The sequence below is a fragment of the Nostoc sp. NMS7 genome (assembly GCF_017115085.1).
Lineage (GTDB): Bacteria > Cyanobacteriota > Cyanobacteriia > Cyanobacteriales > Nostocaceae > Nostoc.
The window spans coordinates 1-51760 of sequence record NZ_JABXKJ010000060.1 but is presented as its reverse complement, the minus strand read 5'-3'; the positions used below and the strand labels follow the sequence as shown (position 1 = coordinate 51760).

The following is a 51760-nucleotide window of genomic DNA, read 5'->3' as shown; positions in this document are numbered from 1 at the left end:
ATGTCAATAATTGCAATGCTTTTAGTAATTTTTTAATACAATTTTTAATATCCTTTTGAATTTGTAACTAATAATTTAGCATAACAAGTACTGAAGAACCTAATTTTTCAGCCGATTGTATTGGTTGGTGTCACGAATACCTGAGAGTATCTCTTGCCGGACAGCACCCAGCAAAGCAACTCGACCATTAGTAACTAATTCTTGCAACACTGCAACATGGGGTGAGTCGTCAACTTTATAATTGCGTCTGAGAGCTAAAGACCAAACTGAAGTATCAACAATGACTTTCATCGACTCCGACGCTGTTGCTTGTAGTCATAATCATCGTCGTATTCAATCGTACCAAATAACTCCAGAATTTTCAGTTGCTTTCGACGCTGTACATACTCTCGCAATGCCTCTTCAACAACAGCATCCTTAGTTGGATGACCACCAAGTTCGAGAGCTTCCTTAATTAAGTTTTCGTCAATTTCTAGATTAGTAGCCATCTGCAAATTCTTCTAATTACGAAATATTTTGTGCTTAATTTAAGTCAAATGCATAAAGACCATTTTCAGTAATTCGGTGCGAGTAAACGGTTTAGTCAGATATCCAGATGCCCCTACTAATCTCGCTTTTACTTGGTCTATAATTCCTTTATTCCCAGTGACGAAAATGATCGGAGTCCTCTTAAATATTGAATTATTTCGTATAATTCGACACAACTCATAACCATCGATTCCTACCATGTTTAAATCCAGCAAAATTAAGTCCGGTTTGTGCCTTATAATTGACAAAACGGCTTTTATTGGATCGTTGATAGTCACTACAGAAAAATTTTCATTTTCTAAGAAATAGCTAATTTCTTTGAGAATTGTGCGGCTATCATCTACAGAAACGATTTTGTGGACTTTTTCTGCCGTTACAGTAGCAGCCGTTACTCTTTGGGAAGCAGGATTTATGTTATTTGATATTGTTGGTTCCTGAAAGTTTGCTTTTGGAGGAGCAGAAATCTGTCGTAATCGCTGAACAGGAACTATATTCTCTTCAGAAATAACTGCGTAAGAGTTGAGGATGATACTTAGTTTTTCTTTGCTGTGAACTAAGTCTATAATTGATTTTGAGAAAAGCTCCGGCGTAGCCCGTCGTAGATATCGCTGCTCAAAAATCTTTGGTAATCTATCAAATGGTGGATCAGGTTCATGCAAGATAATCGCACCATTAACTATGTAAGGGTATAAATCGCCAACCAGTTGAATTTCATCTTGATTCAAAATTACAGCCAGATGACGCAGGCTAAAACCCTTCATCCAATTAGTTAAATGTGGCTGGAGGTTTGGTAAATCTTTTTCCTCAAGTTTGCTGTTAATCAACAGATATGGACGTTGATAAGGAGAAGAAATTTGGGGAACAAAAGCCTGCCAATTCTGTAATCGCGCTTGGCAACATTCGAGAATTTTTTCTACATCTAGACGACAATTTTTTGGCATTCTATTCAGTGGTTCTGTTAATTGATAAGTACCTTCCTTGATGAGCAAAAATGATTCAATCACCTCTTTAACTAATTCTTGAACCAGCATTGCTGCTTGTGTAGAATGTAGATGTTCTTGACTAACAAGCCAGAATATAGCCTGATATTCAGGAGGGTGGCTGATGGAATTGCTATTATGTTCGATTAACTGATTGTGTAAATCAGGTTCAAACATCAGACGTAATTGAACACGAACCTCACTAGTAAGTAGTGGAATTTGGTGGCTGAGGCGACGCAAATGACGTTCTAATCGATCAAATGGTTCCACTGAATGGGTAGCGTAGGTTATTTTACCCTGTTCTAAGTAAATCGACCAAGAAACTGAGTTACTTAATGCTTGTAAACAAGTACTGTCGGAGCAATTGGATAACTGTCTTAATAAACTTAGAGGACGTAGTTTGGTGAATGCACCTGAATTATTCATATTTTTCAAGTTTTTTACGGAATCAACAACCGAACATTTGTAAATTGAAAATATCAGCGATGAAACATTTTCTTCTTTGTCATATTTCTCTACACACAAATCATCTATTTTAAAATATGTATAACTATATTAAAAATTATCAGGTCTAGAATATATTTGTTAGATTTGGCACATTATACCTAATTTATCTCAAAAAACAAGTAGGTGGGTATGAATAAAGGTAAACACTGATTATGGCTAGACTATCAATAGATGTTGGTTGCTTCCAAGCTTTACTCACTACCGACAACGCTTGGCTGAAGACCTTAATAATGACGTTTATTTATGCCCACTCTCTTAAAGAGGCAAATTTGATTTTAAGTTTCCGTAGTTACACTGGTATACTTCTAGAGCTAATGATCTTAATTATGGTCAATCACTTTTCTCTAAAGAACCGATTCTCCTACATAAAATCTTTAAAAACTTATCTAGGAAAGTTTACGTATTTATTGTACTGTAGGTTTAATGGATATAAATTTTTGGTAGATATATTACAACAGGTAATGGTCGGTTTTCATAAACTAAGCTATGCTCAAGTTCATCTTAATCTAGAGAACTTCATGAAAATAATTTGTTTAATAAAGATTAGACGATCTACGACTAGATACTATATTCTGTAGTGGCTTCGGCAACTGTAATTATATACTCTGAGAAAAGGAAAATAAAGCGTTGAACTTTAACATAACACCAAAAGTTATGCATGATACATTAAGACTTGATGAAGTAGTAGAATTTGCTGAGAACCCAGAACCACGTTGTCCTTGTGTGCTGTTGCTAGACACATCTGGCTCGATGCAAGGAGATCCGATTGAGGCTTTAAATCAGGGTTTACTAAGCTTAAAGGATGAATTAGTCAAAAATTCCTTAGCTGCCAGACGGGTAGAAGTGGCGATCGTCACTTTTGATAGTAATATCAATGTAATACAAGATTTTGTGACTGCCGATCAATTCAATCCGCCGATTTTGACAGCACAGGGCTTGACTACGATGGGTGCAGGAATTCATAAAGCTTTAGACATAATTCAAGAGCGGAAATCTCAGTATCGTGCCAATGGAATTGCTTACTATCGTCCTTGGGTATTCATGATTACCGATGGAGAACCGCAAGGCGAGTTAGAGCATGTGGTAGAGCAAGCATCCCAGCGCTTACAGGGAGATGAAGCAAACAAACGTGTAGCATTTTTTACGGTGGGTGTAGAAAATGCGAATATGACGCGTTTAAATCAAATAACTGTGCGTACCCCCTTAAAACTCAAAGGATTAAATTTTATCGAGATGTTTGTTTGGTTGTCAACTAGTATGGCGGCTGTTTCTCATTCGCAGGTGGACGAGCAGGTAGCACTACCGCCGATTGGTTGGGGGACTGTTTAATTAAAAATCGCAGCTTGATGTTTACACAGCTAGCTGCTGGCAAAAAATCTATGAACATATCAAAACAGATTACTCAATGGCGGATTGTGGCTGCCTCTGTATGTGGTACAAGTCACTTAAAAAACAAGCAGTTATGTCAGGATGCTCATCATTGGCAGATATTGTCAGATAATATTTTAGTGGCAGCCGCAGCAGATGGCGCGGGTTCTGCTAGTCTGGGAAAAGTGGGAGCGATGGTTGCTGTGGAGACAGCAATAGAAAACATTTCCACCAAAGGACTGACGCGAAAAATTTTAACTGATGATGCATTGGTGCGATCGCTCTTAAATGATGCCATACTAGCTGCTAAAAAAGCTGTGGAGGCGGAGGCGGTTACTAGTGACAAACAGCCTCAAGATTTAGCAACTACCTTAATTATGATGATTGCCACACCAGAAGTTGTGGCTGTGGCACAGATAGGTGATGGTTTGGCAGTGGCAAAAGATAGCATGGGCAATCTCCTCGCACTGACTATACCTGATAGCGGCGAATACATCAACGAAACCACTTTTTTAACTTCGCCTAACGCTTTAGATACAGCGCAGATCAGATTATGGCGCACAGATATAGTAAATGTTGGTATCATTACTGACGGACTACAAATGCTGGCTTTGAATATGGTTGTTGGCGAACCTCATAAACCGTTCTTTTTTCCCCTGTTTGAATTTGTAGCCAATACCAAGGATAAGACAGAAGCCAAGGAGCAGTTAGTAAAATTTTTACGCTCAGAACGGATTACACAACGCACTGATGATGATTTAACACTCATTATAGCTGCATTCAACGAGTCATAAGCAATACATCTACAGGTTTCACATCTTACAATAACTTCCGTTAACGGTAATTTCATTATGCAGGTACTACGTTGTTCTCCTAGAAAAGAAATCCTCAGCCTGAATGTCAGTTTGGGGCGTGGCGGTGAAGCTTGTGTTTATGCAGTGCCATCCGATAGCAACTTGGTGGCAAAGATTTATCATAAGCCAACGACTGCCCATGCTGATAAACTCCAAGCAATGCTTGCGAATCCGCCAGAAAACCCGACGGCGAGTTTGGGGCATATCTCTATCGCTTGGCCAGAGGATTTATTACGGGCAGCAGATGGCAAAAATAGCATCCTTGGCTTTTTGATGCCACATATTCAGGGGATGCGTCCAATCATCGACTTTTACAACCCCAGAACCCGTCGCCAACACTGCCCCCTATTCAACTATCAGTACCTGCTCCGCACCGCTCGGAACCTAGCGGCGGCTTTTGCAGCTTTGCACGCTAGTGGATATTGCATTGGTGATGTGAACGAGTCAAATATCCTCGTCAGTGACACCGCACTGGTGACTTTGATAGACACAGACTCTTTTCAAGTACCCGACCGAAACAACAATGTTGTCTATCGTTGCCCAGTAGGTAAACCAGAGTTTACCCCACCAGAACTCCAGAATAAAACTTTTGCCCAACACGATCGCGAAATCTCTCACGATTTATTCGGGTTATCGGTGCTGGTATTTCAACTCTTAATGGAAGGCACCCACCCATTTTCGGGGATTTTTCAAGGTGCTATTGAGCCACCGCCCTACGAAGCCCGGATTGCATCGGGTCATTTCACTTACAGTGAAAAGCGGCACGTACCCTACCTGCCTACACCGATTGCACCCCCTTGGGAAATTCTCCATCCCGCTTTACAGGAACTATTTCTGCGTTGTTTTGAAGAGGGTCACAATAACCCACTGCTGCGCCCCAGTGCCCAGACTTGGCTCTCGGCAATAGCTGAAGCCGAAGATTCCCTGATTACCTGCACGACAAATCCCCAGCATCGCTACAACAACCACATGCGTGCCTGTCCTTGGTGTGAACGTACCGTGCGATTAGGCGGACGCGACCCCTTTCCATCACATCGGGCTATAGAAGCTAGAGAACATCTCCAACCGCGAATCAAAGCGAAAAAGCACTACACGCAGACACCGCGTTTTCCACAGCGAGCCATGTCATCGCACCTAGCTAATTATTGGCAACCAGCAATTACCCCAAGCGGTTCATATTATAAACCTTCCAAGAAGTCAAAATTGTACCCGATTATTTCTTGCTTGCTGGGTTTTGGCTTATTGGGATATGCGGATATAATGATTAAATTTACTCAGCCGTTTATTTCCCAAAATGCTTACACCCAACAAGCATTGAATTCTCGCCAGATAAATAACAAACTCAGCGTCGCTGATTACAATCACCAGGGTGATGCTGCTTACAAAGAGCGAGACTATGAAAAAGCAATTGCCAACTTTAGCCAAGTAATTGAACAAGAACCTACATTTGCGATCGCTATTGTAAATCGTGGTAATGCCCGTTATAACCTGAAAGACTACGAAGGAGCAGTTGCAGATTATAGCCAAGCTCTCCAAATCAACCCCAATCAAATCAAAGCTCTTGTAAATCGGGGCAATGCCCGCTATATGCTCGCCGAATATAGCAACGATCCTGATCAACAATATAACCTAGCGATCGCTGACTATAATCAGGCTATCGGTCTGGATAGTAAGGAAATTGAAGCTTATGTCAGACGGGGGATTGTCCGCACCCAAATGGCCAAATATAGCGGTGAATCTCAACAAGGTTACAAAAGAGCGATCGCAGATTTTACTCAGGCAATAAAACTTAATGTATCCAAAGCCGAAGCTTACTTTCAGAGGGGTGTTGTCTATTATCAAATTGCTCAATATAGCAGCAATTATGAGCAAGAATATCAGCTAGCGATCGCTGACTTTAACCAAGCATTAACTATTAGCCCCAAACTAGCTAAAGCATATCTCAAACGAGGTATGGTTCGCTATGAACTGGCACAATATGGCGGTAGTCAATCTAACAAAAACCAGACGAAAGCTATCCAAGATATACAGGCATCTGCCAAAATCTTTCTTGACCAAGAGGATATGGATAATTATCAGCAAGCACTCAGTAATATGTGCGTAGTCGTAGAAAACAAATGTGACCCTTTATTCCAAGGCTCAACTAGCATCCAAAAAACTAACTAAAAACAAGTAAGTTTTGTTACTGACATATCATTAGTTTTGATTTCATAAATCAAGCCTGACTAGGGTTAGCTGACGCTAATCCTAGTTATTTTATGGGTGACATTTTTATTTAATTGAGTAATTGATTTCCGTATTTCTAGATATTCATAGAGCTTTTATATAGAAAAGATTTTAATTTATATTTCCTTCATAATTTTGGCGAAAATTACAGTTAGATTGTTGACTGAGAAAGAGAAATCAGAAATCAATTTTTCTCTATTTAAGTGCATCCTCTTCATGTCGATAAAGTCAAATAATAATATCCCTACAAATCTCCGAGGTAATTGCATGAAAGCGGTGATTTTGGCTGGAGGGCTTGGTACACGCCTCAGTGAAGAAACTAGTATCAGACCCAAGCCGATGGTTGAGATTGGTGGTAAGCCAATTCTCTGGCACATAATGAAAACTTACTCTGCTCACGGCATTAATGACTTCATCATTTGTTGTGGTTACAAAGGTTACATAATTAAAGAGTATTTTGCTAACTATTTCTTACACATGTCAGATGTTACATTTGACATGCGATTTAACCAGATGAACGTCCATTCTGGTTATGCTGAACCCTGGCGTGTCACCTTAGTAAATACGGGTGATAATACAATGACAGGCGGACGCTTAAAGCGAATCAGCGAACATCTTGGTAATGAAACTTTTTGTTTTACCTATGGTGATGGTGTAAGTGATATTAATATCACCGAGCTAGTTAAGTTTCATAAACAACAAAATAGTTTAGGAACACTCACAGCCGTTCAACCAGCCGGACGTTTTGGAGCCATTTCTTTAGGAAATGAGCAAACTAAAATTACCAGCTTTCGAGAAAAACCTGAAGGTGATGGAGCTTGGATTAATGGCGGTTATTTTGTGTTAGAACCGGAAGTAATCAATTTGATTGCTGATGACTCTACGGTGTGGGAACAAGAGCCATTAGAAAAGCTAGCTGATATGGAACAGCTATCTGCTTTTAAACATCATGGTTTTTGGCAACCGATGGATACTTTACGCGATAAAAACTATCTCGAAGGGCTATGGAAAAATAGTCAGGCTCCTTGGAAGGTTTGGTAGAAAGAGAGACGCGATTAATCGCGTCTGTACAGGAGTTAGGAATTTTAACTCCCCACTCCCCAGTTCATAGATTTACTGTAATTTCAAGTAGAATAATACTAATGTATGATTTTGCAATTATCGGTGGGGGAATAGTTGGACTTTCTACAGCGTTGGCTTTAGGAAAACGCTATCCCAATGCGCGTATTTTAGTAGTAGAAAAAGAGAGCCAATGGGCATTTCATCAAACCGGCAATAATAGCGGGGTGATTCATTCTGGTATTTACTACAAGCCAGGGAGTTTCAAAGCTAAATTTTGTCGTGATGGTTCTCGCTCTATGGTAGAGTTTTGTCAAGAGCATGGAATTGAGCATGAAGTTTGTGGTAAAGTGATTGTTGCAACTGAAGAACAAGAACTACCACGCTTAGAAAATCTCTACAAACGCGGCTTAGACAATGGCATAAAAGTCCAGAGAATCAGTCCGGAAGAAGTCAAGGAAATTGAACCTCACGTAAAATGTGTAGGTGGGCTTCGGGTATTCTCAACTGGGATTGTTAATTACAAGCAAGTTTGTTTGAAATACGCCCAGCTAATTGAACAGCAAGGTGGGGATTTACACCTGAATACAAAAGTTCTGAAAATCTCCCCAAGTGGTGAAAATCAGGTATTGGAAACAAACAACGGTAACTTTGCAACACGCTTTGTAATTAATTGTACTGGATTGCATAGCGATCGCACCGCCAAACTAGGTCAAGTTGAACCCCAAGCAAAAATTGTCCCATTCCGGGGAGAATATTACGAACTCACCCCAGAAAAACGCTATCTGGTCAAGACATTAATTTACCCAGTTCCCAATCCAGATTTCCCCTTCCTAGGTGTCCACTTTACCCGAATGATTGATGGTAGCGTCCATGCAGGGCCAAACGCCGTTCTGTCGCTCAAACGCGAAGGTTATAAAAAAACCGACTTTGACCTGCGAGATTTTCTGGAAGTCATCACCTATCCCGGTTTTTGGAAGTTAGCGGCAAAACACGCTGATGAAGGCATCCAAGAAATTATTCGTTCCTTTAGTAAAGCAGCCTTTACCAGAAGTTTGCAAAAACTAATTCCCGAAGTTCAAGCAAAAGACTTAGTTCCCACCCATGCAGGAGTCCGCGCTCAAGCTTTAATGAACGATGGTAAGCTTGTAGACGACTTTTTGATTGTTTCCGGTCAAAACTCCATCCATGTTTGCAATGCTCCTTCTCCGGCTGCCACATCCTCTCTAGAAATTGGCAAAGCGCTGGTAACTCAAATTCCCCAAATCTCGCATCTAGATAATGTAGTAACTGCATAGATAGATAGTTGTTATTTCCGGAACTGCTGAATTAAGGGATGAATCTTGTGGGGTGACTTGTTCGCCTGGAAATACAAGGGACGGGCAAAGATGTCCATCCCACAAGAAAAAAGTGTAGTGCATCAATTAAGAATCGTTATAGAGTGCTGCTACCCAATGGGTAAGCCTGCAAAAGGTTTTAGTAACTACGTAATGACTGTTAGCAGATTCAGATAGCGGTTCCCTTTTGGATGCATCGCACAGTTGCTGTGCGACCCTACTAAACGAAGAATTTAACTCATCAAAGGCATTAACCACAATGAAAATATTAGTAACTGGCACAGAAGGCTATCTAGGTTCGTTATTACCTTCTCTATTAATTGAACGGGGACATGAAGTTATTGGTCTAGATACCGGTTTCTATAAAGTTGGTTGGCTGTACAACCCTAGTGGTGTAACACCCAAAACCCTCAACAAAGATATCCGCAACATCACCCCTGATGATTTGGAAGGTATTGAAGCAATAGTTCACATGGCGGAACTCTCCAATGACCCAGCCGGACAATTGGCACCAAATATTACCTACGAAATTAATCATGTAGGTTCAGTTCGTCTGGCTAGTCTGGCTAAGGCTATGGGTGTGCGTCGCTTCGTATATATGTCTTCGTGCAGTGTCTACGGTGTTGCTACCGCAGGTGATGTTACAGAAGAATCCCCAATTAATCCCCAAACAGCCTACGCAGAATGCAAAACTCTCGTAGAACGAGATGTTAGACCACTAGCTGATGATGACTTTTCTCCCACCTTTATGCGGAATGCCACAGCCTTTGGTGCTTCTCCCAGAATGCGCTTTGATATTGTTTTAAACAACTTAGCAGGGTTGGCATGGACTAGCAAACAAATCAAAATGACCAGTGATGGTACACCTTGGCGGCCATTAGTCCACGCATTGGATATTTGCAAAGCAATAGTTTGCACCTTGGAAGCACCACGGGATATTGTACATAATCAAATCTTCAACGTAGGAGATACAGCAAACAACTATCGCGTCAAAGAAATCGCTGAAATTATTGCTGATATTTTCCCCGATTGTAAATTGTCCTTTGGTGACAACGCCGGAGATAACCGCAGCTATCGGGTATCCTTCGCAAAAATCAACACAATCTTACCCGGATTTAAATGTGATTGGGATGCCCAACTTGGTGCCCAACAGCTATTTGATTTATTCAGTCAAATAGATATGGCTGAAGATACTTTCTTATTTAGAGGATTTACCCGCTTAAAGCAGTTAGAGTATCTGATTCGTACCGAGCAAATTGACAAAGATTTCTTCTGGAATAAAAAGTAGATATTAGCTATTAGTGTGTAAATACATCATTATTTACACACTAACAACATTAATAATTCCGAAGTAAATAATATTTATTCGGAATTATTTCATCCATCAAATTATTTGTAATCAGTGAGTTGAAAATTATGGCGATCGCAAAATGTCGTTTCAGTGGTCAACCTCTGCACCAAACCTTTATTGAGCTAGGAATGTCACCTTTAGCCAATGCTTATCTGAGAGCAGAACAGCTAAATAATGCCGAAAAATTTTATCCTCTTCATGCTTATGTTTCTGAAGAGACTCTCTTAGTTCAATTAGAACAGTTTGAAACTCCAGATCGCATTTTTAGCGATTATGCTTATTTTTCTTCCTACTCCGTAAGTTGGCTAAAACATGCTAAAGCTTACACTGATATGATGGTAGAAAGGTTTGGCTTTAATCATCATAATCAAGTTATTGAAATTGCCAGCAACGACGGCTACTTACTGCAATATTTTTTAGAAAAGGGAATCCCAGTTTTAGGAATAGAACCAGCAGCAAATATCGCCAAGGTTGCCCAAGGTAGAGGCATTCCTAGTATCAACAAGTTTTTTGGAGTTGAAATTGCTAAAGAACTAGTGATGCAAGGAAAATTAGCTGATCTTTTGATAGGCAATAATGTTTTAGCTCATGTACCGGATTTAAACGATTTCATCGCTGGGATGAAACTCATCCTCAAACCCAATGGCATTTTGACGATGGAGTTTCCTCACATTTTACAACTCATCCAAGAAAATCAGTTTGATACGATTTATCATGAGCATTTTTCTTACTTCTCATTCCTGACTATCGAAAAAATTTTTGCAGCGCACAAATTACAACTTTTTGATGTAGAAGAATTATCAACTCATGGCGGTTCTCTAAGAATTTATGCCAAACATGATCACGCTGATAATCCTAGCATTAGCGACCGAGTTAGCCATCTAAAAGCAAAAGAAATCGCTGCTGGACTGCATCAGATAGAGACTTACATTACATTTGCCGAGAAAGTCAAACAAACAAAGCACAAGCTATTAAATTTTCTATTGACGGCTAAAGCCGAAGGTAAATCAATCGCTGGTTATGGCGCACCAGCCAAAGGCAACACATTGCTCAATTACTGTGGGATTGGGAAAGATTTTATTGATTACACAGTAGATTGCAGTCCCTACAAGCAAGGCTTATTTTTACCTGGAACTCATATTCCCATCTTTGAACCAGACAAAATCCGCGAAACAAAACCCGATTATGTCCTAATTTTACCTTGGAATCTCAAGGAAGAAATTATGGAACAAATGGCATTTATTAGCGAGTGGGGTGGACAGTTTGTAGTGCCAATTCCTGAAGTAAAAATTTATCCATCTCCTATTCCGGATAGGCTTTTACTAGCATCGTAATTACTAAGTATAAGCCAGAAAATGCTTCTTGTTACTAATTGTTTTGAGAATAAAGAATTAGTAACAAGAGTAATTAAAAGGCGTATCTCCTCTAAATTTTTTGCCAGCAGACCGCAAGAAATCAAACTGGAAAGCAGCTTAGTAATTAATAAGCTGCTGTTAGTACCTACTTAACTACAGATTTGAGCTTAATATGAATAAATTGCTGACCATCGCCATTCCAACATTCAATCGTGCCCAGCTTTTAGATAAACAACTGACTTGGCTAGCTAAATCTATTAAAGGGTTTGAATCTGACTGTGAAATCTTTGTTTCTGATAATTGCTCTACAGATAATACCCAAGAGATAATTAAAAAGTGGCAGATAATTCTTAGTAATGTCAGATTTTCGTCAAACAGAAATAGCGAAAATATCGGCGTCATGGCTAATATTGCTTGTTGTTTGAGAGCTCCAACCAGTAAATATATTTGGACAATTGGTGATGATGATCCAATTCAGGAGAGAACTCTAGATTATGTGTTAACAACACTAAAAAAACATTCAGATTTAGCGCTAATGTTTTTAAACTTCTCCGGTCGCCAAAAACGAACAGGTCAACTTGTTGTAGAACGCTGGTTAAATAGTGATAACGATGAGCTAAGAGTTGATGGTAAAGCTGTATTCCAAGGTTATCTCAACGAAAATTTTGGTGGTGTACTTTTTATATCAGCAGCAATTTATCGTACAAATATAGTACAACAAGCTTTACAAAAGTGGCCATCTGCTACTAGTAATTGGGCATCTCAAGCATATTGGACTGCGTTTTGCGCTGCTCATGGAAGTGTCATTATCACTAAGGACACTTATTTAGAATGTACTATGGGCGCTAGTCTTTTAGACCTTGACCCAACATGGAATTTTAGAATGCGATATGGGTACATACCTGAAGTTTATATAAAACTACTAAAGGTAGGATATCCTCATAAATTTTGTCAGGAAATGATTTGGCAGAATTTCCAACAAAAAACTGACTTGAAAATATTATTAGGTGCTTTAAAACGCTGGCCTCTGTTGACAATCAAGATATTTATTCCTTACCTACGTTTGTTAAGCATATCAGCTTGGGCAATTCTTTTTCCACCCAAACAGCTAGAGACTAGCCTGTAATTTAGTATGTTAATTGCCAAATTACTGTTAACACTACTTCTTGGCAATAACCACTTATGCACCAATTTTATTAACTACTATTTATTGCCATGTCTAAATTACTGACCATTGCTATACCGACTTATAATCGTGCTGAGTTACTTGATAAACAGTTAGCATGGCTGGCTCAAGCTATCAAAGGTTTTGAAGATGACTGTGAAATTTTGGTTTCTGATAATTGTTCAACAGATAACACTCAGGAGGTGATCCAAAAATGGCAAATAATACTTAGCAGCATCACATTTAAATCAAATAAAAATTTAAAGAATTTAGGCGTGGTAAAAAATATTATGTATTGCCTAAAATCTACTACAACAAAATATGTTTGGACAATTGGTGATGATGACCCAATTCAAGATAGAGCGATTGCTTATGTGATTAGTAAACTCAAGGAACATGAAAATTTATCATTATTGTTCCTCAACTTTTCTGGTCGTAACCAAATTACTGGCGAACCAGTTCATCCACCAACAATTGTTGGTAATCGCTGGTTTGATATTGATACCGAAGATGGTGATGGTGATGGTAAAGCTATATTTGAGCATTGTTTCTCAAAAAGTGTCGGCGCAGTTATTTTTCTGACTGCTACAATCTACCGCACTGACCTAGTAAAACGCGCTCTCCAAAATTGGCAAGATGCTGAGAATAACTGGATATCTTTAGCATATTTGGCCGGATATTGTGCTGCTAATGGCAGTGTAATTGTTACTAAGGAAACTTATTTGGAATGTGTTGTTGGTGTGAGTTATTGGCAAAAAGAACCAAAATCTGCACTATTAATGCAATACAAACACATACCCGAAGTGATTTTGAAACTGGAAGAGAATGGATATTCTAAGCAGTTTTGCAGGCGGATGCTTTTGCAGAACGGTAAAGAAGTCAATTTGAAAGTTTTCTTAGGTGCTTTAAGAAGATGGCCTATGTCCGCCATCAAAACAGTAGTTCCATTTTTGGCTTTAGTCAGTTTGTGTGCTTTTGACGTGATGGTTTCTAAAGAGTTCAGATTAGCAGAATCAATTGAAATATCTACTCAAGAAGTGCGGAATTATAAGTCATGAGCTACTAAATTGCTGATAAATATACATCAAAATTAGAAGGTATTCACACCATGTTTAACGCAATTAAACACAAAATATCTACACTGTCTTCTGACTTTAAATATTATGTAGCCCGTTGGCAGCATAGCAGAAATCTGCCAGCTTTGGAAGGACGCGATCGCAACATCGTTAATGCACTCAAAAAAGATGGCGTTTGCGTCACAACACTGGCAGATTTAGGGTTAAACTCTAGCTCAGAACTGCTCAAAGCTGCTTACCATCAATTGTCTCAGATGGAAAATTCCAACAACGACCATCTAGATGAAAAGTTACCCCAAATTTCTACAGTTACAGGTTTACCAGAATTTTATGCTTGGGGGATAGAGAAAAGACTGCTCAACATCATCGAAAATTATATTGGTCTTCCTGTTGCTTTTCATGGTGTACATTTACGCAAAGATTTTCCTAGCAAACATCAGTTTGGGACATTGCTATGGCATAGCGATGCAGAAGACCGTCGCATTATCAAAATCTTTATTTACTTGAATGATGTAGAACAAAAAACTGGGCCTTTTGAATATATTCCGCGCTCTTTAACTTCCTTATTTAGTTGGAATTATTTTCGACTTTATTACAAACTTTGGAAGTCAGGCTATATGGGTATCGATGATGAAGAAGTAAAACCAGTCATCCCCAAATCAGCTTGGAAATCCTGCCCAGGCCCAGCAGGTACAGTGGTTCTTGTAGATACAAAAAATGCTTTGCATCACGGCAGAGTCCGCACAGAAGAACGGTCAGCGCTATTCTTTTGTTACACCGCCAACCCTCCCGAACGACCAGACCTCTGCACCCAATATTGGGATGATACTTATCCCAGAGCAGAGTTACGTTCTACATCAGATGCAGTTAAAGTTTCGACTTAATACCCTTTCGTAGGGTGCGTTAGGAAGGTAACGCACCCAACAAAGTTGTAGGTGATTAAATCCACGTTAATTACTGTTATTTTGTGGTGCAAACACTAAGCAGTTAAGAAGTATTTTCTGTAATCAACATTCATCTCAAAGAAATATATGATTTTCACCGAAACCGCACTCAAAGACGCATTTATTATTGACTTAGAAGAAAAACCAGACCACCGTGGTTTTTTTGCTCGGTCTTTCTGCGCTCAAGAATTTGAAGCACACGGCTTAAAGCCAATAGTTGCTCAATGTAACCTGTCTTTTAACTACAAAAAAGGCACTATCCGGGGAATGCACTATCAAATTCTGCCAGCAGGAGAAACGAAATTAATTCGCTGTACTAAAGGCGCAATTTATGACGTAATTATTGATATGCGTCCTGAATCTCCCAGCTTTTTATCACACATCGGTGTAGAACTAACTCCAGAAAACCACCGCGCCTTGTATGTTCCAGAAATGTTTGCTCACGGCTATCAAGCACTCACAGATGAAACTGAAGTCGTATATCAAGTGGGTGAATTTTATACGCCGGGGTATGAAAGAGGTTTACGCTATGACGATTCATTCTTTAATATTGATTGGCCTCTAGATGTGACTGAAATATCTGAGAAAGATTTAAATTGGCCTTTGTTGAGAATGATGACTGTTGGCGGTACAGCTTCTAGATAACTATAGGCTGTTTCTCTGCGCGACGCCAGTTGCTACAACGCTCTTAATCCGCGCAACACACTGGCTCCTCTATACGAGGGTAAAATAATTAATTTAGGTAGAAATAAATGCTAAATAGTATTCTATCTCGTGTCGGTAATACTATCTCTTTTGTCTCCAAAAAAGTCCAAGCTCGCATCAATTACGCTAAGACCTTACAGGTTGTTTCCCTAAAGCCTAAACAGCCTTCTAAAGGTAATGTACTTCTTTCTTATCGGATTGAACCATTTCTCATAAAACCAGGTCAGCCTATCCCCAATGACCAGAGTTGGAACTGGGAATGTCTACTAATTGCCCAAACTTTTTTAGACCTGGGCTATAACGTTGATGTTATCCAGTTCCACAATGATAAATTCGTTCCTCAAAAAGACTACGCATTTTTCATTGATATCCGTCATCGTTTAGAAGCGCTTGCACCAAAGCTGAATAAAGATTGCATCAAGATTTTCCACGTTGACATTGCTAATATGATATTTCGCAATGCAGCTGAATGCAATAGACTTCTAGAACTCCAACAGCGCAAAGGAATTACCCTACGTCCACAGCGATTTGAAACGCCCAACTTGGGAATTGAATATGCCGATTACGCTACTGTATTGGGCAACAATTTCACAGTTGATACATTCAAATATGCGAACAAACCAATGTATCGTATTCCCATTTCTTCGTCACTCGTTTATCCCTCTCCCGACGAGAAAGACTTTGAAGCGGTAAGAAAGAATTTTCTGTGGTTTGGTGGTAGTGCTTTAGTTCTCAAAGGGTTAGACTTAGTTTTAGATGCCTTTGCCCAAATGCCGGAATACAATTTAACAGTTTGTGGCCCGGTAAGTAATGACAAAGAGTTTGAGCAAGCTTTCTATAAAGAACTGTATGAAACACCTAACATTCACACCTATGGTTGGATTGATGTTAGCAGTCCTGACTTTTTAAAGGTTACAAATAATTGTTTGGGACTTGTTTATCCTTCTGTTTCTGAGGGACAAGCAGGAGCAGTAATAACTAGCTTACAAGCTGGATTAATTCCGATTTTAAGCTACGAATCTGGTGTGGATGTTCATGATTTTGGTGTGATTTTCGATAATCTTTCCCTTGAAGAAATTAAGGCGAAAGTTAGAAGTATTTCCAATTTGCCTGTTGAAAACCTAAAGCTGATGTCTCGTCAGGCTTGGGAATATGCAAGAGCAAATCATACCAAAGAAAAATTTGCCCAAGCCTATAGAAATGCTGTGGAGCAAATTATCGAAAATCATAGTCAGAAAAAACAGACTGGTTCGATAGCATCTAGCAAACAGCTAGTTAGTACTTAGCCCAGGCGATTAGAAATCGCGGCTATACAAACCAAGTCCGCCTGCGCGGACTAATACAAAATCAAGGGTTCTTAACCTACGTTCGCGTAGCATTCCGCAAGTAAAGGTGGGTTAAGTCTCATGTAGACGAGCCAGCAATTCCCGTGAAAATGTACTTAATATTTAGGTGTAACAAATTATTAAGTACAAAATTATCGAGAATTTGTAACACAACAAACAGTTCCAAAAAGGAGTTTAGTTCATGATTATTATCGATCGCGCCTTACAAGCCCGTGCAGCAGCAGGAAATCCTATCAAAGTGGGAATGATTGGTGCTGGTTTTATGGGTCGAGGAATTGCCAACCAAATTGTCAATTCAGTGCCAGGAATGGAGTTAGTTGCTATCTCCAATCGCCAGATTGATGCAGCTAAACAAGCTTATTCGGAAGCCGGAATTGAAGAAATTCAAGTTGTTGCAACTGTCAGCGAATTAGAAGATGCGATCGCTAACGGTAAATATGCAGTCACAGAAGACGCTAAGTTACTGTGTCGGGCTGAGGGTATTGACGCACTAATCGAAGTCACAGGTGCAGTGGAATTTGGCGCTGTGATCGTCATGGAAGCGATCGCCCATTGCAAACATGTGATCATGATGAATGCCGAACTCGACGGCACCATTGGCCCCATCCTGAAAGTGTATGCCGACAAAGCAGGCGTCATCCTCAGCGCTTGTGATGGCGATCAGCCAGGGGTACAAATGAACCTTTACCGCTTTGTGAAAAGCATTGGTTTAACTCCCTTATTGTGCGGTAACATTAAAGGACTCCAAGACCCCTATCGCAATCCCACCACCCAGGAAGGATTTGCTAAACGTTGGGGTCAAAAGCCCCACATGGTGGCTAGCTTTGCCGACGGAACCAAAATTTCCTTCGAGCAAGCGATCGTTGCCAATGCCACAGGCATGAAAGTCGCCAAACGGGGAATGTTGGGATATGACTTCAACGGTTATGTCGATGAAATGACCCAGTTATATAATGTTGAACAACTCAAGGAACTGGGCGGCATTGTCGATTATGTAGTTGGAGCAAAACCTGGCCCAGGCGTATATGTATTTGCTACTCACGACGACCCCAAGCAACAGCACTATCTCAACTTATACAAATTAGGCGAAGGTCCTCTTTACAGCTTCTATACTCCTTATCACCTCTGTCATTTTGAAGTTCCCTTGTCCGTAGCGCGTGCTGTCTTATTCGGTGATGCCGTTATGTCTCCACTGGCAGGTCCGCTAGTAGATGTTGTCACCACCGCCAAAATCGACCTGAAAGCAGGAGAAACCTTAGATGGCATCGGCTACTATATGACCTACGGACAATGTGAGAATTCCGATATCGTCCAACAGCAAAATCTCCTACCAATTGGTTTAGCTGAAGGGTGTCGCCTGAAACGAGATATTTCTAAGGATCAAGTCCTCACTTATGAGGATGTAGAATTACCTGAAGGCAGACTCTGCGACCAACTCCGAACTGAGCAAAACAGTTATTTCGCCCCAGAAAAAATCTTGGTAGCAGTTGGGTAATATCGGTTTCAAAAATATTTGCAACAAATGAATTGGCTGTAGGGGCGTAGAGTCAGGGCGAATAGAATTCGCGGCTACACAAACGAAGTCCACCTCCGTGGACTAAGGAAAAATTGAGGGTTCTTAACCCACGGAGGCGGTCACTGAGCTTGTCGAAGTGTGGGTTTTGCCTGTGTAGACGCGGTTTCTAACCGCCCATTTAACCGCCGGTTTAACTGCGGAACACTAAAGTTGTTGATAGTAAGTTGCTGGGGAGCGTTGAAACAAACCTGATCGAAACTTTAGGTCAAATTCATGAAAATTGCTCTAGTCCATGATTATTTAACCCAGCGAGGTGGGGCAGAGCGTGTGTTTGAACTGCTTTGTAAACGCTATCCTGAAGCAGATATTTTCACATCTTTGTACGATCCAGAAAAAACTATTGATCTAGGCGATCGCATAGTTAATACAACTTTCTTACAAAAGATTCCGTGTGCAGCAAAATATTTCAGGTCGATGGCTCCTCTATATTTTCCTGCCTTTCGTGCCTTGGATCTGCAAGATTACGATTTAATTATTAGCAGTAGCACCAGCTTCGCCAAAGCAGTGCGAAAAAATCCCAATGCCCACCACATTTGTTTTTGCCATAATGTCACCCGTTTCTTATGGGATACAGCAACTTATTTAAAAGAGTATGGAGACTATAGATATTTTGCTCCTTTAATCGAAGAAGTATTTCAAGTCATGAGAAAGGTAGACCTGAAATATTCACAGGAACCTGACCTTTACATTGCTAATTCTAGTGTTGTTGCCCGCCGTATTGAAAATATTTATGGCAAAAAGGCAATGATGGTCAACTATCCAATTGATACTAGTAAATTTCTTTTTTCAGATATAAAAGATGAATATTATCTGGCCTCCGCTCGGATGATCAGTTATAAGCGGCTTGATATAATAGTCGAAGCTTTCAACTGGCTGGGGTGGCGGTTATTAATATCAGGTGACGGGCCAGAACAAGCACGATTAAAATCAAAAGCATTACAAAATATTGAGTTCTTAGGACATGTAAGTGATAGAACCCGCAAAGACTTGTTTTCCAAAGCCAAGTCTATTATTGTCGCAGCCCTAGAAGACTACGGATTAGTTCCAGTAGAGGCTAATGCTAGTGGTACACCAGTCATCGCCTATGGAGCAGGTGGAGTATTAGATACTCAAATCCCAGGTGAAACAGGAGTCTTTTTCAAAAGGCAAACACCCGAATCTTTACAAATCGCATTACTAGAAGCTAATGGCATTTCTTGGGATTACGATCGCATCCGTAATCATGCCGTAACAAACTTTTCAGAGAAGGCATTCTTTGGGAAAGTTGAGCAAATTATTAATCAAGCTTGTGGTGTGCATCAATTATTCATTTGATTTCTGAATCTCTTTCACTATAAGATTACCTATTTATTTTCTATCTTCTCGTTGGCGGGTTGTAAAAAAATAGGTATTCTTCGGAGAATCTCTTAGCGTAAATCTCGAAGACAAGGATAATAAAAGTGGTTCAAACTAGTCTAAATCCTCAGATAACTCCAGCTTCGGAAAGTGAAGTAGGTTACGGTCAATTGTTTGCCGTATTTGTGAGGAGATTTCCTTGGTTCTTAGCAGTATTAATTACTTGTATTGCTCTTGCAGGCTTAGTAACTTTTAAGACTAAGCCTACTTATAAAAGTTCCATGCAACTGCTCGTAGAACCTAACTATCAAGGTAAGACAGAAGGTGCTGGGTTAGACAACCAGTTTACTGACTCTAATGTGGTCATAGATACTGCCACACAGCTTAACTTGATGCAAAGTTCGGGACTTATCCAAAAAGCAGTTGATAAACTTCAGTCTGATTATCCAGATATAAGTTCAACTGAAATTAAAGCTTCTTTGGTCTTAACTCAACTCAGGAGCAAAGAAGATAATGTCGCTACTAAAATCTTTCAAGTTGAATACACTGCTGGAGATCCAGAAAAGACACAAAAAGTTCTGAGTGCAATTCGACAAGTTTATGTGGAATATAACAAAGAACAACAGAATTCGCGTTTACAAAAAGGTCTGCAAATTATTAGGGAACAGTTAAGTAAAGCCAGTCAAGAAGTAAATGCATCTGAGACAAATTTACAAAGGTTTCGGAGAAATCAGAACTTAATTGATCCAGAGTCACAGGCCAAAGCAATTGAGACAGCTTTGAACAATATTGCCCAAGAAAGACAGACAACTCGCGCTCAATATGGGGAAGCTTTAGCACGTCAAAAATCTTTAGAAGAACAACTTAATCGTTCTCCCCAAAATGCTCTAGTTGCTTCTCGTCTGAGTCAATCTACTCGCTATCAAGGCTTATTGAACGAAATCCAAAAAAGCGAACTAGCACTAGCACAAGAACGCTTACGGTTTACAGATGAAACTCCGAGTGTGCAAAAGCTCAAAGAACAGCTTCAGAGCCAGAAGGAATTATTGCAACAAGAGGTAGGAAGAACTTTAGGTGAAAAGTCTGCTGGTGGATTCACTTCTGGAGATTCTCTTCTCGAACGAGGGCAGCTTGGTCAAATTGATCTCGGCCTTGCTGGTCAGCTAGTAGAAACGCAGACCACTATTGTTGCTTTAACTGCTCGCGATCAAACTTTAGCCCAAAAAGAAAACGAGCTACGTTTGGAAATTAAACGCTTCCCGCCTCTATTGGCTTATTACAATCGAATGCTACCGCAGTTGCAATTTAGTCGTGAAAGATTAGAGCAACTTTTAAGAGCAGAACAGCAATTACGGCAAGAACTTTCCAAGGGTGGATTTAATTGGGAAGTTGTAGAAGAACCCCAAAAAGGCGCACAATTAGGCCCCAATCTCCAGCAGAACTTACTGTTAGGTGCTGTCGTTGGGTTCATGTTAGGAGGTATTGCTGCCTTTATTCGGGAATCGGCTGATGATGCAGTTCATACCACTGCTGAGTTAGAGAAGCAAATGGCCATGCCGTTGTTGGGAACAACTCCCAAATTACCGCCAGCAAAACCTAGAGAATCAATGATTAAGTTGCCTTTTGGTAAGCCAGAAGTTCTTGCTCCTTGGACAATTCAGGTATTGCAATCTCCACCACGTTGGGAATCGCTGGATCTGATTTACAAAAACATTGAACTTTTAAATACTGTTACTAACTTGAAATCTTTGATGATCACCTCAGCTTTAGCCGATGAGGGTAAATCAGCTTTGGCGTTGGGTTTGGCAATGAGTGCTGCCCGTTTACACAAAAAGGTGTTGCTAATTGATGCTAATTTACGTGATCCCAGTCTGCACGTACAACTGAATCTTCCTAATGAACAGGGGCTTTCAACTCTATTGGCGAGTGATGCAACTCTACCCAATCAAATTAGTCTTCAATACTCAGGTTCCGCCTACATTGATATTTTGACTGCTGGCCCCAAACCTGCTGATCCAGCTAATCTGTTGAGTTCCCCTCGGATGATGCAATTAATGGCAGCATTTGAGGAAAACTACGATTTGGTACTCATAGATGCTCCCCCAGTTCTCGGCTTGGTGGATGCCATGCTTACCGCATCATCTTGTCGTAGCGTGATCATGGTGGCAAGCATTGGTATTGTAACGCGAAGTCAGCTGACTCAAGCTACAGCCATGTTAAGTAAGTTAAATCTAATTGGGGTTGTAGCTAACGGGGTATCAAACTCTAGCATTAATTACGTACCAAATATCAAACAACAACAATTAGCGCTGCGACAAGCTGTGGAAAAATAGCTAGAAGGGCGGTTAGAAACCGCGTCTACACAGGCTAAACCCACCTCCGTGGGTTTCAAACATTCAATTTTTTCCTTAGTCCGCGCAGGCGGACTTTGTTTGTGTAGCCGCGAATTCCATTCGCCCTGGCTGGCTCTAAGTTGGCTTTTTTATAATCAAAATTTAATTTTGTTACGATCAGGAAAAATTCAGTATATTTATGCTATTTTTATAACTTTTCAGGGAAATCACGAAATCTTTAAAGAGTACATAAAGAATTTATTTGTGCGATCGCTATTTCTACATAGTCTTATAATCTAGAGATTAAAGCACCTTCAAAAAGGCTAGAAGATAACAGTGGACTGGTTTTGTTAATATCGAGACAATGAACACCTCAGCGTAATTAAACGTAGATATAGATTCATGGGTAATTTCCCTCTACATTTCTCTACTGTCAGTAGTTTCCGGAAAATCATCATTTGCCCATGAATATTAATAGTAAAGTTGCTCGTAATTAAGCATAGGGTTTAAGACCCCTAACTCCACAGGTAGCTTTGTTTCAGACTGCGGTTTAGACTACATCTAATATCATGTTCGCTTAAAGACTCATTGTTTAGGCTAACGCCGAGAGTTTTTTAACAAGTGATTAGGCGGACATGACATAATTAGGAATTACGAATATCTCCAACTTTTTGGACTTACAACAGATTTGAATTTGGGTCTTTGGCATTGATAGCCTTTGATAACTCCTCAGCAATTAACTCCTGTATAATCCCAAAGACATATGACAATTTCAATAATTCCAACTTTAGAGAATTTATATGATGTAACCCAGCAAAACCAAGATAATCGTGGGGACTGCACACTGTATTGGCGACGGGGTAAGCTGTTAGTGAAGCCGCTTGGACGAGTTAAACAACCATATCTGCCTTCATTAAATAGTAAGCGATCGCTAGTAGAATGCTTACAACATTCTCCTGTAAGTTTGGTAAGCATAGATCCAAAATTGGGTGAGGCTTTACTCAGCTTTTGGGCAGATGCATGTAAAGAAGCTCAAAAACCAATATTCCTAAGTATACCCGCTAGCAATAAACTACCTAACCATCCCTGGAGACAATTACAGCGACTAATTGATTGGATTGCTGCTTTCGTGTTGCTGTTATTAGTAAGTCCAGTCATGTTGGGATTGATTGTATTAATGCAGGTTTACTCGCCAGGGTCACTTTTTTGTCGTGAGTGGCGTGTTGGAGAACGGGGTAAACTCTTTCAGGCGATGATGTTTTGCACAACTACAAAGCACAACATCACACCGCTAGGGCGTTGGATGCATAAATACGGTCTTGACAATTTGCCCCAGTTATTTAACGTACTGCGGGGTGACATGAGTTTGACCGGATCTTGTTGTTGGACTTTAGAAGATGCAGTACAGCTAAATAAACTACCAGAAATTACAGCTTCATGGGAAGTAGAAGCCCAGTCTCACCTCTTACATCTGGATAGCCAAACACTGTAATTTATCTGTGCGGTAATTGACGATTTCATCTACCGCACTTAAGCTAAAACAAAAATTGCTCACGTAGAATCTATAGCGCAATACAGTTCAGTTAAGTATTTCTTCCTTCTTTTCCTTTGCGTCCTCTGCGCCTCTGCGGTAGCCTGCGGCAAGCCCCTCCGCGTCTACGTTAAAAAAAATTCACTTTGACAAAAAGTAAAGCCTTAACTGAACCGTATTGATCTATAGCCGTCTATCTACCCTGCCAAACTATTATTATAAACTCCATGCATTTCAAACTTCCTCAACCAGTCGGCAATCTGCTCAAAGCTAGCAGCTTTTGGCAAGACAACTATTTGATATTGCGAGAATTTAAACACTTTCGCAAAATTGCAATTTTAGCTCTGATATTTTCAGTTCTGGCGGCAACCTTTGAAGGTGTGAGTATTGGTTTTTTACTTTCCTTTTTGCAAAGTTTAACTAGCCCCAATGCTCAACCTGTCCACACAGGAATAGGCTGGTTTGATATTTGGATTCTGGGTGCTAAAACATCCGCAATTAATCGTCTATACCGCGTATCCTTGCTGATTTTATTGAGTACTTGGTTACGTGCAACCTTTAACTACTTTTCTCAAGTCTATACTGAATTATCTCAACTACATCTTGCCGATCGCTTACGTAAACAAATTTTTGAACAGTTACAATCCTTATCGCTAAGTTACTTTGCTAAAACTCGTTCTGGTGAACTAATTAACACAATTACCACAGAAATCGAAAGGATTAGACAGGGTTTTAGTGGCGCAGCCTTTTTAGTAACTAGAGGACTCACAACCTTTGTTTACTTAATATCAATGTTTTTGATATCATGGCAACTAACGCTGATTTCAGCATTACTATTTACACTTTTAGGTGTGGGGTTGTCAACTCTGAATGCTAGAGTCAGAGAATCAAGTTTTGGGATGACAACTGCTAATGCTAATTTTACATCAACAGCCATAGAATTTATTAATGGCATTCGCACTGTTCATTCCTGTGGTACCCAAGAATTTGAGCGTCAGCGTTACTACAAAGCTAGTGATAAGGTAATAAGTACTACAACAAAAGTTGTGTTTACTTGGACACTTGTTAAGCCAATTGCCGAAGGGGTAGCAACTACAGTATTGATCGGAATGATTATTTTGGCGTTCACTAGCCTTGTTACCAATGGAACGCTACAAGTTGCTTCTTTGCTAACCTTTTTCTTTGTGCTATTTCGCTTCATACCATTCGTTCAAGATATTAATGGCACGAGAGCATATCTCAGTACTCTACATGGTTCAGCAGACAACATTAAAAATCTGCTGAAAAGTGATGAAAAATATTACTTCAAAAATGGCAAACTTGAGTTTAAAGGTTTAAAAAGGTCAATAGATTTAGTGTCTGTAGATTTTGGCTATGATGAGGAAAATCTAGTACTGCATAATATTACCCTGACTATTGAAAAGGGAAAAATGACGGCATTAGTCGGAGCATCTGGTGCTGGTAAAACAACTATTGCTGATTTAATTCCTCGATTTTATAATGCTACAGATGGATATCTTTTCATAGATGAAATTGATGTCCAGCAGTTTGAAATTAACTCCCTACGGCGCAAAATAGCTGTCGTCAGTCAGGATACTTTTATCTTCAATACTAATGTTTGGCAGAATATTTCTTACGGGACTCCAGAAGCGACTAATGATGAAATTAAAGAAGCTGCTCAACTAGCGAATGCACTAGAATTTATTTTGGAAATGCCGGAAGGTTTTGATACTCAATTAGGAGATCGGGGTGTGCGGTTATCTGGAGGACAAAGACAGCGAATTGCGATCGCACGAGCTTTACTACGGAACCCAGAAATTTTGATTTTGGATGAAGCAACTAGCGCCTTAGATTCTGTATCTGAGCGCTTAATTCAAGATTCATTAGAAAAGCTATCTGTTGGGAAAACAGTAATTGCGATCGCTCACCGTCTTTCTACCATTTCTAAAGCAGATAAAGTTGTAGTTTTAGAACAGGGACGGATAGTAGAGCAAGGGAAATATCAAGAACTCTTGGAACTCAAAGGTAAGCTTTGGAAATATCATCAAATGCAGTATGAAGTAAGGCCATCAGATTAGAAACCTTATCCAAAACTTCGTTAAAATTAAATCAATTTCCCAAAATATTTGCCACAGATGAATCGGCTGTAGGCGCGTATAGATGTACGCCCCTACCTATTGGGGAAATGCTATCGCTGAACAAGAACACAAAATATGTACCAGAAAATATTTGATAAAGACCTAATTTACCAATGCTCAAATTTTGACGTAGGTGAAGGCGGAGGTGTTGAAACTTATTTAGCTTCTCTGTTTGAACATCGACCACCTGATGTTAGCGATCGCGTGATAAAATCGCTTAAGAATGTTGACCAAAGCCAGTTAAAATTATTGCACATTCACAGCCCAGATTTACTATTGCAGCTTACAGGCGAATGTCCGACTATCTTCAGTGTTCATAATCACTCATTCTACTGTCCTAGTGGCACAAAATATTTAGCAGAGCCGCGCACAATCTGCGATCGCAACTTCTCTTACTTAGGATGTACCTGGGGTAAGTTAGTAGATAAATGTGGTAGCCGTAGACCTTTAAGAACTTTTAGAGAACTTCAAACCACTCAGAACTTTTTAGATGTCTTAAAAAAGATAAAAATTACTTTTATTGCTAATAGTGAATATGTGCGACAAGAGTTGATTAAAAATGGTGTACCCCCTGAGCAAACTGTAACGTTACACTGTGGTATATCTGTACCGCGAACAGCAGTTGCACCTCTAAGTTTAGAAGTCCACCAAAATCATAGAATTTTGTTTGCTGGACGGATTGTTTCTGATAAAGGTCTGGAATGGTTACTCAAAACCTTAATACATACAGACCCAGAAATTCAACTTGATATCGCAGGTGAAGGCTGGGAACGATCCCGTTTAGAAAAGTTAGCAAACACCCTCAGATTGAGTAACCGAATCACTTGGCATGGTTGGTGCGATCGCCATAAATTAAATAAACTTTATCAAGAGTCTTTTGCAGTCATCTTTCCCAGTGTTTGGCCTGAACCTGCCGGTCTTGTAACTCTAGAAGCATACTCTCGTTATCGACCTGTAATTGGTAGTGCAGTCGGAGGAATTCCAGAACATTTACGAGATGGTGAAACGGGGATTCTTGTTGAAAGTAATAATATCAAAAAACTGGCTGATGCCATTAATGAATTGTATAGAGATCATCAAAAAAGCCGACACATGGGCGAACAAGGTTATGCTTTATTGATGAAGGAATTTACAATGAATGCTCATGTAAAAAGTCTGCGAAAAATTTATGCAAAAACAATCGCTGAATTTCCTTGTAGAGCTAAAAAATTATATAGTATCCCTCAAGCTAAATAAGTTTAGTAGAACATTTCATTAATTCCTAGCGAATTCTCTGCGTACCTCTGCGCTTTCCTCTGCGCCACTACCCTGCGGGAAGGCGAGGCGCCTATGCGTTTAAATTTCAACCCTCAATTCGCCACAAATTTATGCAAAGTTGTGCTGAGTTTGGTCAAAACATCAAATGTTGCATTTTTTAACTATGAAATATAAAGTGAGTAAAATATGTTATTGCATCAAGAACCCCAACAACCTTTAGTCAGCGTTATTATCCCCACATATAATCGACCAGAGTATCTCAAGCAAGCGATCGCTAGTGCTATAAAACAAACTTATCAAAATATTGAAATTATTATTTCTGATAATTGTAGTTCAGAAAATCCCCAAGCACTTGTCGTATCTTTTGGTGATTCACGCATCCGATTTTGGCGACATCAGCAAAATGTGGGTATGTTAGCTAATCAGCAACACGCCTTCAAAATGGCACGAGGTAAATATCTTGCTAGTCTCCATGATGATGATATCTGGAATGAAGACTTTTTAGCAAAGCTTGTACCACTTCTCGAAGCCAATTCTGAGTTAATTCTCGCTTTTTGTGACCAATATATTATAGATGCAGATGGCATAATTAAGGATGCTGGGACTGAAGAAAATACACGTGGTTACAAGCGAGATAAACTAACACCAGGAATTCATAAACCTTTCTATAAAATTGGGTTAATAGATAAAAGTATACCGACTGCGGCAGCTTGTGTGATTCGCAATATTTTTGTGAATTGGGATAGTATTCCCTCAGAAGTTGGCGGTATGTGGGATTTATATTTAACCTATATTTGCTGTATATCTGGTTATGGTGCTTACTACTATCCAGAAAGATTGACGCGATATCGTGCCCATGATCAAACTGATACTATGCTCAGTGGTAGTCGAGATGTGCAAGCAAAAATCCGCAAAGCTAAAAGCGAAATATTTTGTTATCAAGTCTTTATGGAAGACGCTCGGTTACAGGAATTTAGGACGTATTTTCAACAGAAATGGTTGGAAGCTAATACAACTTTGGGAATTGGTTTGCTACGAAGTCAACAGATGGCAGCTGCACGTCCTTATTTTTGGCAGGCATTGAAAAAACAAAAGTTTACTCTGCGAACTATTGCGGCACTTAGTCTTAGTTTTGCACCCCGATTTTTAGCCAGTAAGTTAATGAAAATATCAGAATAATATAACAGTATTGTTTGAGTTGTAGAAAGTAATTTTTTTAACTAACCGCAGAGACGCAGAGAAGCCAGTGCGTTGCGGGGGTTCTCCCCGTTGTAGCAACTGGCGCGACACAGAGAGAATAAGAAGAAGATTATTTTTAATTCTTACTTTCCGCCTTTGCCTGAGATTTTATTATTAAGGGACGTAGTGTATGAAAATTTGTATTGTTACCCATAAAATCAAAAAAGGTGATGGTCAGGGGCGAGTAAACTACGAAGTTGCTCAAGAAGCAATTCGTCGTGGTCATCATCTGACATTATTGGCTAGTGAAGTCGCACCAGAACTAGAAGATAATAGCCAAGTTGATTGGGTTAAAATTCCAGTCAAAGGCTATCCCACAGAATTTGTTCGTAATTTCATATTTGCCCAAAAAAGTGCAGATTGGTTACGTCAAAATCGTTCTGGCATTGATTTAGTTAAAATCAATGGAGCAATTAATCTGGCTGCGGCTGATGTGAATGCTGTACATTTTGTCCACAGTTCATGGTTGCGATCGCCTGTTCATATTTCCCGCAACCGGCACGATTTGTATGGTTTCTACCAATGGTTGTTTACGGCTTTTAATGCCCGTTGGGAAAAACAGGCTTTCCAAAAAGCGCAGGTTGTTATAGCTGTATCCGAAAAGGTAGCTCAGGAATTAGTCAACATTGGTGTACCGCGTTCTCGGATTCGCGTAATTGTCAATGGCGTAGACTTAGAAGAGTTTACCCCTGGTGAAAGCTCCGGCGTAGCCCGGTGTAGGCATCGCCAAAAATTAGGTTTACCAGAGAACGTTACCCTAGCACTGTTCGCCGGAGACATCCGCACACCGAGAAAGAATTTAGATACAGTGTTGCACGCCTTGGTGAAAGTTCCCGATTTACATTTGGCGGTGGTGGGTCATATCGAAGGTAGCCCCTTTCCCCAACTGGCAGCATCATTAGGGTTAAGTGAACGCGTGCATTTTGTCGGATATCGACGTGATATCGCCGAAATTATGCGCTCAGTAGATTTATTTGTTTTTCCTTCCCGATACGAAGCTTGCACCCTCGTATTGTTAGAAGCACTTTCTTCAGGACTGCCAGTAATTACTGCCACAGCTACCGGAGGTGCAGAGTTAGTGACACCAGAATGTGGCATCGTCTTACCTGACTCAGATGATATCGATGCTTTAGCTCTGGCGTTGATATCTTTGGTGAGTGTAGACGCCCTGATGCAACAGATGGGTCAAGTTGCTCGCTCTGTGGCAGAACAATATAGCTGGACTACGATGGCACAAACTTATGTGGATCTATTTGAGGAGTTAAGCAAGAATGCGGAACACCGTTCTCATACCGACTTATCGCCGTCCACAAGACCTCTCACGCTGCCTTTTGGCGCTACAGGAGCAAATTAAACCTGTTGATCAGGTGATAGTGGTTGTCCGCGATACAGATGTAGAAACTTGGCAATTTCTCGCCCAATTCAACCTAGACAAACTGCCACTGCATACTGTGAAAGTGACACAACCGGGGGTAGTAGCAGCCCTCAACGCCGGACTAGCAGCAGTGGAGGGCGATATTGTTTCTATTACTGATGATGATGCTGCACCCCACCCGGATTGGTTAGAGCGCATCGCCGCTTACTTTACCTGTGATAGTCGTCTCGGCGGTCTGGGAGGACGTGATTGGATACACCACGGCAGCAAATTAGAAGACGAATCCCGTTTAGTAGTTGGACAGTTGCAGTGGTTTGGGCGAGTGATTGGCAACCATCATCTGGGAGTAGGAGAACCTCGTGAAGTCGATGTTCTCAAAGGCGTAAATATGAGTTTTCGTACCCAAGCAATCGGGCAATTAGGCTTTGATAAGCGGATGCGTGGTGCAGGAGCGCAAGTACACTTTGAAATGGCATTTACTCTGGCATTAAAGCGGGCTGGTTGGAAGATAATTTATGATCCTAACGTTGCTGTAGATCACTATCCGGCACAACGTTTTGATGAAGATCAGCGAAATAACTTTAATGAAATTGCCTTTATTAATTTAGTCCATAATGAAACCTTAGTTTTATTAGAGCATCTGCCATTTATCCGCCGAATTGTATTTTTGTTCTGGGCAGTATTCGTGGGTACATGCGATAGTTTGGGTTTAGTACAATGGCTGAGATTTTTACCTAGCCAAGGGCAGTTGGCTGGGAAGAAGTTATTAGCATCCTGGCGTGGGCGTTGGCAAGGATATAAACAATTCGTAATTCGTAATTCGTAATTAAAGACCGACTCTTTAATCTTGAATTCCTGTCAAGCCGCCAAATTTATTTATATGTACATCTAAAATTGAATGAATTCTAAGCAGATACTTTTCAATAGTTTTTTACAAGAAAGCTATTCTCCTGAAGAGCGATCGCTACAGGGTTGGATGGCGATCGCAGGCTTTGTATCACTGACTGTAGTTTGCTATTTTGCTGGTGCTACTGCCGCATTGCGCCTAATTTTCCCAGTAACAGCTTTAGCAGTAGCCGTATTTTTATACTTGCGGCATCCCATTCTCTACATCAGCTTTACTTGGTGGATCTGGTTTCTCACACCTTTAGCTACCCGCTTAGTTGACTATCGGGTGGGCTGGGACCCTAGCCGTCAAATGCTCATAGCACCCTACTTAGTGGTGTTTGTCACCATAGCAACATTCTTCCGACACTTTCCCAGCGCCGCTCGTCAAGGGGGCTTGCCGTTTGTTTTGGCTTTTATCGGAGTGTTCTATGGCTTTCTAATCGGTCTAATTTATAATCCACCTATCCCTGTAGCACGCGGATTGATGGATTGGCTCAGTCCGATCATTTTCGCTTTTCACTTATTTATAAACTGGCGAGATTATCCCAGCTATCGCCAGAACTTTCAGCGAACATTCCTTTGGTGTGTGTTGATTTTAGGAACTTATGGCGTATATCAATTTGTGGTGGCTCCTGAGTGGGATAGGTACTGGCTTATACAATCAAAACTATTCATGAGTTCAGGAAACCCTGTGCCTTTCGGAATGCGCGTCTGGAGTACATTGCACTCAGTTGGCCCCTTTGGTTCTGTCATGCAGGCTGGGTTGCTGTTGTTATTTACCAGTTCGGGAAACTTAATTTTTCCGGCTTCAGCTGTTGGTTACTTATCCTTTCTATTAACACAAGCACGTACTAATTGGGGAGGCTGGGTATTTGGAATAATTATGATTATGGGTTCAGTCAGAGCCCAGATTCAAATGCGCTTAATTATCATAATTTTGGTGATGGCAATTTGTGTTGTCCCATTGACAACTATCGAGCCAATTTCTGGGGTTTTAGCAGCCCGATTGGAAACTTTTTCTAATCTTCAAGAAGATGGCAGCTTTAAAGATAGATCGGGAAGTTATGACAAAAATCTTGGTTTAGCCCTTTCTAATGGTTTAGGTAACGGCTTAGGAAATATCTGGAAAGTCAACGAAAAAACTGGTCAAATTGAAGTGGTGGTGATTGATAGTGGCATTTTAGATATGTTTTTCACCCTTGGTTGGTTTGGAGCTATCTTTTATATGGGTGGATTAATCTTGTTGATTATTAGTGTTAGCAGCTATGGTGAAGGTCGTTTTGATAGTTTTGTTAGTGCTGCCCGCGCCATTGGCATCAGTTCTTCTGCACAGTTAGTTATTGGTAGTGGGATGTTGAGTGTAGCAGGGATGATTCTTTGGGGGTTTTTAGCTATGGCTATGGCAGGACATAAATACTATAGCAATCCTCAGATTGCCTACAAGAAGTCCGAGTTCTGATTATTACAAATTAAATAGGATAGTTAGAGATTATGAAAGTAATTATTGTAATGCCACTAGCCGAGCAACGAGGTGGTGGTGAAATGATGCTTTGGGATTTGGTGCAACAGGGACGTAATGCCGGTGTTGAGTGGCTGGTGATATTTTTAGAAGACGGCCCGATGGTAGAACAAGTAAAGTCCCTCGGTATTGATGCGCGAGTTGTGGAAAGTGGACGTTTACGCCAAATCCACCGTTTTATTGGCGCTGTTTTTCGGATAGCTGCGATCGCCCGCCGCGAACGTGCAGATATAATTGTCAATTGGATGTGGATCACGCATATATCTGGAGGTTTGGCGGCAATGCTGGCGGGGTTGCCTGCTGTGTGGTATCAACTAGAAGTACCTAGTGATCAGACTTGGTTGGTGCGAATCGCAACTTTAATCCCAGCCCGCGCAATTATTACCCTCTCACAAGATGGCAAGCAAGCACAGGCAGAAATTTGGCCTCACAGACCAACACCTTTGGTTTATCCTGGTGTTGCACTAGACCGATTTGAGCCTGATGCTTTACCAACTCCAGAAGAAGCACGGCGGAAGTTAGGCTTACCTTTACACGGGCCGTTGATTGGAATTGTTGGGCGATTGCAACGATGGAAAGGAATGCACGTATTGGTGCAAGCAATGCCGAAAATTTTACAGAAGTATCCCGATGCTCATTGTGTGGTAGTTGGCGGTAAACACGATTTGGAACCGGATTATGAGGACTTCTTAAAAGCGGAAATTGCCGCCTTGGGCTTGAAAGAGCAAGTAATTATGGCTGGGCTACAGCGTAATGTCCCGGAGTGGGTGCAGGCGATGGATGTATTTGTTCATGCCTCAAATAAAGAACCGTTTGGGATTGTGATTATTGAGGCAATGGCGCTGGGTAAAGCTGTAATTGCTGGCAGTGCAGGCGGCCCGACAGAGATTATTACCGATGGCATGAATGGGCTATTAACACCTTACGGCGATGCGGATAAATTAGCGATCGCAATTCTCCGCTATCTTGACGAGCAAGAATTTGCCCAGAGTGCGGGAATAGCTGCCAGGCAACGCGCCCTCGATTTCTCAACGCAGAATTATGCCCAAAATTTTATTAGTGCAATTCGTTCTGCGATACCAAGCGTTTCATAGGCTGAATGAAACGGTAAACTTCTTGCCAAAGTCAATTTTATGAAAATAAAACCACAGATTTACATCGATTAATTATCTATGTGCATCTGTGGTTAAAAATAATAAATTAGATTGAAAGGAATTAAATTAATGTTGATTGATAGCCAGACATTGCCACTAGATGAAGTTATTAATACCGAAGTTTGTATAGTTGGTGCTGGCCCAGCCGGAATTACACTTGCACGAGAATTAATTGGGCAAGACTTTCGAGTTTGCTTACTAGAAAGTGGTGACTTGGAATTTAATCAAGAGACTGCATCTCTTGGTCAGGGTGAAACTGTTGGAGATCCTTTTCCACCGCTTCAAGATATGCGTCATCGTCAATTTGGTGGACTGGCTAATGTCTGGAATATTGAAATCAATAAAAATCAACTTGGTCTCAGGCATGTACCGTTAGACGAAATAGATTTTGAAAAACGAGATTGGGTGCCATACAGTGGCTGGCCTTTTAAGAAATCTCACCTGAATCCATTTTATGAACGCGCTCAAGCAGTCTGTAAACTCGGTTCTTTTGCTTATGAAGCCGAGGCTTGGGAAACTGCTCAATCTCCTCGGACACATTTCACAAGTGACCGAGTTACTACCAGTATGTTTCAGTTTGGCCCACGCGATATTTTCACCAATGAATATCGCCACCAAATTAATCAATCTCCTAATATCACCACATTCCTCAATGCCAATGTGGTAGAAATTGAAGTAGATGAAACAGCCCAGACAGTGAAACGTGTACAAGTAGCTTGTTTATCAGGTAATAAATTTTCGGTTGTTGCAAAAATATTTATTTTAGCCACAGGTGGTATTGAAAATGCACGTTTATTGTTGCTATCAAACCGAATTCAAAAGAATGGATTAGGCAATCAAGATGATTTAGTGGGTAGGTTCTTTATGGATCATCCTTTTATCCGTTGTGGTATGCTTGTTCCGCAAAATCGCAAAATCTTTAATTCGATGGCTTTGTATGACTTATATCGGGTGAATAATGTCACAGTGATGGGAAAATTTGCCCTGACGGAAGAAGTTATGCGCCGCGAAAAATTACTAAATATGACCGCGTTGTTATATCCCAGAGATGAAAGGTTTAGATCGGCAGCAAAGGCTTCTGCAAAAATTTTGTTCTCTTCAATTCGACAAGGGCAGTTACCTAAGAATATTTTTCAACATTTGCAAAATGTAATTACGAATATTGATGATTTAGTAGCTGATTGGTATAAGTATAATATCAAAAAAGAATATTTGTTCCCTGATTTGAGTCATGGAGGATGGTCTAACCATGAAGGTAATGAACAGAAATATACAAAGTTTGAAGTTCTCAGCCAAACTGAACAAACCCCAAATCCAGATAATCGGGTGACACTCAGTAATCAACTAGATAAACTTGGTTGTCCTCAAGCAAAATTAACTAATCATTGGAGCGAAATAGATATTTGCAGTGTGAAGCGATCGCAGCTAGTATTTGCAGAAGAGTTTGCTAGTGCAGGTCTGGGTCAGTTGCAGATTGAATTGGATGGAGATCGTCCAGTTGCTTCTCTTAGTACCCATCATAATATGGGAACAACACGTATGCATGATGACCCAAAACAAGGCGTAGTAGACGCAAATTGTCAAGTTCACGGCATCTCTAATTTATTCATCACAGGTAGCTCTGTTTTCCCTACAGGAGGTTATGCTAATCCGACGCTGACCATTGTCGCCTTAGCAATTCGATTGGCAGACCATGTGAAAGTTGAATTGTCTCACTAAGTACAACTTTGCATAAAATCGCCACGGTTTTAAACGTAGCGATCGCCTGAAAATGTCTTTAATTTCGAATTTTGTTAGCGCAGCGTTAGCGAGTCCGCGATAGCGTTCGCGTAGCGTCTCGTAGAGAAGCGGTAGCGAGTCATCGAGCGTCGCGTCATTTTGAATTTTGAATTGTTAACCTTCTTTTTTGAAAGCTTGAGCTGCTAGGAATGCTAATGCTAATGTAGCAGCGATCGCACCCCACTGGAGAAGCGGATTTTTTTCTAGCCAGTCGGAAACGCTAGGTACAACTAAGTTACCATAATCTCCGTTAACTCTGTCGTCTTCAGCAACAGGTTGGTAAAAATTATTTGGTGCATCTTCAGACTTCGGTTCAGAAGTCCGCTGTAAATCTAAGCCGACGAGCAGTAACAGTGAATCTACTAATGATGGTGAGAGGCGCTGTAACACATCTAATATTTTCGCTACATCCCCAACCAAGTAGTCACGAGTTGGATGTTCGGCTGCATAGAGGATAGCATCAGCTACAAGTTTAGGGTCGTAGTAAGGTGGTATCCCGGTAGGTTTTACGCCTAATTTCGTCAGACCATTGTTCCAGAAAGGGGTGTTGATCACTGCTGGCTTCACACTCGTAACGCTGATCGGCCATTTTTCATATTGCAACTCAACGCGCATTGCTTCGATAAAGCCCTCAACCCCGTGCTTGGCTGCTGAGTAAGCACTTTGGTAGGGGAGCGATCGCCTACCTTCCATTGAAGAGACGTGAATCAGTGCCCCCCGTCCTTCACGCTTCAGATGGGGCAAGGCCGCCATTGCACCATACACTTGTCCCAAAAAATTGACATCAATGACATGCTTAAACTCTTCCGGTGTTGTGTTATCGAAAGTGGCAAAGATGCCGATAGCGGCGACATGTACCCATGTATCGAGTCGCCCGTACACTTCCACAGTTTTATCGGCGATCGCCTTAACTTGCTCAAATACTTCCACATCAGCTACGTAAAAAGTTGCCTCACCGCCAAAGCCGCGAATCTCCTCCACTAAAGACTTTAGCTTCGATTCACTCCGAGCCGAGACTACTACTTTTGCCCCGCGTCTAGCAAACTCAAGAGCTGTGATCCGTCCGATACCACTGGAGGCTCCAACCACCGAAACGACCTGCTGATTGATTGGTTTTAATTGCATAAATGTTACTCCTTAAAAGAAATTAGGGATTGGGAATTGGCTACTAGGGGTTGGAGATTAAAACAATTCTTTCCAACAGTGGTGCTGTTTAAGGGAGCCATTGTAATCCCTTATTTTGTAATTTCTCCTCGATCTGCTGCATTTCTTGGATAGTTTCTCCAGTCACGATCGCATAAATTTCCGTGTAGATTTTTCCGTATTTGACCTTCTCTAAAGCCGACAGAATCATCAAGTCCTTGCGATCTAGTTCTGGTTTTAAGGTCACTAAAATTGCATCCAATGTTCCTTCCATGCGGTAGTTACTAGAATATTTAGCTACTTCCTTTCCCAGTCCCAGTAAGGTATGGCGCTGCAAGCACAACGGAGTTGATCCATTGACTCGGAAATTAGCATCGATCGCATACAATTGTCCGTCTCGATCTTCCAGCACATCAAAGCCAATCACGCCGAAATAACCCTGTTTGTGAGCATACTGGCCAACGTTGGAAATCATCTCAAAGAACTTGCTCATGTCAGTGTTCCGGTAGTCAATCAGTCCGCCTAAATAGTTGCCTTCTGGAGTGACGAGTTGGGTGGTAGTGCCGATGAGGGTTATCTCTCCTAGTTTGTTGCCATAGAACTGTACGCAGTAATTCTGTACTTCATTCTTGACGAACTCCGAAACAATAATCGTATCGAGCAACTTAATATCAAGATATTTCCTAATTTCTTGAAGGCAGTAGTTCAAATCGCTAGGACTTTTGATGATATAAGTGCCTTCTCCTGAGAGTCCGTGGGACGTTTTAATTAAATATGGAAATTGTGGTAATTGAATGTCTTCGAGATTGACTTGGTGCAGATTATAGCTCTCGTATTTCGGACATTGCACCCCCAATTCGGCTAGTGCTACTTTGCTGAGTAAGCGGTAATGAGTGTCTGGATCAACAGCGTGTTTTTCTCTTTTGAGGTGATCAAAGGGAAATAGAGTGATGAGTTTGTCAAAGCGTTCGCTGTGGCTGAGATCATCCAGATAAGTCAAGCGATCCATCATCGACCTATTGGAGTAGCTGAAGCCGAAATGCTCTTGCCAGTATGCAAGCAGCGACTTTGGCGGCGGTATAATCACAATTCCGGGAATGCGATCGCCTAACACAGCCAGAATTTTCCAAGGTTCCTTTTGGCAAATCTTGTCAAAGGAGGTTTTGGTGGCTTCACTACTGCCATCTTGAATAAAATATTTTTTCAGGTTGGGATAAGCAGCCCAACTGGCAGTTGCAGGGTAATTTAGGATAAACCCATAAGATGCATCTGTGATATCTTGAGTAAACAGATCAGAAAGAGAACTCCCTTGAAAGTATTGAAAGTTATATTTTGAGTTCATTTAGCCCTCCGAGAAACCGCATCCCCCTATGGATGCTGTTGTTGTTTGATTTGACTAGTTTTCTATCCCCTAAATATTGCCATAATTTTTTACATAAAACTAACAGTTGATAATTTGCTTTTTAGCTATCTATCTTATATTTTGCTCTCTGAGATTTTAATTAACTCTATCAAACGAAATATAATTAGTTTATTTATTCTCCGAAAATAACATTGCTCCTAAATTATTGTTCATATCTAGAAGTTATGAAGCAACAAGCATGAAGGTGTAGATGTGTAAATATCGCTATGGTTGAGATATTTAACCTAATTTTTTCTGCCTGCTAGTGCGATCGCACTTCTAAAATATTCAAGCGGCGATTATAAACAGGTATAATTCTTATTTGGAGTACCTCAACACGATTTTGGAGTACCTCAACACGATTTTCAAGTACTTCAACACGATTTTCAAGTACTTCAACATGACTTTCAAGTACTTCAACATGACTTTCAAGTACTTGAACACGATTTTGGAGTACTTGAACATGACTTCGAGGTATCTGTTGCTTATATATAGGACTAGTATTTGATTTTTAAAATGCACCTAGTGGACCATCTAGGCTAAAATAGTGGATTAGACGTAGGTTGGGTGGAGCGGAGCGCAACCCAACTGATTATCAGGATGTTGGGTTACGCAAAGCCTCCACCCAACCTACTTTTTGCAACTTTCAAGCACTTCAACATGACTTCGAGGTATCTGTTGCTTATATAGCAGTCCTAAATTATTCGTGAGAATTTGAGAAAGATATAACTCACAACTCAATAATAAAACTATCTCGCAAATGAAAGTCAGCCTCCCCACCTCGATGAGTTAACGCCCAGTAAGTCACCTCACCATTTCTGTGTTTAATAACCGTAGTAATGCCAACTTCAATGACTTGTTCTGCTGAGACGATTTTATCCAAATCGACATTCAACACAAGTGCTAAATTGTCGGCTTGATTCTGAACATTAAATGGAAGTGTTGTAAAGGCTTTTTCCTCTTGCATTCCTTGACGGTAGCTATCAAAGTGGTAGACATTCCAGTGTCCGGCGGGGGAGAGGTTAAACTCCCAATACCGTAGAAAATCTTTGATGCCAACGAAGAACTCAAAGCAACTGTCTTTCCACAATTCATGCTTGCGTGAGCCTGTATTTGATGGTGCAGCTATTGTAATTTCTTTTAAATCGCCTTCAAGCATATAGCGAATGAAAAGTTTATTACCATTTCGAGCAATATTACCTGCAATTTTCAAATTAGGCAGGGATTTTGTCGAAGGGAAGGGTTGCAGGGAAAATGTCTGCTCGTTCATTTCATATCTTTAATAATATTACGAATCTGCATTTCTTGAAATTCAATACTTTCAGTAAGCTTAAACTGGACGATCGCTCTTACCAAATTATGTTCTGAGTGCTTAACTTTAAAGTAGATATTCCCTGCTAAATAATCAGCAAAAAATCTCAGTCCTAATTCAAAGCTGATCAGACGGATAGCATCGTATATATAGGCATAGTCATTCTCAGTCAGAAATGCCTTTGCTACCGAGAGATAACCTTTTAGAATTCCCTGACACAAATCAGTATCGAAATAAATACTTTCCCAATTCTCGGTTTCTTCTCCAGCCGGATTGCAACCCGATCGCAGGCAATCACCAATATCATAATGTACCAGACCGGGTTTAACAGTGTCCAGGTCTATGACGCTGACAGCTTGCTGGGTAACAGTGTCAAACATCACGTTATTGATTTTTGGATCGCCGTGCATCAAACGCAGAGGTAGTTTGCCTTCAGCTTTGGCATTTTCTAGGATATATGCAAATATTTGGCGATCGCTAACAAACTGTAAACAATAATTAACTTCAGCAGATTGACGCGCCCTAGTTTTCGCCAAGACTTCCTCGTAATGCTGGAGATAAAGCGGTGTAATATGGAACCCTTGAAGGGTGTCGGCGAGTTTTTCTGATGGCAAATCGCTGATCAGATTGTGGAACATCCCCAAGGCATAACCGATTTCTTTCGCCTGGGTGCGATCGCGCATCCTATCGAAAGACTGGGAACCTTCAATAAAGCTAATCGCCCGCCAAAAGCAGCCGTCTACATCTCTCCAGTGGTCTTGAGCATCCTTGGTTAATAGTACGCGTGGTACTTCCCAGCGACGACTCAGGGGTGTGTGCTGTAACCGTTTATGAACATGCTCAGTGAAGGTACGCATATTCTGCATAATCAGTTGTGGCTGACGAAATACCTGCGTGTTGATGCGTTGCAGGACAAAATTTTGTTCTTCTGAGGAATCTAGAGTTACTAAGAATGTGTCATTGATATTACCACTTCCAAATGCTTTAACGTCTGTAACCTTTCCCCATTCGGCGAATTGGTTAGCGATGGCTGCGCCCGCCGTTCGCAAAGCGTCTCGAAGAGAAGGCATCGCAACTAGATTTTCTGCGCCCTGTGTATTGAATTCTTCTGTCATGTTTGTGTTTGACCTCCTCACGTATATTGCACAAAGGCAATAGGGGATATCCTAGCGCAAGTGTCAAGATAATTCATAATTTATAATTCGTAAATAAATATCACCTAACTGATTATGATAAATGTAATTTTTGAACACGGTTATAAATTTTTACCAGAAATTACGGTATGAATGGTATTTAGAATAACTAGGATTTCTATCAAGTTCGCTTAAAATTTGCTCATAATCAGGAGTTATACTGTTTGACAATTATAATACAAATACCTTGGTAGGGGCACGGCATTGCCCATTGGTGTCAACTTAAGCAAAAAGGAACCATAGGATGTAATCTAATGCCGATAGTATTTTTCTCAAAAGCCCTGAGAGAATAGAGTCGTTAGGAATGATTATGGGTTTATGTCTGCTGGTCTATACGTTGGCTCAACGTCAAATCAGAGCCGCACTCAGAGAGTCTAAATCAACGATTAAAAATCAGTTAGGTAAACCAACTGACCGTCCCACTCTACGTTGGATATTTTAACGCTTCCAGTGTATTCATTTAGTTGAATTTAACAACAAAAAACACATCTCTAATTGGACTCAAGATAGAGATTTTATCCTGAATATTTTACCAGATGATTGTCTTCGTTATTATCAATTCATCACGTAATTCTTATCTCTATTAATTTAATATAGACGTTAACATGAGCTAATCGTTTTGATTCATATCTCTAATTTACGACGGCCAGTGTTGTAGGTCGCAATGACGACGCTGATCAAAGGATTGGTCATATGCCGACAAGTCCTGACATTCCTGTGATCATGGCGCGGATACCCTCCTCAAAAGATCTACGAGGTCTCCAAGTAAAATGCTCAAAGGTCTTACTTATGTTAGCTACCCAAGGATAAGCATCATGTGCAGGAGCAGAAAAAACCCCCCAGTTAGTTTCCGAAGAAGAAGCAGTAAGAGCGAGAATGGTGTTGACCACTTCGCCAAGATTGGTCTGTTTACCCGTTCCAGCATTAAAGACACCTCCAGCAAGTTCTTTAGCTCTAAAAGCAGCTTCTAAGTAAAGCTCAACAAGATCGTCAATATAAATCCAATCACGGGCAATTTCTGGGCGAGAGAGAGATAATGGAGTATTAACTAAAGCACTGGAGATGACCTTAGGAATTAGTCGTCTTGGGTTGTCATTGGCCCCATAAGTAGAGAAGAGGCGTAAGGTAGTAATGGGACTACTATCTTTGGTAGCCATAGCTTGAGCATAGAGGGTCGCTGCTAATTGGGTAATCCCATGTAAAGTATTAGGGTAACAAGGATCAGCTTCAGATAAGGGCAGATCACTGGTAGTGTACTCAAAAGAATCGCCTGTTGTAACAAGTCCCCGATATTCTATGGTTTGAGATGCTTTAATTAGATTAACGGTTCCCAGTAGGTTTGTTTTAATCAGTTCTGCGTCTGCCCCTGAAGAACCAGCTACAACTGTAGATGAAGCTAAATGGAAGATATAGTCTGGTTGAATATTTGTCATAATCTCCCTAAGTTGTTCTGCTTCTTCTAAACTAGCTATATGCCTAGTAATTTGGGGTAACAGTTCTTCAATGCGCCAAAAATTAGAACTATGCCGACATAGGATATGAACAATAAATCCCTCTTTAACGAGTCTACGCACTAAATGTGACCCGATGAACCCAGTTGCTCCAGTAACAATTACCTTTTCTGTTCTCATAAACTTGGGTTTTTCCTAGTTAAGCAAAAAATCTCTTGGGCACCACAAAGGAAGGACTGCTACAATTCTATCAGTTTGCCTTGTTCTTTCATTGACTTAGTAGCTGCTTCAAGTATGCGAATTACTCGTAAGCCATTTCGACCATCAGTTAAGGGGCATTTGTTGAGTTTAATACAGTCAATAAAGTGTGATATTTCCCTATATAAAGGTTCGATAAGATCCAATTGAGGTATCCAGATATTTCCTGTGCGATAGTCTACCAGAGGCTGATAGATGTTTTTAGTGTTTTTGACAAGAGTAATTCCTTTGTCATAAACTTTGACTTTTCCACTAGTTTCCAAATCATCATAAACAATCATCTTTAATTCCCCACCAATTATTGTTTGCCTAGTCTTCACTGGTGCCAGCCAATTAACGTGGATGTGAGCAATTAAATTACTATCGAAGAACAATGTCAAATAACCTATATTTTCAGGCATTCCCTGAATATGACTCATGCCAACGGCTGAAACTGCTATCGGCTGTGATGATAAAACAAAGTCCATAATCGCCAGATCATGTACTGCCAAATCCCAAATTACATTTACATCATATTGAAACAGTCCCAGATTGACACGTACTGAATCATAGTAATAAATATTAGCTAGTTCCTTGTTATTTATTAATTCTTGAATCTTACGGACAGCACTTGAGTAGATGAAAGTGTGATCTACCATTAAGATAAGTTGACGACGATTAGCTTCTTCAATAAGTCTTTGAGCTTGTTCAGATGTTGCTGTGAGGGGTTTGGAAACAAGAACGTGTTTGCCAGTTTGTAATGCTTTTAAAGTCAAATAAAAGTGAGTTGAGACTGGTGTAGCAATTGCGATCGCATCGATTTTGGGGTTTTTAAATAGATCTTGACTGTTCCTAGTTACCTCAATATTAGGATATTGAACTTTGGTCCTTAGTTGGGAAGGTTGGAGATCGCAAATTGCTACAACTGTTATGTCTGACATCTGGAGAAAATTACGTACCATTTTAGAACCCCAGTAGCCATAGCCAATGACACCGATATTAATTGCATCCATTCTGATTATGAGAAAAACCTGTAAAGTAGAGCACCAGCTTGCATAGCAATTTCATCGGGAACATTAGGACTAGTAAGAAGGCTTGTCAGATCGCTCAGAAGTTGAGGTAGTGGGTTGTTATCATTAGACTGGAAATCCGTTGGAGTCCAGCGTAAAAATCGCAGGTGCCGTTCTTCTACACCAAAATTACGCTTGAAACGGATTAGTCCTGGTTGGTCATCATCACTCGGTCCTAGATCAAGTATCCGGCAACCGAGAGATTGCCCAAGCAACATTCCAGCCCAAATCAGTAGGTTATTAGGACGAAATTGTAAGGCATTCATCTCTGAAGCATTGAACTTATAGTAGAGAGTGTCACCCCAACGTAGGTAAATGGTTGCGGCAATAAGCTGTCCGTCGAGAAAGGCACCAAGCGGATGCCAGCCATCGACCTCGCTGAAACGCTGCGCGAGCGCTTCAAAAAACGAAGATGGTTGCGCTAACAGACGGAACTTCTGCTTGCGGAGGGCTACGTGCAAACGAAGAAATCCTTCCCAACCTTCAGCACCCACCAGGGGTCGTACTTCTATGCCAGCCCTTTGAGCAATACGGATCGCACGTTGATTGGAACTCGTCATTCTAGACCAAAGAAGTTCTTGTGACTCCTCAATTGACAGATGATGCCACCGTTTAGACCTTGTAACTTTAAAACTTTCTTCATCTGTGGTCAGAGAATCCTTTAGGAATCGTAATTCTAAGGAAACTTCGTGGGATTGTAACTTATTTAGTAGTACTTTCCAAACATCGGACGAAGAAACGAGAGGGTCACAGACATCAGTAAAAGGTAAGGCAATGATCCGATGTGCAATCAGATCATCGATCTCACAAAACGGAATACCACCTAAAACTGCATCTGAGGTATCAGTTACAACATAGGCGCGTATGACAAAGCCATAAGCATCAGCTAATGCACGAAACCAAGGTGGAGAGTGGAAGATTCCTGCTTCTGGGTGTGCAAGCAAGCTGTGCCAAGCTGGATCTTCTGTTGGGTCGATACACTTGACTTTTAATGATGCTGTTGTCGGTGTGGTATTCTTCCTGTTGATCAGATAATGCTCTGCTATTTGACTGATCACTGATTTATGCAGGGGAACAAAATAATCTTTATGTACTCCTCTAGTCCATTTGACAGGAGCCAGTGAATTAGCTAGACGAATATCACTAGAAAAGCGTGTACATTGACTCCTATTAACACCTGCTCCATGCACTAAAGAAAGTCCAAAAATCAAGACTTGACCAACTTTGAGCGAAATTGATTCAGCTTGTTCTAATAGATGTGGTTCAAGTAGCCTAGGGGCGTAGGCCCAGCCTAGTTGATGTTGAGAAGAACCTATAGTCACATCTGGACTGACTTGTTGTATATAGGGATATTCTGAGTCTGGTGCTAAGTGTGAACTGGTAATAACCTTCAGGGCAGCTTCAGCCTCCATATTGGTGAAAGGAATCAATATGGAGATTTCGTAAGGACTAGCACCATAATAGGTATCTCGATGTAGGGGAACAGCATCTGCTTCTTGTCCAGGTCGCACTACACGCAAATAGGGATAACGTTGAATGACCAGATCTGGACCTATTAACTGCTGAAAGAGATTCAGGTTAGCAGTGATAATTTTTTGCCCGAGTTCTGCTTGCCAATAAGATGATGATAAATTGTGGAGGATTTCTAGATGTTGTTGCCGATCATCCACTAATAGATGATATTGTTCCAGCCCACTCAAATCAGGTAAAGCTTGCTCTCGAAGCCAACTGAGCAGTTGTTTTTGAACTTGAAAAACAGAGGTAGGATCTGGTAAGTCCACCACTAACCAACCATTTTTAGCTAGGCTCTCCTCTAAATTATTTCTGGTCATGGTTTCAAGAGCGAGGTAGTTTGTTGAGAACGCCACCAACTCACTAGTCTTTTTAGTCCTTCTTCCAGACTTACTTCTGCTTGGAAACCAAGTTTTTCCTTAGCATAACTGGTATCTGCTAGTCTTCGCTGCATGGCAGTCAATTGACGTTCAGGACCATACTCTATAGGTAAATTGGATTCCATTGTTGCTAGTAAGACCGTTGCCAGTTTTTTTAAACTGGTCTCAATCCCGCTAGCTACATTAAAAACTTCCCCTACCTCCTTGGTTTTGGCTGCTAGGATAAAAGCGCGTGCGACATCTTCGACAAAAATGAAGTCCATTGACTGTTCACCATCTCCAAATATAATCGGTGCTAGACCCTTATTAATTCGTTCTATCCATCTTATTAAGACCTCTGTATAGGCTCCATGTATATCCATGCGTGGTCCATAAACATTAAATGGCCGTAGTGCTACATATTTTAGTTTATACATACTGTTAAAAGATTTGAGTAGTCCTTCGTTAAAGACTTTAGTCGCTCCATAAAGTGTGGTGTTATTGTATGGGTGATGCTTTTCTGATGTTGGAAAATAATCGGCCATACCATAAATAGAAGCAGATGAGGCAGCGACCACTCTTTTTACGCCAGCAGCTACTGCCGCTTCTAAAATGTTAAATGTGCCATCAGCCATCACTTGCAAGGCTAAACGTGGCTCCTCGGCGCATTGGGTGAGACGTATGGCTGCCAGATGAAAAACTATATGTATACCATTGATGACCTTGGCTATTTGATCAGGTTCTCGAACATCTCTTTCAACTATTGTTATTTTTGTCCCAGTGGTAGCTTGTGGAAGATTCTCACGCCGACCACGACTGAAGTTATCAAAAATGATAATTTCTTTAACTTCTTCTAAGACAAGAAGATCCGCTATGTGAGAACCTATTAGTCCTGCTCCTCCTGTTAGTAGTATTTTTGTTCCTTGAAGGGTCTTTATGTTGGTCATAAGGATGCATATCTTCCTGTTTCTGAATTGCACAACAAAGCAGTCTCATTATTCTACATGAGACTGCTTTATTCTTTCTTTTTTTGGTTCTTCCGCTACTTTTATGGAGAATTAATAGTAAAGTGCCAGTTTAAGAGACTGCGTAATCGGAAATTGATGTCTGCTGGTCTATACGTTGGCTCAACGTCAAATCAGAGCCCAGACATCGACACGGACTTTGCCCAAGTATGGCGCTTGGTACTTGTCGGTCTTGTGGTGGGTTAAGCTGCATTCCCTATTTCCCCGTCTCCAGTTGCTCCCGTTGCTTACCATATTCCCGCAGCTGCTTCAAGAGGTCTTCTTGGGATGAATTCGGGATAGACTCACTGGGGGTTGGTTGAACATTGGTATCGGCAGTTTCAAAATTAGCAGGTGAGGGATTAATTGTATAGACGGGTAAAGATTTGTCATGAAACACCGCCTTTTGGGTTGGTGCTGGCGTAGGAATTAGATTATTTGGTTTGCTCACAGCAGCTTTTACCGAATCGAGAGTACTAGCAACTTGTACTTGTTGCTGCATCTGTTGGGTAGAAGATACTAAATGACTTAGACCATTCACCAATTGCAGCAGATTTTTGCGGAAAGTCGGATCACCTGTCAATTCATCCAAATCAGATGTAATTTTTTGAGTATTTTCAAACGTTACTCGTGCTGAATCTAAAGTTTGTTGCAGCAGCACCACATTCTTTGGATCATTTAAGGTTTTAGAAGCATCGCGTAAATTAGCTGAAGCTTGGGCTGCATTTGTTGAAAGAGTTTCTAAATTGTTGAGTAATTGTCCTTGAGTCAATCGATTGATAGATGGTGATAAGCTACTGACTGTAACGCGCAGTTGGTTGCTAGTTTCGGTGATATTGTTCAAAGCACCAACCAGCGCCGAACGATTTGTTGTCAACAGATTATCCAGGTTGTTCAGCAAACGATTTGCTTGAGTTGCAGTTGCACCGAATTTATCTATAGTTTGAGTCGCAGATGCATTAAGTTGGTTTGTCGCCCGTTGGACTGAATTAGCCGTAGCTGAAAATGTATTCAGTTGTTCTCGCAAGCTTTTGGTCAAACCTCGGAGATCGTGACTTAGCTCACTAAAACTGGATGCTGCGACTGTAGTTGCTTCCAGAACCCCATTCACATTTCTATAAAATTTTGGGTCATTATATGCAGTGGCTAGGTCAGTTGAACTGCGAATTAGTTCATCAACACTGATGCCAACCTGACCTTTTAACCGAGAGCCATTACAGACTATGAGACTAGAATTACAATTTTTATCTAGGGGTTTAGCAAGCACAAGCCCACCAGGTAAAGTTGCTTTTGGTGTGATGTCGATAATACTTTCGCTAATTAATCCGCTTTGATTAGCTTCCACCAATACATTCCGGGGGATAATTAGGTCAGTTTTGGCAATTTCAATCTCTACATCAATAGCATTTGGCCCTGGTCGAACCTGGGAAATAGTTCCTACCTTAAAGCCACGATAGCGCACTGCTGCTCCCTTTTGCATTCCGCCAGCGTTAGCAAATTCTACAATCGCTTTGTATGAACGCCCAGCAGCAGTAAATCTATTTAACCAGAGAAAGAGTAATCCAAATACCCCAAGTCCTAGCAGGAGTAACAACCCCACAGAGCCTTCTCTAAATGTTCGCCCAGACGCGAAGCTGCTTGTCATAAGACCTCGCATTTTTTTACCACTACCAACAACTAACAAGGAGTTATGAGTTATGAGTCGAATTTAACTCCTCACTCCTCATTCTTAACTCCTCACTTTTAAGTTTCTAGCCCCCGACTTGAATCGGTCCTTCCACACTTCCACTGATAAATTGTCTGATCAACGGATTTTCTGTGTTGTGTATTTCACTAACTGTACCCTGCCACTGCACTTTACCTTCATAGAGAAATATAAGTCTATCAGCTGTACGGCGGGCAGTGCTGGCTTGGTGGGTAACAACGGCATAGGTACTACAAGTTTCATGTGAACTTTGCAAATAACGGATTAAATCTTCGATTACTGTTGAGGCAATGGGATCAAGTCCGGCTGTCGGTTCATCGTATAGTAGAACTTCTGCGCCTTCTGTGGGGCTATCGGGGTTAGACATAATCGCACGGGCAAAACTTACCCGCTTTCGCATTCCCCCCGAAAGTTCGGCTGGATAGAGGTCGCCTATTCCTGGTAAACCTACCATCTGCAATTTTTCTTTTACCAAATCTCGGATGCGCGATCGCGGTAGCTTTGAATTTTGATAAAGTAAAAATCCCACATTCTCCTCCACCGTCAGCGAATCAAATAGCGCCGCCTGCTGAAACACCATGCCAATGCCAACCTGCTGGACACCATCCTCAATCAAACCGTCTCGCCGCACTCCTTGCACATAAATTTCTCCTTCATCGGGACTAAGTAACCCCGCCATTACCCGTAAAATTGTTGATTTACCAGTCCCTGATGGGCCAATAATCCCCAGTGCTTCTCCCCGGTAAATGGTCAAGTCTACATTATCTAGAACTTTATGGCTACCAAAAGACTTAGAAACACCTTTCAATTCAATCAATGATTCAGTCATTAGTTATTAATCATTAGTCATTGGTGAGCCAGTGCCTTGGGCGGGTTCCCCAATTTATACCCCTACAAGAGTGATGTCATAGTTATTGTACTGGTAGGGCATTGTCTGGTACATTATAAGTATATGATTAGCAAACTTTATTTTTTTAGCATAATATTTAGTTTTTTGCGATGTTTAACGTCCCAAAATCCCCTCAACCCAAAGCTGACGAAGACACCGTAGTAATTTAACGTCTCAGTAACGAGAAACTAAAACTCTAATTTTCTGTGGACATCAGCAAGGTTATATAATAGTATAAATATACTATTATTGCTATAACTACTCAGAGAAAAGCTACGACAATGAAAACTAATTAACAGGTTGATGCAATATCTAGCAATTATATTTTTGATTTGTGAAAATCAAAATTTTGAGATTCCCGAACTTGATATAAGTCGGGAATATTGTTGTTTATGAATGATTAAATAGAGCTATAGAAACATTTATAGGACTTACGCAAAACTACACGCCCTCCGGGGCAATACCCTGCGGTCAGCTAAAGCTACATGAATTGCCCCTACCTAAAAATCAGGGTTTTAGCTATTGTTTGCGTAAGTCCTGATTTAGTTTACTACCATCCAAAATTCTTGTAATTAGGAGAGTTGGCAAGTGGCAAAATTATTCACTAATATTGTAAAAATTATTGAGAGAAATCAACCTAGAGATGATGAATAGTAACTCAGAGCAGTTTGCAAGTGATAATTCCTCTGGTATTTGTCCCGAAGCGCTGGAATATATGATTAGGGCAAATCAAGGTAGTGTTCCAGCCTATGGAAATGATCAATGGACTCAAAAAGCCACAGATTATTTTCGGAAACTCTTTGAAATTGATTGTGAAGTATTTTTTACCTTTAACGGTACAGCCGCAAATTCTTTATCTTTAGCTGCCCTTTGTCAGTCATATCACAGCGTCATTTGTCATGAGACATCTCACATAGAAACAGATGAATGTGGTGCACCTGAATTTGCATCTAATGGTTCTAAACTGTTACTTGCTCAAGGTAAAAATGGCAAGTTAACATCAGAGGCGATAGAGTCAATTGTCACTAAACGTACTGACATTCATTATCCCAAATCTAAAGTTATTAGCGTCACACAATCAACGGAATTAGGAACTTTATATTCTATTGAAGAACTTCTAGAAATTAAAGAAGTTGCGAAAAAGTATAACTTAAAGATTCACATGGATGGCGCTCGGTTTGCAAATGCAGTTGCCGCGATGAATAAAAGCCCTGCTGAAATTACTTGGAAAACTGGAGTGGATGTATTGTGCTTTTGTGGTACAAAAAATGGAATGGCATTAGGTGAAGCCATTCTTTTCTTCAACAAAGAACTAGCAGAGGATTTTGATTATCGATGTAAGCAAGCAGGTCAGCTAGCCTCAAAAATGCGATTTATTTCTGCTCCCTGGTTGGGTTTATTGGAAACTGGTGCTTGGCTAAAAAATGCCAGACATGCAAATCAATGTGCTGAATACTTAGAAAATCAACTATTAAACATAGAAGGTGTTGACTTAATGTTTCCTAGAGAAGCCAACGCCGTATTTGTAAAACTACCACAAGAAGTCATTCACGCCTTAAAAGCAAACAATTGGCAGTTTTATACATTTATTGGTGTGGGAGGAGTACGTTTTATGTGTTCTTGGAACACAACAAAATCAAGGATTGATGAATTGATTGGTGATATTAAAAACGCAACTATTGACAAAGATTAAAGTATGATAAACCTAAAATAGTGAAACAAGTAATTAATTCACGTCAGTCCTTAGTCTAACCTTACATATGGCGTAATGTCATCAACTGGTAGTAGCCCCTGATCCACGTCAGGAAAATTTTCTGTAATATCTTCCAAAGTGACAAGTAGTGATACCGTTTCACTTTAATAATCATACAAATACGTTGGTAGGGACACAGCAATGTTCCCGACGATAAATCTATATGTATCAGGGTTTGTGTGAATTGATATCAAAGGAGAAAACTAAAAGGCTGCACTAGTTTGATAGAAAGATTTTACTAGAGACATCTGTTATTTGCATACAACAAAATTCTGAAATTTTACTTAACTAAATGTAAAATTAGACAACAATTTAATAGGTAGAAATAAGCGGTATCATAACATTGCAGCGATAGCGATAGAAACCCCATTAATACCAAGCTGTGGAACCATCCAGCAAAGCTAGGTGCGTTATGAGAAAATATTCCTCTTGGTGGAGTTTAGGTCAACCGCAAGATGTTGCGTCCTTAGTGGCGTTTCTGGCATCTTCTAATGGTGACTACATTACATACAAGTAGCACTTTCTTTGTGGATGGTGGGCTACTTTGGAATTATCAGGAGCAGTAGCGAGAAAAAAAACTATGTCAGATTCATCCTTATTTATTCCAGTGATTCTTGGCACTCCCCGTCAAGGCCGCCAAAGTGAATACGTTGCTAAATTTATTGTGGAGCAGGTTGCAGCAGACGATCGCCTAGAAACGGAACTAATCGATATTAGAAATATTGCGATCGCTACAGATGATGCCGGAGAATCACTCAAAGACCCTCAATTTTCTGCAACTATTGAGCGAGCAGATGGATTAATTATCGTTACACCAGAGTATAATCACGGTTATCCAGGTTTGCTCAAACACGTCCTTGATACCTGCCTCAAAGAATACATTCATAAAGCCGTTGGACTATGTGGCGTTTCAGCAGGCAGCTTTGGTGGCACAAGGGTAATCCAAAACCTCTTACCTGTGATGCGGGAGTTGGGGCTAATAACTATTTTTTATGACCTCAACTTTAGCAACGTTCAGAAACTATTTGATGAGTCGGGCAATTTAATTGACAAACCAACCTACATTCGCCGCATGGAAAGGTTTATGGACGAGTTAGTTTGGATGTCAAGTGTTCTGAAATATGGGCGGCGAGAAGTCAGCCTAGAGAAGAAAGATTAACATCCATGCTAATAAACCCTGCCCGGATGGGTGCTGATGCGATGGATACGGTTCTGAAAGTTAGTGAGAACGCCCAGAATGGTCAAGTGGAAGCCACCCCAGTTAGGACAGTTTTGATGTAAAAACGCTTAAATGCTCTAGCTGCTTCTGGAATTAGCTCAATGTACCAATACCCATTTATCTCATCTCTAAACCAACTAATTATTGCAAGTGCGGGTTTTCCAAATTCCTCATCTTTTACTCCAAAGAATCTGTAGAACTTTTTACCTAATTTCCCAATTTGACCAGAAGAGTCACCATCATATCCCGCAGCTTCAGATAACTCCCAAGTACGTAATCGGCGATTGTCCTTCATAAAATAACAATGCTGATACAACTTATTCAAGATTGCTTTGTGTCCCGGAGTCAATCCCTCATAAATTGAGTAGAATGCCTCTAGATATTTTTCCTCTGAAGGAATACAACGTTCAACATCTTTCAACACTCTATTCTTCTCCTTTTGATTTGCCAAAATGTTAAAATTCGGTGGTAATGAGTGAATATTATCTGAGTCTAATAGCACTCAGTTGTCTTTAGACAACTGAAAAAAAGTTGGTTCTTCAGTACTTGCTATGCTTAACTAATAGTTGATATACCAATTTAACAA

The 51760-nt window shown here is 40.6% G+C and carries 40 protein-coding genes and 1 pseudogene; 27 read left to right on the top strand and 14 right to left on the bottom strand.

The features are described 5' to 3' along the window. Positions 1 to 99: 99 nt before the first annotated feature. From HWQ38_RS05140 to HWQ38_RS05130, 3 genes are read right to left on the bottom strand one after another with little or no spacing between them, the layout of a single operon-like run. Positions 100 to 291 (bottom strand): hypothetical protein, encoded by a 192-nt coding sequence (locus tag HWQ38_RS05140; RefSeq protein WP_292790678.1) that lies wholly within the window; start codon positions 289 to 291, stop codon positions 100 to 102. Further along, entirely contained in the window at positions 288 to 488 is a 201-nt protein-coding gene (locus HWQ38_RS05135; RefSeq protein WP_181927572.1) for a type II toxin-antitoxin system VapB family antitoxin, read from the bottom strand. Before HWQ38_RS05135 ends, HWQ38_RS05140 begins: the two co-directional genes overlap by 4 nt. 39 nt (positions 489 to 527) lie before the next feature. Then, a complete protein-coding gene (locus HWQ38_RS05130; RefSeq protein ID WP_292790672.1) occupies positions 528 to 1934 on the bottom strand; it encodes a response regulator in 1407 nt (468 codons plus the stop codon). 735 nt (positions 1935 to 2669) lie between these two features. On the opposite strand from HWQ38_RS05130, the gene HWQ38_RS05125 reads away from it, so the two are divergent. From HWQ38_RS05125 to HWQ38_RS05010, 24 genes are all read left to right on the top strand, one after another. Further along, positions 2670 to 3344 (top strand): VWA domain-containing protein, encoded by a 675-nt coding sequence (locus HWQ38_RS05125; RefSeq protein WP_292790684.1) that lies wholly within the window; start codon positions 2670 to 2672, stop codon positions 3342 to 3344. A gap of 50 nt (positions 3345 to 3394) precedes the next feature. After that, the gene (locus HWQ38_RS05120) at positions 3395 to 4177 is read left to right on the top strand and encodes a PP2C family serine/threonine-protein phosphatase (RefSeq protein WP_292790669.1); all 783 of its coding nucleotides are present in this window, start codon (positions 3395 to 3397) and stop codon (positions 4175 to 4177) included. Between the two features lie 57 nt (positions 4178 to 4234). Then, complete coding sequence (locus tag HWQ38_RS05115; RefSeq protein ID WP_292790664.1) at positions 4235 to 6403, top strand: tetratricopeptide repeat protein; 2169 nt, start codon at positions 4235 to 4237, stop codon at positions 6401 to 6403. Between the two features lie 327 nt (positions 6404 to 6730). Next, complete coding sequence (gene rfbF, locus HWQ38_RS05110) at positions 6731 to 7504, top strand: glucose-1-phosphate cytidylyltransferase (RefSeq protein ID WP_292790662.1); 774 nt, start codon at positions 6731 to 6733, stop codon at positions 7502 to 7504. Between the two features lie 101 nt (positions 7505 to 7605). Then, positions 7606 to 8820, top strand: a complete 1215-nt coding sequence (lhgO, locus tag HWQ38_RS05105) for an L-2-hydroxyglutarate oxidase (RefSeq protein WP_292790659.1) — start codon at positions 7606 to 7608, stop codon at positions 8818 to 8820. Positions 8821 to 9118: 298 nt separating this feature from the next. After that, positions 9119 to 10147 (top strand): NAD(P)-dependent oxidoreductase, encoded by a 1029-nt coding sequence (locus tag HWQ38_RS05100; RefSeq protein ID WP_292790656.1) that lies wholly within the window; start codon positions 9119 to 9121, stop codon positions 10145 to 10147. Between the two features lie 128 nt (positions 10148 to 10275). Beyond that, complete coding sequence (locus HWQ38_RS05095; RefSeq protein ID WP_292790653.1) at positions 10276 to 11544, top strand: class I SAM-dependent methyltransferase; 1269 nt, start codon at positions 10276 to 10278, stop codon at positions 11542 to 11544. A 193-nt stretch (positions 11545 to 11737) separates the two neighbouring features. Next, entirely contained in the window at positions 11738 to 12691 is a 954-nt protein-coding gene (locus HWQ38_RS05090; protein ID WP_292790651.1) for a glycosyltransferase family 2 protein, read from the top strand. A gap of 89 nt (positions 12692 to 12780) precedes the next feature. Beyond that, positions 12781 to 13788 (top strand): glycosyltransferase family 2 protein, encoded by a 1008-nt coding sequence (locus tag HWQ38_RS05085; protein ID WP_292790648.1) that lies wholly within the window; start codon positions 12781 to 12783, stop codon positions 13786 to 13788. A gap of 50 nt (positions 13789 to 13838) precedes the next feature. Continuing rightward, positions 13839 to 14690, top strand: coding sequence for a phytanoyl-CoA dioxygenase (locus HWQ38_RS05080; RefSeq protein ID WP_292790645.1), 852 nt, complete (start codon positions 13839 to 13841; stop codon positions 14688 to 14690). 147 nt (positions 14691 to 14837) lie between these two features. Beyond that, positions 14838 to 15395, top strand: a complete 558-nt coding sequence (gene rfbC, locus HWQ38_RS05075; protein ID WP_292790642.1) for a dTDP-4-dehydrorhamnose 3,5-epimerase — start codon at positions 14838 to 14840, stop codon at positions 15393 to 15395. 107 nt (positions 15396 to 15502) lie between these two features. Then, the gene (locus HWQ38_RS05070) at positions 15503 to 16741 is read left to right on the top strand and encodes a glycosyltransferase (protein ID WP_292790639.1); all 1239 of its coding nucleotides are present in this window, start codon (positions 15503 to 15505) and stop codon (positions 16739 to 16741) included. 241 nt (positions 16742 to 16982) lie between these two features. Next, a complete protein-coding gene (locus HWQ38_RS05065) occupies positions 16983 to 18296 on the top strand; it encodes a Gfo/Idh/MocA family oxidoreductase (RefSeq protein ID WP_292790636.1) in 1314 nt (437 codons plus the stop codon). Positions 18297 to 18590: 294 nt separating this feature from the next. Beyond that, positions 18591 to 19691, top strand: coding sequence for a glycosyltransferase (locus HWQ38_RS05060; protein WP_292790634.1), 1101 nt, complete (start codon positions 18591 to 18593; stop codon positions 19689 to 19691). A 125-nt stretch (positions 19692 to 19816) separates the two neighbouring features. Continuing rightward, the gene (locus tag HWQ38_RS05055) at positions 19817 to 22045 is read left to right on the top strand and encodes a polysaccharide biosynthesis tyrosine autokinase (RefSeq protein WP_292790632.1); all 2229 of its coding nucleotides are present in this window, start codon (positions 19817 to 19819) and stop codon (positions 22043 to 22045) included. Positions 22046 to 22808: 763 nt separating this feature from the next. Beyond that, on the top strand, positions 22809 to 23537 hold the full coding sequence (hepC, locus tag HWQ38_RS05050) for a heterocyst development glycosyltransferase HepC (protein ID WP_292790630.1): 729 nt from the start codon (positions 22809 to 22811) through the stop codon (positions 23535 to 23537). Between the two features lie 266 nt (positions 23538 to 23803). Beyond that, a complete protein-coding gene (gene hepA, locus HWQ38_RS05045; RefSeq protein ID WP_292790627.1) occupies positions 23804 to 25654 on the top strand; it encodes a heterocyst formation ABC transporter subunit HepA in 1851 nt (616 codons plus the stop codon). 135 nt (positions 25655 to 25789) lie between these two features. Next, positions 25790 to 26950 (top strand): glycosyltransferase family 4 protein, encoded by a 1161-nt coding sequence (locus HWQ38_RS05040; RefSeq protein WP_292790625.1) that lies wholly within the window; start codon positions 25790 to 25792, stop codon positions 26948 to 26950. A gap of 207 nt (positions 26951 to 27157) precedes the next feature. Further along, positions 27158 to 28150 carry a glycosyltransferase family 2 protein gene (locus HWQ38_RS05035; protein WP_292790622.1) on the top strand — a complete coding sequence of 331 codons (993 nt, stop codon included), beginning with the start codon at positions 27158 to 27160 and terminating at the stop codon, positions 28148 to 28150. 190 nt (positions 28151 to 28340) lie between these two features. Next, positions 28341 to 29564: a glycosyltransferase family 4 protein gene (locus HWQ38_RS05030; protein ID WP_292790619.1), complete on the top strand. Its 1224-nt coding sequence runs from the start codon at positions 28341 to 28343 to the stop codon at positions 29562 to 29564. Beyond that, a complete protein-coding gene (locus HWQ38_RS05025) occupies positions 29482 to 30411 on the top strand; it encodes a glycosyltransferase family 2 protein (RefSeq protein WP_292790616.1) in 930 nt (309 codons plus the stop codon). The genes HWQ38_RS05030 and HWQ38_RS05025 overlap by 83 nt, the downstream gene beginning before the upstream one ends. A 72-nt stretch (positions 30412 to 30483) precedes the next feature. Beyond that, positions 30484 to 31932: an O-antigen ligase domain-containing protein gene (locus HWQ38_RS05020; protein WP_292790614.1), complete on the top strand. Its 1449-nt coding sequence runs from the start codon at positions 30484 to 30486 to the stop codon at positions 31930 to 31932. A gap of 32 nt (positions 31933 to 31964) precedes the next feature. Further along, positions 31965 to 33086 carry a glycosyltransferase gene (locus HWQ38_RS05015; protein ID WP_292790611.1) on the top strand — a complete coding sequence of 374 codons (1122 nt, stop codon included), beginning with the start codon at positions 31965 to 31967 and terminating at the stop codon, positions 33084 to 33086. Positions 33087 to 33215: 129 nt separating this feature from the next. Further along, the gene (locus tag HWQ38_RS05010; protein WP_292790609.1) at positions 33216 to 34865 is read left to right on the top strand and encodes a GMC family oxidoreductase; all 1650 of its coding nucleotides are present in this window, start codon (positions 33216 to 33218) and stop codon (positions 34863 to 34865) included. 174 nt (positions 34866 to 35039) lie between these two features. On the opposite strand, the gene HWQ38_RS05005 is transcribed toward HWQ38_RS05010, so the two are convergent. The 4 genes from HWQ38_RS05005 to HWQ38_RS04990 all read right to left on the bottom strand — a co-directional run bounded on the left by HWQ38_RS05005 (position 35040) and on the right by HWQ38_RS04990 (position 39897). Next, positions 35040 to 36050, bottom strand: coding sequence for an SDR family oxidoreductase (locus HWQ38_RS05005; RefSeq protein ID WP_292790606.1), 1011 nt, complete (start codon positions 36048 to 36050; stop codon positions 35040 to 35042). An 88-nt stretch (positions 36051 to 36138) separates the two neighbouring features. Next, positions 36139 to 37410, bottom strand: coding sequence for an ATP-grasp domain-containing protein (locus HWQ38_RS05000; RefSeq protein ID WP_292790604.1), 1272 nt, complete (start codon positions 37408 to 37410; stop codon positions 36139 to 36141). Between the two features lie 790 nt (positions 37411 to 38200). Further along, complete coding sequence (locus HWQ38_RS04995) at positions 38201 to 38740, bottom strand: DOMON-like domain-containing protein (RefSeq protein ID WP_292790601.1); 540 nt, start codon at positions 38738 to 38740, stop codon at positions 38201 to 38203. Continuing rightward, positions 38737 to 39897 (bottom strand): aminoglycoside phosphotransferase family protein, encoded by a 1161-nt coding sequence (locus HWQ38_RS04990; protein WP_292790598.1) that lies wholly within the window; start codon positions 39895 to 39897, stop codon positions 38737 to 38739. The genes HWQ38_RS04995 and HWQ38_RS04990 overlap by 4 nt, the downstream gene beginning before the upstream one ends. Before the next feature lie 334 nt (positions 39898 to 40231). On the opposite strand from HWQ38_RS04990, the pseudogene HWQ38_RS04985 reads away from it, so the two are divergent. Beyond that, positions 40232 to 40546: pseudogene (locus HWQ38_RS04985) on the top strand (IS1634 family transposase); the annotation flags it as partial. A gap of 118 nt (positions 40547 to 40664) precedes the next feature. On the opposite strand, the gene HWQ38_RS04980 reads toward HWQ38_RS04985, so the two are convergent. From HWQ38_RS04980 to HWQ38_RS04955, 6 genes are all read right to left on the bottom strand, one after another. Further along, positions 40665 to 41606, bottom strand: coding sequence for an NAD(P)-dependent oxidoreductase (locus tag HWQ38_RS04980; protein ID WP_292790595.1), 942 nt, complete (start codon positions 41604 to 41606; stop codon positions 40665 to 40667). Between the two features lie 59 nt (positions 41607 to 41665). Then, a complete protein-coding gene (locus tag HWQ38_RS04975) occupies positions 41666 to 42676 on the bottom strand; it encodes a Gfo/Idh/MocA family oxidoreductase (RefSeq protein WP_292790591.1) in 1011 nt (336 codons plus the stop codon). 5 nt (positions 42677 to 42681) lie between these two features. Beyond that, entirely contained in the window at positions 42682 to 44565 is a 1884-nt protein-coding gene (locus HWQ38_RS04970; RefSeq protein WP_292790588.1) for a GNAT family N-acetyltransferase, read from the bottom strand. Beyond that, positions 44562 to 45551, bottom strand: a complete 990-nt coding sequence (locus HWQ38_RS04965; RefSeq protein WP_292790585.1) for an NAD-dependent epimerase/dehydratase family protein — start codon at positions 45549 to 45551, stop codon at positions 44562 to 44564. Before HWQ38_RS04965 ends, HWQ38_RS04970 begins: the two co-directional genes overlap by 4 nt. A 274-nt stretch (positions 45552 to 45825) precedes the next feature. Further along, entirely contained in the window at positions 45826 to 47265 is a 1440-nt protein-coding gene (locus HWQ38_RS04960) for an MlaD family protein (RefSeq protein WP_292790582.1), read from the bottom strand. Positions 47266 to 47359: 94 nt separating this feature from the next. Continuing rightward, positions 47360 to 48142, bottom strand: a complete 783-nt coding sequence (locus HWQ38_RS04955; protein ID WP_292790580.1) for an ABC transporter ATP-binding protein — start codon at positions 48140 to 48142, stop codon at positions 47360 to 47362. 706 nt (positions 48143 to 48848) lie between these two features. Between HWQ38_RS04955 and HWQ38_RS04950 the strand changes: the two genes are divergently transcribed. Both HWQ38_RS04950 and HWQ38_RS04945 read left to right on the top strand, forming a co-directional pair. Then, positions 48849 to 49895, top strand: coding sequence for a low specificity L-threonine aldolase (locus HWQ38_RS04950; RefSeq protein WP_292790681.1), 1047 nt, complete (start codon positions 48849 to 48851; stop codon positions 49893 to 49895). A 640-nt stretch (positions 49896 to 50535) separates the two neighbouring features. After that, positions 50536 to 51114, top strand: a complete 579-nt coding sequence (locus tag HWQ38_RS04945) for an NADPH-dependent FMN reductase (RefSeq protein WP_292790576.1) — start codon at positions 50536 to 50538, stop codon at positions 51112 to 51114. 82 nt (positions 51115 to 51196) lie between these two features. On the opposite strand, the gene HWQ38_RS04940 is transcribed toward HWQ38_RS04945, so the two are convergent. Then, positions 51197 to 51598, bottom strand: coding sequence for a hypothetical protein (locus tag HWQ38_RS04940; protein WP_292790573.1), 402 nt, complete (start codon positions 51596 to 51598; stop codon positions 51197 to 51199). Positions 51599 to 51760 lie beyond the last annotated feature (162 nt).

Bases quoted from the DNA above. Each gene is read 5' to 3' on its own strand.
- HWQ38_RS05140 (WP_292790678.1), bottom strand. From the start codon at position 291: ATGAAAGTCATTGTTGATACTTCAGTTTGGTCTTTAGCTCTCAGACGC.
- HWQ38_RS05135 (WP_181927572.1), bottom strand. From the start codon at position 488: ATGGCTACTAATCTAGAAATTGACGAAAACTTAATTAAGGAAGCTCTC.
- HWQ38_RS05130 (WP_292790672.1), bottom strand. From the start codon at position 1,934: ATGAATAATTCAGGTGCATTCACCAAACTACGTCCTCTAAGTTTATTA.
- HWQ38_RS05125 (WP_292790684.1), top strand. From the start codon at position 2,670: ATGCATGATACATTAAGACTTGATGAAGTAGTAGAATTTGCTGAGAAC.
- HWQ38_RS05120 (WP_292790669.1), top strand. From the start codon at position 3,395: ATGAACATATCAAAACAGATTACTCAATGGCGGATTGTGGCTGCCTCT.
- HWQ38_RS05115 (WP_292790664.1), top strand. From the start codon at position 4,235: ATGCAGGTACTACGTTGTTCTCCTAGAAAAGAAATCCTCAGCCTGAAT.
- rfbF (WP_292790662.1), top strand. From the start codon at position 6,731: ATGAAAGCGGTGATTTTGGCTGGAGGGCTTGGTACACGCCTCAGTGAA.
- lhgO (WP_292790659.1), top strand. From the start codon at position 7,606: ATGTATGATTTTGCAATTATCGGTGGGGGAATAGTTGGACTTTCTACA.
- HWQ38_RS05100 (WP_292790656.1), top strand. From the start codon at position 9,119: ATGAAAATATTAGTAACTGGCACAGAAGGCTATCTAGGTTCGTTATTA.
- HWQ38_RS05095 (WP_292790653.1), top strand. From the start codon at position 10,276: ATGGCGATCGCAAAATGTCGTTTCAGTGGTCAACCTCTGCACCAAACC.
- HWQ38_RS05090 (WP_292790651.1), top strand. From the start codon at position 11,738: ATGAATAAATTGCTGACCATCGCCATTCCAACATTCAATCGTGCCCAG.
- HWQ38_RS05085 (WP_292790648.1), top strand. From the start codon at position 12,781: ATGTCTAAATTACTGACCATTGCTATACCGACTTATAATCGTGCTGAG.
- HWQ38_RS05080 (WP_292790645.1), top strand. From the start codon at position 13,839: ATGTTTAACGCAATTAAACACAAAATATCTACACTGTCTTCTGACTTT.
- rfbC (WP_292790642.1), top strand. From the start codon at position 14,838: ATGATTTTCACCGAAACCGCACTCAAAGACGCATTTATTATTGACTTA.
- HWQ38_RS05070 (WP_292790639.1), top strand. From the start codon at position 15,503: ATGCTAAATAGTATTCTATCTCGTGTCGGTAATACTATCTCTTTTGTC.
- HWQ38_RS05065 (WP_292790636.1), top strand. From the start codon at position 16,983: ATGATTATTATCGATCGCGCCTTACAAGCCCGTGCAGCAGCAGGAAAT.
- HWQ38_RS05060 (WP_292790634.1), top strand. From the start codon at position 18,591: ATGAAAATTGCTCTAGTCCATGATTATTTAACCCAGCGAGGTGGGGCA.
- hepC (WP_292790630.1), top strand. From the start codon at position 22,809: ATGACAATTTCAATAATTCCAACTTTAGAGAATTTATATGATGTAACC.
- hepA (WP_292790627.1), top strand. From the start codon at position 23,804: ATGCATTTCAAACTTCCTCAACCAGTCGGCAATCTGCTCAAAGCTAGC.
- HWQ38_RS05040 (WP_292790625.1), top strand. From the start codon at position 25,790: ATGTACCAGAAAATATTTGATAAAGACCTAATTTACCAATGCTCAAAT.
- HWQ38_RS05035 (WP_292790622.1), top strand. From the start codon at position 27,158: ATGTTATTGCATCAAGAACCCCAACAACCTTTAGTCAGCGTTATTATC.
- HWQ38_RS05030 (WP_292790619.1), top strand. From the start codon at position 28,341: ATGAAAATTTGTATTGTTACCCATAAAATCAAAAAAGGTGATGGTCAG.
- HWQ38_RS05025 (WP_292790616.1), top strand. From the start codon at position 29,482: ATGCGGAACACCGTTCTCATACCGACTTATCGCCGTCCACAAGACCTC.
- HWQ38_RS05020 (WP_292790614.1), top strand. From the start codon at position 30,484: ATGAATTCTAAGCAGATACTTTTCAATAGTTTTTTACAAGAAAGCTAT.
- HWQ38_RS05015 (WP_292790611.1), top strand. From the start codon at position 31,965: ATGAAAGTAATTATTGTAATGCCACTAGCCGAGCAACGAGGTGGTGGT.
- HWQ38_RS05010 (WP_292790609.1), top strand. From the start codon at position 33,216: ATGTTGATTGATAGCCAGACATTGCCACTAGATGAAGTTATTAATACC.
- HWQ38_RS05005 (WP_292790606.1), bottom strand. From the start codon at position 36,050: ATGCAATTAAAACCAATCAATCAGCAGGTCGTTTCGGTGGTTGGAGCC.
- HWQ38_RS05000 (WP_292790604.1), bottom strand. From the start codon at position 37,410: ATGAACTCAAAATATAACTTTCAATACTTTCAAGGGAGTTCTCTTTCT.
- HWQ38_RS04995 (WP_292790601.1), bottom strand. From the start codon at position 38,740: ATGAACGAGCAGACATTTTCCCTGCAACCCTTCCCTTCGACAAAATCC.
- HWQ38_RS04990 (WP_292790598.1), bottom strand. From the start codon at position 39,897: ATGACAGAAGAATTCAATACACAGGGCGCAGAAAATCTAGTTGCGATG.
- HWQ38_RS04980 (WP_292790595.1), bottom strand. From the start codon at position 41,606: ATGAGAACAGAAAAGGTAATTGTTACTGGAGCAACTGGGTTCATCGGG.
- HWQ38_RS04975 (WP_292790591.1), bottom strand. From the start codon at position 42,676: ATGGATGCAATTAATATCGGTGTCATTGGCTATGGCTACTGGGGTTCT.
- HWQ38_RS04970 (WP_292790588.1), bottom strand. From the start codon at position 44,565: ATGACCAGAAATAATTTAGAGGAGAGCCTAGCTAAAAATGGTTGGTTA.
- HWQ38_RS04965 (WP_292790585.1), bottom strand. From the start codon at position 45,551: ATGACCAACATAAAGACCCTTCAAGGAACAAAAATACTACTAACAGGA.
- HWQ38_RS04960 (WP_292790582.1), bottom strand. From the start codon at position 47,265: ATGCGAGGTCTTATGACAAGCAGCTTCGCGTCTGGGCGAACATTTAGA.
- HWQ38_RS04955 (WP_292790580.1), bottom strand. From the start codon at position 48,142: ATGACTGAATCATTGATTGAATTGAAAGGTGTTTCTAAGTCTTTTGGT.
- HWQ38_RS04950 (WP_292790681.1), top strand. From the start codon at position 48,849: ATGAATAGTAACTCAGAGCAGTTTGCAAGTGATAATTCCTCTGGTATT.
- HWQ38_RS04945 (WP_292790576.1), top strand. From the start codon at position 50,536: ATGTCAGATTCATCCTTATTTATTCCAGTGATTCTTGGCACTCCCCGT.